Source organism: Pseudonocardia sp. N23, assembly GCF_002583555.1.
Lineage (GTDB): Bacteria > Actinomycetota > Actinomycetes > Mycobacteriales > Pseudonocardiaceae > Pseudonocardia.
In genome coordinates this window covers 1-42276 of record NZ_BEGX01000051.1, presented here as the reverse complement: position 1 = coordinate 42276, position 42276 = coordinate 1, and the positions used below count along the sequence as shown (strand labels likewise).

Genomic DNA, 42276 nt, shown 5'->3' with positions numbered 1-42276 from the left:
CTGGCTCGTCCAGATCCTCGAACGGATGGTGCACGGGCAGGGCACCAGTGAGGATGTCGAGACGATGCTCGACATCTGCGACAACATCCTGGGCCGTTCCTTCTGTCCGCTCGGTGACGGCGCGACGAGCCCGATCACCAGTGGCATCAAGTACTTCCGCCAGGAGTTCCTGGACCTGATCGCCGAACAGCCCGCGGTCCCGCGTCCAGAGCAACTCGTCGGCATGACTGCATGATGTAGTCGAGAAGTCGGCTATGCACCAGGTGGCAGCCGGTGGGGCGTTTGAGCACGTAGGCGCCCGTTGGTCGAGCCAGTGGCGGTGTCAGGGGGCACCGCAGCGTTCGCGCGCAGCGCCCCCATGGGCTTGCCCATCCAAGTGGGTCCACCCTCGATATCGAATCCATTGTGGAGCTGGTGGCAGTGTCAATGGCAATGACGGGCTCGCGTCGAGAGAAGGAGACCAAGACTCACCCGCGACGCCGCGTCACCATCGACCGAGCACCGTCGAGGCAATGACCGAGCATTGCCTTCCGCCTCATCGAACGGGCGGAAGTCCTCGAGCTGACGATTTCCGCGGAGGCGTTCGTGTTCTCGCCGGCGCCGGACTGCTGCATCTCATTACGGAGCGTGTGATGCTGGGACACCTGTTCCGGCGTAAGGGCTCGAACCAGCAGCACGGCGTTCGAGGAACACCGTGTCGCGCCAGCGTCCGTCGCGCTCGCCGATTCGTTCGCGCACGCCGACGGTGCGGTAGCCGGCGGAGTGGTGCAGGGCGAGGGACGCGCGGTTCTCGGGGAAGATTGCCGTCTGCAGGGTCCAGAGGCCGGCGTCGTCAGCGCCGCAGACCTGGCGGTGGATGAGCGCCTTCCCGATACCGCGGCCGCGTTGTCCGTCGCCGACGTAGATCGAGGACTCGGCGACGCCGGCGTAGACGGGGCGCGCGGACACCGGGCTCAGCGCCGTCCAGCCGACAACGTCGCCGTCGATCTCGGCGACCCAGCGGTGGTCGGGCAGCCAGGCGCGGTCGAGGTGGCGGCGGTCCGGGACCTCGGTCTCGAACGTGGCGTCGGCGGTGGCGATGCCCTCGCCGTAGATGCGGCGGACGTCGACCCAGTCCGTGTCGGTCATGGCGCGGACGGTGACGTCGGTCGGGAGGTCTTCGGGGCAGCACGGACGGGGCGCGAGCAGTCCCATGACGATGTCGGCGGCGTGGGGCAGGCCGGTGCAGCACGAAGGATCGACGGCGACGAGGGTGGCGTTGCCGTCGCGGCGCACGGTCACGAACCCGACGTCGGCCAGCTTGCGGACGTGGTGCGAGCAGGTCGACTGGCTGATGCCCAGCAGGCTGGCGAGGTCGCCGACGGTGATCTCGCGCCCGCCGGCGGCCACAGCATGCAGGAGCCGGACGCGGGTGGCATCGGCCAGGCAGGCGAACCACTCGGCGTAGACCCTGGCGTCGCCCGGTCCGAGCTGGCCCGGTGTGGTCGTCGAGACGTCGGTGATCGACAGTTCGGCTCGTCCGGTCTTGACGCTCATACCGCCATTATCGACGTCCATCGATGGTTGCGTCAATCGATCGACGTCGATACAGTCCGTGGCGGAATATCGATGAACGTCGATGAAGGTGGGACGTCGTGGGCGAGACAGAGTTGCCGGTCGTGGTGGTCGGCGCGGGGCCGGTCGGGCTGGCCGCTGCTGCGAGGCTTGTCGAGCGGGATCTGCCGGTGCTGGTGCTGGAGGCCGGTCCGGGTGCGGGGACGAGCGTGGGGCAGTGGCATCACGTCCGGCTGTTCTCCCGGTGGGCCGAGCTGGTCGACCCGGCGGCGGAGAAGTTGCTGGCACGCTCGGGGTGGACGGCGCCGGACCCGGAGCAGTACCCGACCGGCCACGAGTGGGCCGAGAGCTACCTCGAGCCGCTGGCGCGGGTGTTGGGGGAGCGGGTGCGGTTCGGCGCCCGAGTGGTCGGGGTCGCGCGCCGGGGTCGTGACCGGGTCGTGGACGCCGGTCGCGAGAGCGAGCCGCTGACTGTGCACGTGCTCGGAGTCGACGGCGCCGAGCAGCGGGTCGCGGCACGGGTCCTCATCGATGCCTCCGGTACGTGGACTGGCCCGAACCCGCTGGGTGCCGACGGTCTGGCGGCAGTCGGGGAGGCGCGGGCGACGGACCGGATCGTCTACCAGGTGCCCGACCTGGCCGACCCGGCCGTACGAGCCCGCTACGCGGGTCGTCGGATCGCCGTGGCGGGAAGCGGGCACTCTGCGCTGACCGCGCTGGTCGCGTTCGCGGAGCTGGCCGCGGAGGAGCCGGGCACGCACGTGGACTGGCTGCTGCGCCGCGGGCAGGTAGGCGACACGTTCGGGGGTGGGGAGGCCGATGAGCTCCCGGCGCGGGGTGCACTGGGCAGTCGGGCCGCGCAGGCGGTGGCGGCCGGCCACATCAGCACGGTGGCCGGGTTCCGCACCGCGAGCGTAGAGACGGTCGAAGGAGGCCTGGTCCTGGTCGGCGATGACGGCCGCCGGCTCGACCCGGTCGCCGAGGTCATCGTGGTGACCGGGTTCCGCCCGGACCTGTCATGGCTCTCGGAGCTGCGGCTGGATCTCGACCCGGTGCTGCAGGCGCCGCGGGCGCTGGCCCCGCTGATCGACCCGAACGTCCACTCGTGCGGAACTGTCTACCCCCACGGGGCACGGGAGCTGGCGCAGCCCGAGCCGGGGGTCTTCCTGGTCGGGATGAAGAGCTACGGGCGGGCGCCGACCTTCCTGGCCATGACCGGCTACGAACAAGTCCGGTCGGTCGTGGCGGCGATCGATGGCGACCAGGCCGCGGCCGAGCGCGTCGAGCTGGTCCTCCCGGACACCGGGGTCTGCGGCGGCGCCGGGGTGTTCGACGACCCGGACGCCGCGGCGGAAGGCCAATGCTGCGGAGCGCCGGCCCAGCCTGTCAGCCTGTCCATCGGACACCCACAGGACTGATCCGGGAGGAGCGAGCGTGCAGCAGACGAGCGCCGAGCCGCTGACCACCGGCGGACTGCGGCGGGTGCTCGCCGTGCTCTGCGTGACCGAGATCGTCAGCTGGGGCGTGCTCTACTACGCCTTCCCGGTCCTGGCCCCGTCGATCTCGACGGACACCGGCTGGCCGATCTCGACGATCACCGCGGCGTTCTCCGCCGGGCTGGTGGTGTCCGCGCTGGCCGGTATCTGGTCGGGGCGGCTGCTCGACCGGATCGGCCCCCGGCCGGTGATGACGGTCGGCTCGCTGCTGGCGCTACCCGCCGCCCTCGGGATCGCCTGGGCACCGACGCTCCCGCTCTTCTTCGCCGCGTGGGTGCTGGCCGGGTTCGCGATGGCAGGCACTCTCTACCCGCCGGCCTTCGCCGCCCTGACTCGCTGGTGGGGCCCGCGCCGAGTCCGCGCACTGACGATCCTGACGCTGTTGGCCGGGCTCGCCAGCACGATCTTCGCGCCGCTCACCGCCGCGTTGTCGGGACACCTGGGCTGGCGGCACACCTACGTCGTGCTCGCTGTGGTCCTGGCCGTGGTCACCATCCCCGGGCACGTGGTCGGACTTCGCGGCCGCTGGCCCGATCCCGATGCCGCCGACGCGGAGCTCGACAAGGACGGCGTCCCCGCTGCTGAGGCGCCGCGCGAGGTGGCGCGCAGCGGCGCCTTCCTGCTGCTGGTCGCTGCCATTGCGCTCGGCACGTTCAGCGCGTTCGCCGTTGTGGTCAACCAGGTGCCGCTACTGATCGAGCGCGGCCTGTCGACGTCCACCGCGGCATGGGCACTCGGCCTCGGCGGGCTCGGCCAAGTACTTGGACGGCTGTTCTACGGACGGCTCGACCGGACACTCAGCGTCAGGGCGCGAGGCGTGACAATCCTGGCGATGTCGGCGTTGGCGACAGCCCTGCTCGCCCTGGTGCCGGGTCCGGCTGGCCTCCTGATCGCTGTTGCGATGCTCGCCGGCGCGGCGCGGGGGATCTTCACGTTGTTGCAGGCGACCGCGATCAGCGACCGTTGGGGTGCCGCCCACTACGGCCGGCTGAACGGGTTGCTGTCCGCACCCTCGATGATCGCCACGGCGATCTCGCCCTGGGCGGGCGCGGCGCTCGCGGTGGCGTTCGGCGGCTACACGGCAGTGTTCTGGCTCCTCGCGGCCATCGCGGCCGCAGGAGCCGTGCTGGCAGTCGGATCGGTTCCCGCGTCGAGACTGCCGGCTGCGGCTGACGTCGGTCAGGACGTTCGACCTGATTGATGAGTTGTCCCCGTCACTCGATCATGGGTTGTGGCCATGCTTCGATATCCATGAAGATAGATGGGTGTCGAAGTCAATGCCATTGGAGGCGCCGCCGGTGAGCGGCCCGGTCCCGCTGAGCGCCGACGAAGCGACCACGCTCGCGGCCGCGTTCAAGGCGCTCGGTGACCCGGTCCGGCTCCGTCTCGTCTCCCTGATCGCGGCGCACGAGGGCGGCGAAGCCTGTGTGTGCGACCTGACCGGGGCATTCGAGGTGACAGGTCCGACGATCAGCCACCACCTCAAGGTGCTGCGCACGGCCGGGCTGATCGCCGGTGAGCGTCGCGGCACCTGGATCTACTACCGCGTCGTGCCCGACGTCATCCGGCACCTCGCCGACGTCCTCATCCCCACCTCGACGCCGCTGGCCAGCTGCTGCACGCCCGACGAAAGTGACAACCCCGAATGAGCGCCACCCCCGAGACCACCTCCGACCCCGCATCGGATCCTGCAGTCGCGAAGCGTCTGTCCACCCTCGACCGCTTCCTGCCCGTCTGGATCATCGCCGCGATGGTCGTCGGCCTCGGCGCCGGTCGTCTGATCCCGGGGCTCGGCTCGGCCCTCGACGCCATCGCTGTCGACGGTGTCTCGCTGCCGATCGCCCTCGGCCTGCTGATCATGATGTATCCCGTGCTGGCCAAGGTCCGCTACGACCGTCTCGGCACCGTCACCGGCGATCGCCGCCTGCTGATCACCTCGCTGGTCCTGAACTGGATCATCGGCCCTGCGGTGATGTTCGCGTTGGCCTGGCTCATGCTGCCCGACCTTCCGGAGTACCGGACCGGCCTGATCATCGTCGGACTCGCGCGGTGCATCGCCATGGTCATCATCTGGAACGACCTCGCCTGCGGCGACCGCGAAGCCGCCGCCGTCCTGGTCGCGATCAACTCCGTGTTCCAGGTCATCGCGTTCGCCGGGCTCGGCTGGTTCTACCTGTCGGTGCTCCCGGGATGGCTGGGCCTCCCACAGGCCGACCTCGACGTCTCCGCCTGGCAGATCGCCCGCTCGGTGCTGATCTTCCTCGGTATCCCGCTCGTGGCCGGCTACCTGACCCGCAGGTTCGGGGAGAAGGCCAAGGGCCGCGCCTGGTACGAGGAGAAGTTCATTCCGAGGATCGGCCCGTTCGCACTCTACGGGCTGCTCTTCACGATCATCATCCTCTTCGCGCTGCAGGGCGACGCGATCACCTCGCGGCCGCTCGACGTCGCCCGGATCGCGCTGCCGCTGCTCGTCTACTTCGCCGTGATGTGGTTCGGCTCCCTGGGCCTGGCCAAGCTCGTCGGCCTGCACTACGAGCGCTCCGCGACGCTCGCCTTCACCGCCGCGGGCAACAACTTCGAGCTCGCCATCGCCGTCGCGATCGCCACGTTCGGCGTCACGTCCGGCCAGGCCCTCGCCGGGGTCGTCGGACCGCTGATCGAGGTCCCGGTGCTCGTCGCCCTGGTGTACGTCTCGCTCGCGCTGCGGCGCCGCTGGTGGCCGACGCGGGCCGGCGCGGACCGCTGACCCACTTGGTCGAGGAGGCCCCGATGCCCGATGTTCCTGAGGTCCTGTTCGTCTGCGTCCACAACGCCGGACGGTCGCAGATGGCCGCAGCGCTGCTCCAGCACCATGCTCACGGCGCTGTCACCGTCCGCTCCGCGGGCTCGACACCTGCCGACGAGGTCAACCCCGCTGTCCGTGAGGTCATGGCCGAGATCGGCATCGACCTGTCGCACGCTGTCCCCAAGAAGCTCACCACAGACGCCGTCCAAGCCTCCGACGTCGTGATCACGATGGGCTGTGGCGACGCCTGCCCGGTCTTCCCGGGTAAGCGCTACCTCGACTGGGAACTCACCGACCCCGCCGGCAAGCCGGTCGACGAGGTGCGCCCGATCCGGGACGACATCGACCGCCGCGTCCGCGAGCTGCTGGCTGAGCTCACCGCACAGACGGGCACCTCGTGACCCAGCGAAAGCCGTCCGTCCTGTTCGTGTGTGTCCGCAACGGTGGCAAATCCCAGATGGCCGCCGGCCTGATGCGCCAGGCCGCAGGTGACGCGGTCGAGGTCCATTCTGCCGGAACCGATCCCGGCGAGAAGATCAACGCACTCTCAGCGGAAACGCTGGCCGAGGCCGGCGCGGACATGACGGGGGAGACTCCCAAGTCGATCGATCCCGGGCTCATCCGCCGCGTCGACCTGATCGTCACTCTCGGCCGCGATGCCCGAGTCGAGGTCCCCGAGGGCGTCGAGCTGCGCAACTGGGACACGGACGAGCCGTCCGAGCGCGGCATCGAAGGGATCGAGCGCATGCGCCTGGTCCGCGACGACATCGCCCGCCGCGTGGAGGCGCTGCATTCAGAACTCACCGCGCGGAACTGAGCGGCCCGGGGGTGCACGACCAGTCGCACGGGATCGCCTGCGTCTGCACTCCTGGCCGCGCGGCCGGGCAACGGATGATCGGCGCCAATCGGGTCTTGTCACGGCGGTCGGGGCCACGCTGCCGGAGCGGCTTGCCAGCGCTGAAGCAGCAGCCGGCCCTGGGTCCGGGCGCTGCTGCACTCGGTGTACGACCAACCCGACGCCGTCTCAGTGCACGCCCAGTTCGACCGGATCCTCGTCGCCGTCGCCGACCAGCTCCAGAACGTGTCGTCGCATCGAGCGGTCGTTCCACCGACCCGGTCGGGACCGATCCGGGGGCAGGCCGGGTCGAGGGCAACGTCTCCTCGGTCCGTCCCCGTCCGTCGGCCCACCGACGGCTCGTTCTTGACCGCTCATTCTTGGTGCAGGAGGTGATCGAGCTCGGCCTGCAACTCGTCGATTCGAGCGTGGAGCACCGCGAACTCGGCGTCGACCAACGCCGTCCCATCGGCTCCGGCGCAGCCGTGGTGATCGCGCCCGTCCCGACCGTGCGCACATCCGCGCCGATCGACACCGGCGGTGTTCTGGTCGCCTGTCCCGTCGTGCGGGTGCTCGAAGTGGCGCAACGGTGAGTCGTCGCCACTCACGGTCAGCCCACGCTCGCCGGACAGCGCGGCGAAAGACGCGCCGGTGAGCACAGGGTGGCCTTGGGCGCAGTCTCGGCACGACGGGGTCAGCTGGCACCACCCGGCCCGGCCCTCAGCCGTGTGGACGAACACCTCGGCGGCCCATCCGCATCGACACGGACCCATCCACACCCGACGAACCCGCTGTCGCGCATAACGCAAGCCCAGCTCGTGGCGACGGTAGCGCCCCGATGCCGCGACCTCGATCACGACGGCTCCGCTGTTCTCTGGTGCGGAGGTCAGGTCACGTGCAGCATCCCGCAAATGAAAGCAGTAGAAGCCGCACTTGCACATCCTGTTCGGTACCGGATGACTGGAATCGTTCAGGCACACCGCGTCGTCGACGGCCAGATAGACGATTCTCTTCCCGGCGCCGACTCCGCTGAACGCCGTTCGCGCACCGTTCGAGGAGACCACCGGATAGGCGATCTTGTAACCGGTCAGGGCCGTCTCGGAGCTCTCGTGTGCGCCGGACCTTCCGATCACGACCCGATCCGCGCGCCAGCGGTCGCCGGCGCCGGGACCGTCATCATCACACCCTGCGCCATGGCGTCAGGGTTTTCGCTCATTCGGGAGGCCGCGAGTGTGTCGTCAGAGATTGCACCCGGCTCGGAGCCGGTCGGTGTGAACTCCACCTGGTCCTCCGCGGTCCCGTCCGCGATGTGCTTTCCGAGTTTCATGATCTCCTCCTTGGATTGATATTGCGATGGCGCGGCTGCTGTCGCCGCAATGGAGCTGTGTGGTGGCCGTACGGGTACCCCCCCGCGCTGATCGCGGCGGTGCGCCGCACTCCTGACGAGCTCCGGGCCCGCGAGGGGGAACCACGTCCGGTCGCTGCGTGGTCGATCGTCGTCCGGTCGGCTGCGGCGCGCGGTGGCCGAGGTGTCTCACCCGACGGTGATCCTGACTGTGGAACTGCCACATCTGCTTCGTCGTGCGGTCGCGTCCGATCCGCATCTCGACCTCGATCACGGTCAGCGCGGTCACGAAACCGGGCAGGCGAGCGCCACCGTCATGTTCTCTTTCATGACTTCCTCTTTCAATCGTATCGTGACACGATACTAAAATATCGCGACCTGATGCAAGTGGGAGACGTGGCAGTGAGCCCAGGCCGGCGGACTGCTGGAACGGGTACGCGACAGCGAAGACGCGCGGACCGTGCGATTGCGCCTCACGGAGTCGGGAGAGCAACGGATCATGCAGCCAAGCGAGCTTCACTTGGTCGAACTGGGTCGCTCGGAGCCGATGCTGCGCCACCTCCTCGCCAGGCCCGTCCAAGGCTGGACACGACATTGCTGCTGAGCCGTCGCTGCCCGGCTGAGCGGGAGCGACTGGCGCGTACAACAGCTCACGACACAGACCGAGTTGTCCGGCTGACGGGGGTCACGTCAACACTCGCCGGCCAGCACTACCGGGCTTGACCTCTACGTGGGCGCCGACTGGCTCTTCTCACCACTCGATGGACCGGGCATACCCTCACGCGGCGGTCGCGGCGACCCGTGGGGTGCTTCCGTTCCCGTCCGAGCGACGTCGTCGGGTCGCTCCGGTAGGAGGTGGCCACCCTCGTTCTCCCACGCAAGCTCCGGTGAGGAGCTCCGGCCCGACGGGGCCGGCACGAGGTGGGTGAGGTCATGGTTCACCGGGCGGCCCTGTGCGCATGCGTTCATCGCCCTGTCCCCTTCAGCTCGTCAGCTGTGTTTTGCGACGGTGAGCAGGACGGTGGAGTCCTCGAGGGCGTCGAGGCTGTGTCGTGCAGCGGGCACGGTGAGCAGGTCCCCGGCCAATCCTTCCCACCCGTCCGTACCGGCGCGTAAGCGCACCCGGCCGTGCAGGACGTACACGGTGGCGTCGCCGGGACCGTCGTGCTCGTCGAGGCCGCGGCCGGCGGCGAGCGCGATCAAGGTCTGGTGCAGCACGTGTTCGTGGCCGCCGAACACGGTGCGTGCGCTGCGCCCGCTGGAGGCGGCCCGGGCCAGCTCCAGTTGTTCGCGGGTGAGGGCGGTCAACGAGGCCTTCTGTGACATGGACGTACACCTTCCGAACGTCGTGTCCGTGGTTCTCGGGTGGGTGGTTGTCGGAGGGCTCGGCGGTGGCCGAAGAACTCGTGGTCGGGGTTGTAGCCGCCGTAAGCGCCGCCGAGCTCGGCGAAGTCGGCGACGAACTCGATGCTGTCGATCCATTCGACGTGTTTGAACCCGGTGGATCTCGGTGGCCATGGACACCCCGCCCCACTCTGCGATGCCGGCCCAGCCCTGGACGCAGAAGTGCTGGGTGACCGACCGCGGCCAGGGGATCGGCGTGACCGTGCTCGGACGTGCCGGGTAGGTCAAGGCATTCGGTGCGGACGGACGGCTGACGGCAGCGCGGTGCCATCACAACTCGACGAGGATGTGGCCGAGACCGCTCGTCGACCGGCTCGACGCTGAATCGCCGACGGTCGGTGCGCCGCTGCGAGGTCGCACAGGCCAACCGTGCCGTGCCCGTGCCCGGCGCCGCGACCATCGGTCGCACGCGGGCGAGATGAACGCTGTTCTCCGGATCGGGGAACCGCTCGACCTGCGCCGACCACGCCGCGGCCAGCGCAACGACGAGATGGTGCGCTGCGCCGCAGCTGAGCAACAGGTCGCGCCCGTCAGCGACGATCGTGATGAGGTGCCGGTCCGGGTCGGCGAACAGATCCACACCGTCGGTGGTGCCGGCACGCCACCGCCACGGCAGGGAGCTGTACACCGACGGTGCCCGCGCCGCGGACCCGACTTCCCGACGCAGGCTTGCCGGATCGGGAAGGACAGCCCGCACAATGATCGACGCCACAGCTTCGCTCATCTCTGCCCGGTCACCGCCGACGGTGCGGCCGAACCGGGCGCCCTCCCGCCCAGAGGGCGGTGTCGGGCAGCACGAGCAGGCCCATCTCGTCGTCGGCGACCATCCCGGTCGCGTCGAGCAAGACCTGCCCTGCCGAGGGTGAGGCCAGCCGTCACCGCGCCATGCAGTGTCCCCATTTCGGTCAGTGGCAGGGGTCCGGTTTGTCGGATCAGGCCGACCGGGCCGGGAGGCCCGACAGCGGTGGCCAGGCCAGGCCCTGCGCGTGTGCGAAGCGGCCGTCAGCATGGCGCACACACTCGTCATCCCCGTCCTTCGGCCGCTGGCGACTTCTCGCTGCGGGCGCCCACCAGGGTCTGGGGTGTCGTCATTGATGATCGGCCGGCGCAGTGCCGGACGACCAATCTCGCTCGATCGGGCCCAGCCTAGCCCCCAGCCACGACACCTGCAGACTTCTCGACGGCCTGGGCGAGCACGATCGCGTCGCCCGCCAGGGCGCCAGTCGATCGCCGCCATCGCGAAGAGTTTCGGGATCTCCGAATCTGGACTGACTGTTGCGGACCGTTTCACAGCGGGCCTGCGCATGATGCCGTTGCTGAAGGCGACCGTGATCGGCTGTGTCGACCCGCGTCGGCCCGACCGACGTCCTGGGAACCGAGCCGGGCGAGGACGCTGCGATCCGCAACGTCGGCGGACACATCACCCCGGCGGCGGTGGCCGGTGAAGCTCCGTGCGGTGAGACAGGCCGCGGGTGGCGATCTCGTGCCCGGGTGAGAGCTCGTGGTCCTGCCCCGCAGCGACTGCGGGATCACCCGGCTGGAGGGTCGGCCGGAGATGCTGGCTGCCTGCTTCGACGTCGGGGAGTCCGGTCTCGTCGAGACCGTCGTGGCGCCGTGACCTCCGGCCGGGAGCTGGTCGAGCGCAACGCCCGCTTCGCCGCCGACGACTTCGTCGAGGTCAGCATCACACTCACGACCGGGGTGAGAGCCCGACGAGTCCCGGGTCGAAGCCGGCGCGCGCCACGATCGACGCCGCCGCGGCGGTGACGATCAGACCGGCGTCCCGCTCCTGGCCGTTCGCCAGCACGATCGCCGCGCTGTCGGGGCCCTCGCGGTGCGCCATCAGGAAGTCGTAGAGCAACCAGTCGAGTGCGCATGCCACGGCGAACGGGTCGGCGCCCTCCGACTCCGCTCCCGCCATCACCGACCGGAGCGCATCGCGGTGTTCCTGCCGGGCAGCATCCTTGTTCGTGCCCGAGCTGTCGAACAGCAGTGTCGACAGGGTCAACGGGTACCGCATGCCGGATTCCGTCCGCACGATCCATCGGCCGCCGGCCCATGGCCTGTCGGGATCGACCTGGACCATCTCCCCGAATCCACCGACCATACCCACCACGGGATCGTCGAGCTCGCCGTCGAAGGGGGCGGGACCGAGCAGGTCCAGGGGAAGCCTGGCCCGGATGGAGAACAGTGCCGCGGTGCCGATGATCTGGCCGGCTCGGACGTCCGTAGCGATGCCGGTGAGCTCGACCGCGAGCGCGAACTCGTGACAGAGCCGGTCCAGGGCGCGGTGCAGCTCCAGCAGCCCCTCCCGCTCCCCGTGATCGGCCGGGCGGCGCCCGCCGCCGAGAAGATCTCCGAACCGCTCCGCGGCGATGATCAGCGCGTCGTCGAGGGCGGCCAGGTGTGTGGCGACCAGCCGGTCCGCCTCGTCGTCGTCGATCACCAGTGCCTGCAGCGTGCTCGGCCGCCCGTCCGGGGTCGCCCACCGGAAGCCGATCTGGCCGTCGGACTGGAGGATCCGTGGCCTCACCGGGAGCGCTCTTCGCCGAGTCGCTGATTGGTGACGCGCAGCTGGCGCACGGTGCCGGCCTCCAGCGCGCGAACCTGGCGCGGTTCGAGCCGGTCGCAGACCTGACCCCAGTGCACAGCCACCTCGTCACCGACGGCGAGATCCGGCACCGCGCTGTACCCGTCGACCCGGACCGACACCCGGGTCACCGCGGGTGCGGACATCGTGAGCATGCCCGAGCGGATCTCGAGCTGCCGGGACCGCACCTGCGCATCGCCCTCGTCGCGGGAGAGCACGGTTCCCCAGGAGATCCGGCAGCTGTCCAGGACGTGCAACGGCTGATCGTCGTGTCCCGTGCCGAGCAGCCGGGACCACGGGTAGACCCCGAAGACGTGGAAGCAGTGGTTACCGGCTGCCTCCCGCAGCAGCTCGGGGGACAGGTGCGCCCAGTAGTGGCCGGCCTGCGGACCGATGACGGCGAGCAGCTCCGTGCCGAACTCCTGCGGATCGAGATCGGCCCCGACACCCCCGCCCAGCCAGTACGACTCGACCAGCCGGTGATCCATCGGGTCCTCGATCCCGGTCATCCGCGAGAGCACCTGCAGGTAGGGCCAGGCGCCGGAGAACCGTCTCGCGGCCGCCCGCACGTCGGCGTCGGAGCCGCGCCGCAACGCCGCGGCGTCCGGTGGACCGCAGTAGCCGAGCGCGTTGGGTGCGAAGGCGTAGCGCGCGAACAACTGCGTCCCGCGCGTGTCCGTCCCCGCTGTGGCCGTCACGACAACCCTGCCTGCCCCACCAGCGCAGCGGCGTCGCGGTGCAGCCGACCGAAGTTGTAGTAGGCCGCGCACGCCCCCTCCGGCGACACCATGCAGGTGCCGATCGGGGTCTCCGGGGTGCACGCGGTGCCGAACACCTTGCACTCCCACGGTTTGAGCACGCCCTTGAGCACCTCGCCGCACTGGCAGGACTTCGGGTCGGCCACCCGGATGCCGGGCATCGCATACCGCAGCTCGGCGTCGAACTCGGCGAAGTCGTCGTGCAGCTTCAGCGCGCTCTGGGAGATGAAGCCGAGCCCGCGCCACTCGAAGTGCGGGCGCAGCGCGAACACCTGTCCCATCAGGGCGAGTGCCGCGGGATTGCCCTCCGGGTGCACCACCCGCGAGTACTGGTTCTCCACCTCGCAGCGGCCCTCGTTGATCTGCCGCAGCAGCATCGCAACGGAGGCGAGGATGTCCAGCGGCTCGAACCCGGCGACGACGATGGGCTTGCCGTAGACCTCGGGCACGAACCGGTAGGGCCGGTTCCCGACGACGGTCGAGACGTGCCCCGGACCGAGGAACCCCGACAGCCGCAGGTCGGGTGAGTCCAGGATCGCCTTGATCGGCGGCACGATCGTGACGTGGTTGCAGAAGACGCTGAAGTTCGTGACGCCCAGCTCGCGGGCCCGGACCAGCGTCACCGCCGTGGACGGCGCGGTGGTCTCGAAGCCGATGGCGAAGAAGACGACCTGCTTGCCGGGGTTGTCGACGGCGAGCTTCAGCGCGTCCAGGGGCGAGTACACGAACCGCACGTCCGCGCCGCGGGCCTTGGCGTCGAGCAGGCTTCCGCCGGATCCCGGGACGCGCATCATGTCGCCGAAACAGGTGAAGATCACGTCCGGCTGCCCGGCCAGCCAGATTGCGTCGTCGATCCGGCCCATCGGTATCACGCACACCGGGCAACCGGGACCGTGCACCAGCTCGACGCTGTCCGGCAGCAGGTGCTCGATGCCGTGCCGGTAGATCGTGTGGGTGTGCCCTCCGCACACCTCCATGAACTTGAACTGCTCGCCGTCACCGGCGGCGGCTGCGAGCTTCGTGATGGCCCCCAGCAACGCCCGGGCGGCCGCCGGGTCGCGGAACTCGTCGACGAAACGCATGGTGGACTCCGTAGTCAGATGATCGAGACAGTCAGATGATCGACGACGTGTCGAAGGCGTCGATCTCGTCGTCGTAGGCCGTACCGAGCTTCTGCACCGCTGCCAACGTGAGCAGCGCCTCGGTCTCGTCGATCTTCGCCATGGCGAACCCGACGTGGACCAGCACCCACTCGTCGGGTTCGGGCATGTCCTTCTCCAGCAGCCGCACACTGATCGTGCGCTGCACGCCGCTGACGTCGACCTTCGCCAGGAAGTTCACCGCGTCGGTGATCTCCACGATCCGTCCCGGAATTCCCAGGCACATGGTGACAAGTCCTCTCTCAGCAGATTCGCGGCAGCGGGTCGCCGACGAGCATGTCGACGATCCGGGTGCCGCCGAAGCCGGTGCGGAGCACCACGGTCGCCTCCGGCTCCGCAACGACCGTGCCGATCTCTGCGGCACCGTCACCGAGCGGCTGCGATCGCAGCGCCGTCAGGCCGGCCTCGGCCTCGTCCGGTGCCACGACGGCCAAAAACTTGCCCTCGTTGGCGACGTAGAGCGGGTCGATGCCGAGCATCTCGCACGCCCCGTTCACCACCGGCCGCACAGGGAGCCGCTGCTCGTCGAGCACGACACCCAGACCGCTGGCCTGAGCCAGCTCGTTGCAGACGGTCCCGACACCGCCACGGGTCGGGTCGCGCATCCACCGGGTGGACGGAGCAGCCGCCATCAGTGCCTCGACCAGCGGGCTCACCGCCGCCGTGTCCGAGCGGATGTCGGCCTCGATCGCGAGATCGCCACGGGCGAGCATGACGGCCATCCCGTGGTCGCCCATCGTCCCGGAGAGCAGGACCTTGTCTCCGGGGCGCACCGCGGCCGCCGACAGCTCCCGTCCGGCCGGCACGACACCGATGCCGGCGGTGGTGATGAACAGCCCGTCGGCCGCGCCCTTCGGCACGACCTTGGTGTCGCCCGTGATGATCTGCACGCCCGCAGCGGCAGCCGCGGCGGCCATGTCGGCGACGATCTCCTTGAGCTCCGCGATCGGGAAGCCCTCCTCGAGCACGAACGCCGCCGAGACCCACGACGGCACCGCTCCGGCCATCGCCAGGTCGTTGACGGTGCCGTGCACGGCCAGATGCCCGATCGAACCACCGGGGAAGCGCAGGGGCTGCACCACGAACGAGTCGGTGGACATCGCCAGCCGCTCGCCGCTGGGCAGCGTGACCACGGCGCCGTCGCCGAGCGACTCGAGCAGCGGGTTGCGGAACGCCTCGACGAACACCGCGTCCACCAGCGCCGCCGACGACTTCCCGCCCGCGCCGTGGGCCAGCGTCACGATCTCGTCGCGCAGCCGCGGTCGGCGCCTGCGGAACGCCTCGATCCGGTCGATGACCTCACCCTCGGCGAAGGTCGGACCTGACGACAGGTACTCGCTGACCGTCCCGCTCATGACTCGTCCGTCCCGTGCTCGTGCACCGTGGCCCACAGCTGATAGCCCAACAGCGCTTGCGACTCCTGGATGCGGTGCACGCTCTGCGAGCGAACCACGAAACACACGTCGACATCGCGGCTCGCGGCGAACTGCCCCCCGTCGTAGCCCGCGAAGCCGACGGTGTACATGCCGCGCCGCTTCGCTTCCCGCAGCCCGGCGGTCAGATCGGCAGAGCTGCCGCTGGTCGACATCGCCACCGCGATGTCCCCGGCGTCGCCCCGGGCGATCAGCTGCCGGGCGAACACGAGCTCGAAACCGACGTCGTTGCCCAGAGCGGTGAGGATCGCCTGGTCGGCGGTCAGCGACCAGGCAGGCAGCGCGCGCCCCTCGGGAGGACGGGCGAACAGGGCGGCCAGCGTGCCGGCGTCGGTCGAGCTTCCGCCGTTCCCGAAGGTGAACAGCCGCCCGCCCGCAGCGAACCGCCGCGCCATCTCAGCGCCGGCTGCCGCCAGCCCGTCCGCGCCTGCCTCCAGCGTGGCCCGGCGCAACGTCGCGCTCTCGACGGCCTTGGCGCGCGCCGACGCCGCGAGGTCGGCGAGCAGGGGCTGGGGGTCACGTTCCTGCGCATCGATGAAGGGGTAGAGGAAATCGGTCGCCTCTCCGGCCCCGGTCGGCTGTGTCATTCGCCGTCCTCCTCGCGCACCGTGCTGATCGCCATGCCCGCGTGTACGAGCAGGAGCTGGCCGGGCTCGACCGGCTCGACGAGCACGGTCGCGACCGACTCGATGCCCTCTGCGGTACGGACCCTGGCCGATCCGGACCTGGACGGCGACACGACCTCGCCGAGCCTCCCCTCGTCGCTGCACGTGATGCACACCTCGTCGGTGCACTCCGCGGGATCGGCCACCAGCAGGCCGGGGTGCTCGAAACACACGTGCGTCAGCTCCCAGAGCAGGTGGTAGAGCAGCACGAACCCGCCCGTCGCCGGCACCCGTGGGTCGGGATCGTCGATCCACAGCACGTGGTCGGCCGCGCCCGCGGGCGGCCGCGCTCCGCTGCCGATCCAGATCGTGGTGGCACCCCAGGCCGGAGCCCGACGCATGATGGCGCGGACCTCCGCGTCGGCTGCACTCGCCACCGCGACCACGATGTCGCCGGAGCGGACCGACACGCGGGCGGTCCCCACGAGGTCCCGTCCGGTCAGCGCCACCGCGGGCAGGGCCTTCTTCCCCACGATCACCGGGTGCACGAACTCGACGGCGATGTGCTGCGCGTGCGGTTCCCATGCCGGCGCCAGGCACCACATCGTGGCACCGGCCGAGAACCCACGGGCCAGTGCGAACGACGCCGCGGCGAGATCGGCCGACAGCCCCTCGTCGAGAGCCTGGTCGACCACGGTCGTCATGACGGAACCACCCCTTCGTCGCCGAAGACGCCGTACTCGGCCATCGTCGCGAGCGTGAGCCGCGCCGAGTCCTCGTCGATGCGGCTCAGCGCGAACCCGGCATGCGCGATGGTGTACTCACCGACCTGCAGGTCCGGCAGGTAGGCCAGGCAGAGTCTCTTCACCTCGCCGGGGAACTCCACCCGCGCCATCCGGGCGCCGGACTCCTCGTCCCAGATCTCCATCACCCGTCCCGGGATTCCCAGACACATCGCTCAACCCTCCTGATCCGACGCCGGATCGGCTGTCGCCGCCAGCACCGACACCGCAGCTTGTCCGAGCGCCAGGCCGCCGTCGTTGGGGGGCACCAGACGGTGGGTCAGTACCTCGTACCCGGCCGCTGCCAGGCGCCGACGGCATTCCTGCAGCAGCAGTACGTTCTGGAAGACCCCGCCGCTGAGGCCCACCGTGCGCACGGTCCCGCCCACCTGGCCGACCACCGTCACGACCGCGGCCGCCACGGCGACGTGGAACGCTCTGGCGAGCTGCGCAGGCGCGAGTCCGGCGCGCAGCGCCCTGACCGTGTCCCGCACGAGCGGGGCCGCATCGATCGAGCCGTCGGCGTGGACGGCCAGGCTCGGCCACGCCACGTCCACGGCGAGGTCGTCCGCCTCGGCGGCCAGTACCTCCAGCTCGATGGCGGCCTGGCCCTCGTAGCCGGTCCGGTGGCGGACGTCGAGCAGCGACGCGACGGCGTCGAACAGTCGCCCCATGCTCGTGGTGGGGACGCATCCCACTCCCGTGTCGAGCTGCGATCGCAGCGCGGCGAGCTCCGCGGGCACGGCGGCACGGACCGGCGCCAGGTCGTCGGTCCACTCGACGCCGGCTGCTCTCGCGTGGGACAGCGCCATCAGCCAAGGATTGCGCACGGCGTGGTCCCCGCCGGGCAGCGGGACCGCTGCGAGGTGCCCGGCGCGGACGAACCGGTGGCTGTCGCTGCCCAGTACGAGTATCTCGCCGCCCCACACGGTCGCGTCGTTGCCGTAGCCGGTGCCGTCGAACGCGACGCCGATGATCGGGACGCCGAGCCGCCCGTGCTCGGCGAGCAGGGACACGATGTGCGCGTGGTGGTGCTGGACGAGGTCCAGCGGGCGGTCGCCGGCGTGGCGCTCGGCCCAGGCGCTGGTCAGGTACGAGGGGTGCAGGTCGGCGACGAGCCGCGCGGGCGCGCCCCGGAGATCGCAGAGCTGGGCGACGGACCGCTCGAACGCCTGCAGCGTCTCCAGCGTGCCCATGTCCCCGACGTGGGCCGAGCAGAACGCCCGCCGCCCGTCGGTGAGGCAGAAGGTGTTCTTCAGCTCGGCGCCGACCGCGAGCACGGGGGGCCCGTCGAGCCGCAGGTCGACCGGCAGCGGGGCATAGCCGCGCGAGCGGCGGATCGGCAGTTCGTGGCCGTCGACCACCCGCACGACCGAGTCGTCGCACGGGACGTGGATCGGCCGGTCGTGGTCGAGCACTCCGTCGCACAGCGCGGGCAAGCGGTTCGCCGCGTCCTCGGTGGTGAAGCAGATCGGCTCGTCCGAACGGTTCGCGCTGGTCAGCACGACCGCCTCCGGGGCGGGAGCGTCGGCGCCGGGCACCGGGGCAAGTAGGAGGTGGTGCAACGGCGAGTACGGCAGCACGATCCCGAGCAGCGGACTGCCAGGTGCGACGCCGTGGGCCACCGGCGCGCCGCGCCGGCGGCGCACGAGCACCACAGGGCGGGCGGGCGAGCACAGCACCGCCGCCTCCGCGGAGTCGATCTCGGCGTACCGGCGGGCGACGTCGAGGTCGCGGACCAGCACGGCGAACGGCTTGCCACCGCGGGCCTTGCGGGAGCGCAGGTCCGCCACCGCGGACTCGTCGTGCGCGGCACAGGCAAGGTGGTAGCCGCCGATACCCTTGACCGCCACCACGCGGCCGGAGCCGATCGCGCGCTGGGCCGAGGCGAGCGCAGCGTCGGCGCCGGTGACCCGGTCTCGTCCCTCGGCTGGCCCTTGTCCGTCGGTGAACCACAGGGAGGGCCCGCAGTCGGGGCACGCGACGGGCTGCGCGTGGAAGCGCCGGTCGGCGGGATCGTGGTACTCGGCGGCGCAGCGGTGGCACAGCTCGAAGTCGGCCATCGTGGTGTCGGGCCTGTCATAAGGGAGTGCCCGGATGATGGTGAACCGCGGGCCGCAGTTGGTGCACGTGATGAACGGGTGCCGATGGCGGCGATCGACGGGGTCGAACAGCTCGCGCAGACAGTCGTCGCACACCGCGACGTCCGCCGGGACGGCGGTCGCCGCGCCGTCGCCCGCCCGGCTCGCGACGATCCGGAAGGGCGCATCGCGATCCGGCTCCGGCGGTACGTCCGCCCAACCGACATCGGCGATCGCGGCGAGGGGCGGCGCCTCGTCGCGCAGCCGCCGGACGAACTCGTCGATCGTCGGGGCCGCACCCTGGACCTCGATGAACACGGCGGCGGAGTCGTTGCCGACCAGCCCCCCGAGGCGAAGCTCGCTGGCGAGCCGGTGGACGAACGGGCGGAAGCCCACGCCCTGGACCACCCCGGTGACGGTGAACCGGCGGCGCGTCGGTGCGAGTTCCACAGCGGTGGCGTCCATCAGTGCCGCCGCCAGATCACGACGCGGTTGTTCCCGGAGTCGGACACGGCGAGGCGGTCGCCGTTCAGCGACAACCCGTACGGCCAGCAGAGTGTGTCGTGCTCGACCGCGGTCCACCGGTTCTCCCCGTTGGTCGCGAACGTCGGCTGTGCCAGCACGTGGTCGGCGCCGCGACCATCGGAGGGCACGCCGTCCCAGAGCAGCACCCGGTTGTTGGCCGTGTCGGCGACTGCCAGCCGCTCGTCCACACCGGGCGTCCCGTCGAGGCCGACCGCGTAGGGGAACCGGAAGCGCTCGTTGGTGTGCGGCCCGTACGGCCACTCGTCGGCGCCGTCGAACCCGCTCTGGCCGAGCACGAACGTCGCAGGAGCGTCGGTGTCGGGCAGGGGCGACCAGCCGAGGAGCCGGTGGTTGCCGGCGTCCGCGACGAGCAGCAGATCATCGCGTCCGGCGATGTCGTGCGGCCAGCGGAAGCTCGCGGCTCCCGCCGCCGCGCCGCGGTTCTCGTCGCGCGCCGCGGGGTCGGGCTGGCCGAGCAGCACGTCGGCCGGGCGGCCCGGCTCCGGCAGCCCGCCGTCCCAGCCGAGCACGCGCCGGTTGCCGGTGTCGGCGATCCAGAACCGGTCGCCGACCATGGCGATCCCGAACGGCCAGTACAGGGACGACGCCGAGCAGGTGCTGCCCCCGTTCGGCTCGACGGAGCCTGCGTCCGGCTGCCCGAGCACCATGTCCGGTGCCACGTCGTCGGTCCGGGGCACCTCGTCCCAGACGAGGATGCGGTGATGCCAGGCATCGGCTACGACCAGCCGCCCGTCGTGCACCAGCACGCCGGTGGGGAGGTGCATCCCGCGCTCCGGGCCCCGCCCGCCTGCAGCGGGTCCCTCGGTCGTGCCGTCCGGCTGCCCGAGCACGACGTCGGCCGGCTGTTCGTCGGTGTCGGGGACACCGTGCCAGATCAGCAGGCGGTGGTTGCCGGAGTCGGCGACGATCAAATGGTCCGCATCGAGGAAGACCGCACGCGGCGAGTACATCCACGCCATCGACGGCGCCGCCTGCGGCAGCGCGAGCCCACCCGTCGCCGGTGCGCCGAGCCAAGTCTCCGGCTTCCAGCCGTCGGCAAGGCTGACCCCGGGCTCGGGGTCGAGCCGTGCGGGTCTGCCGCCGACGTTGTGCCGGACGGTCAACCGGCTCATGTCCCGACCCGGATCCACACCTGATCATCGTCCACCCGCATGGGCAGCTGCTCGAGCTGGGCGCCAGGAGAGGAGAGGCACTCACCCGATGTCGCGTCGTAGCAGAACCCGTGCCACGGGCAGGTCAAGGTCCCACCTGCGGTATCGATCAGCGCATCGTCGAGCGGCAGGCCCTCGTGCGCGCACTCGTTGCGGTACGCGGTGAGCCGCTGGTCGAGATTCACCACGATCACCTGCGCCTCCGCGCCGGACTCCGAGGTGAGGTCGAACCGGCTGATGGCGCCGTCCGGTATGGCGTCCGCGCTCGCGGCGCGCACCCAGCCCTCCTTCGCCGGGTCGGGCCCGACCCACAGTGCGTCGACCGGGATCAGCGTCGGGGAGGGCTCGTTGGGCAGCACCTCCACCGCCGTGACGGACGGCACGCCCTCGATCATGGCGCTCTCGACGAGGTTGCGCAGGGTCACCGAGGACATGGAGCACCCGTTGCAGGCGCCGGAGAGCCGGACGAACGCGGTGCCGTCCTCGATGCGGACGAGCGTGACGTCGCCGCCGTGGCTCTGCAGCTGCGGGCGCACCTCGACCAGCACCCGGTTCCCCAGCGTCATGGGGTCCGGCCGCACGATCTCGTGCAGGGACAACAGCAGGTGCACGACCGGGTCGTCGACCAGGTCGAACAGCACCGGCCGGGCCCCGTCGTCGGCCTTCATCCGGCGCACGATCGTCACCAGACCCGCCCGGTGAACGGCCTCCACCGCGGCCTTGAGCTCCTCGGCGACGGACCTGGCCGCAGGCTCCAGCTCCGCGAGCGCGCTCACCGCCCGGTCGACGCGGCCGGCCAGCTCCTCGAAGGTGGGGTCGGCCCCGGTCGCGGCGGTCGGCGTCGCGTTCGGTGCAGTGGTGGTGTCCGCCGATGTCTCGGCGACGGTCGTCGACATGGTCGTCTCCTCGTCAGTCCTGCGGGCGGTCGGCAGATCGATCGGCGGTGCGCGCGAGCGCGGCCTCACGGGCGATCTCGTCCAGGACACCGCGCACGGCGCGCACCGACTCCTCGTCGGTGTGCTCCTCGAAGAGGAAGCGCGCCTCGTACAGCCGCGCCTTGGCATCGTCGAACATGCCGAGGTGCGCCAGCACATTGCCCTGGTTCGCGAGGACGCGGGCCCGGCCGAGCGGGTCGGTGTCCCGGTCGCGGGTCTGCAGCACGCCCTCGTAGAGCTCGACGGCCTCGACGAGGTTCTCGGCCTGGTGCTTCGACGGGGTGTAGACGAGGGAGTTGGCGAGGTTCAGCTGCAGGCTCGCCCATTCCGCCGGATGGTCCTCGCGGGTGTAGACCGTGAGCGCCGACCGCAGCGACTGGGCGGCGATGCCCAGTCGCAGCTGGCCGGATGCCTCGGTCATGGGCATGGTCAGGTAGGCGGTCGCCAGTCCCGCGTGGGCCGCTGCCCAGGTGGTCGGGGCCTCCTCGCTCTGCACCAGCTGGAGGGTGGAGTGGTAGTGCGGGATCGTCGCGGCGAGCAGCTCGGGACGATCCCGGGCCTGGTCGTGCAGGGCACCGGCGAGGCCGAGGTGGATCTCCGCCCGACCGATGCGCAGGTCTGATGCGTCGGCGAGCAGCTTCAGCGCGCGTTCGAACCGTTCGACGCAGGCCTGGTTGTCCCGATCGCGCAGGATCGAGCCCGCCGCCCCGTGGAGCAGGCCGGCCAGTGGCGGCGACACCGGTTCTGCGGACGCGACGGCCCGGTCCAGTAGTGCGACGGCGGCCGCGTCGTCGCCCGTGCCGAGCGCTGCGGTGGCCTGGGCGGACAGCACCATGGCCGCCAGCTCGCCGTCGAGCGATCCGACGGCGGGGGGCACGTCGCTGCGGCCGAGTACGAACTGCACCAGATCGACGAGCGGGCCGAGTGCGCCGAGCTCGGCGCGCAGCGCGTCGGGGTCGGCGGCGTCCGGGTCGAGGACGAAGCGGTTATACCGCGTCAAAGCGTCTCCGGGGCCGTCGACGTCCAGCGCGGCGAGCGCGCCGTCCCGGTTGCCGGCCAGACTGAGCTCGTGGGCACGCAACGCCGCCGGCCAGCGGTCCGGCAGCCGCCCGGCAACCAGCTCGCGGCGGGCGGCATCGTTCTCGTCCCCACCCGGGACGAGCAGGTAGCCCAGCGGGAGCGGGAAGGCACCGAGCGGTTGCGGCCGGACGGTGGAGATCGATGTGTCGAGCGGTGTGGTGGTGGGGGACGGCGCGGTCAGTGCATCAGCCATTCAACGGTCCTCGAAGGTCTCGTTCGGCGGCGCGCTTGATCAGGCTGGCCGAGATCTGCGCGCGAGCCTCGGTCGGATAGGTGTCGATCCGTTCACGGACGATCCCGTCCTTGAAGACGACGACGATCTCCACGGCCCACCGTCCGTGCTCGGGCACGACCAGTACCTGTACTTCCTCCGCCTCGTCGGGGGGCACAGCGGATCACGACCCCCGCTCCAACGGAATGCGCAGCGCTGCCTGCTCGTCGTCCCAGTGGGCGGTCCGGCGGCCGATCGGCACCTGGTCGCCCAGGCCCTGGTCACCGAGCATCTCCCGAACCAGCACGGAGCGATCGCCCGCCGGGTTCCGCTGCTTGAGCAGGAGGCCGCCGCTGCGCGGACCGCGCAGCGGGATGAGCCAGAACTGGCCGTCGCGGACCGCGGCCACCGCGGCGTCGGACGGGAACCGTGCCGCGGCGAGCTCCGCGTCCAGCCGCAGATAGCCGTCTGCGGTGAACTCGACCGTGGCGTCGCCCGTGTCGGGTTCGGGCCGCAGCGGGGCCAGGTACTCGCGTTCGACGATCTCGATCACCTGCTCCAGCGCGGCTGTTGCGGTTTCGGACAGTTCGGTCCCGAGCGCGACGTCGGCGACCTCGACGAGGAAGACGGTGATGTCGGTGGGGCAGTCGCGGCCGAGGGCCCAGCGCGCGAACGCGATCGCATGGTCCCACCGGAACGAGTGGGTGTGCAGGCCCTGCAGCGGAGGCAGCTCCTCCAGCTCTGCGCCGGGCACCCGGAACAGGGTGCCCGGCGCAGAGCCGGTGGCCGCGGCGTCGACGATCACGACGCGCTCGGCGCCACGCATCTGGAATGCGACGTCCATCCCGGCCGTACCGCCGTCGACGAGCTTGGCGCCCGACGGAACGCCGCGCTCCCAGAGGTGCCGCACGAGCACCGGCCCCAGCCCGTCGTCACCCCGCAGGAGGTTCCCGCAACCGACGACGAGCACCGCACATCCGGGTGGCTCGATGTCGACGGCGGAAGCCGCCTCGGTGACGTGCTGTTCTGCGGACGTCGGGATCACACCATTCCGTTGATCACGAACTTGGAGAGTTCCCGGCCCGACTTGCCGTCGTAGGCGTGCACCGTGCACACCAGGCAGGAGTCGAAGCTGCGTGCGACGTGCCCCAGCTCGACAGGGTCCTCGGGGTCGATGATCGGTGAGCCGACCAGCGCCTGTTCGATCGGGCCGAGGACCTCGGCGCCGTCCCGGGGGCCGATGTTCCATGCCGTCGGGGTGACCACCTGGTAGTTCTTGATCTTGTTGTCCTCGATGACGATCCAGTCGGACAACGAGCCGCGGGCGGCCTCGGTGGAGCCGAAGCCCTTGCCGTCGGCGTGCTCGACGGGCTTGGTGTAGAAGCTCTCCTTGAGGTCGATCTGGTCGAGCCACTGCCGCGCCCACTTGTAGTACTTGGGCGCCTCGTGCATGCGGGCCAGCTGCCGCACGAACACGCTCGCACCGATCTTGCCCACCATGTCGACGAACAGACCGTCATTGTCCTGGTGCGCCGCGGCACCGGGACCGCCTGCCGCCATCCGGCGGGCGAGCGGGCCGGCCTCGAGCGGGATGTAGCCCCGGCCCGGAACGTCGTAGCGGGGCGACTTGGCCCAGCTGTACTTGCCCTGCTTCGCACCGTCCGCGGGGTCGATCGGGTTCGTCTCGCCCTCGAAGGGGTGCAGCGAGCCGGTGCCCTCGTAGAACGAGTGCGTGACGTCCTCGGTGACCCTGGCCTGGTCGAAATCGTGCCACTGGCCGTCGGCGTACACGCCCTGCCGTCCGATCAACGCGGCGTTGCGGCCGTCGATCGTCGGGTTCTCGTACATGGACGGCTCGAAGTAGGTCCCGGTCGCCAGGAAGTTGCCGACGCCGCGGCCGTACTTGTCCAGGCCGACGTCGAGGCAGTAGCGGATGAAGAACCCGCAGTCGCTGTTGTAGTGCGACTCGTTCTCGTCGACCCAGGCGAGTACGTCCTCCCAGGTCTTGTTGGCGAGCCACCGGTCGACCGAGCAGCCGAGCCAGTGCTTCTCGAGCCAGTTGTCCTTCCAGTGCTCGAGGATCGCGATCGAACGGGTGACGTCGGCCAGCGTCGGGGCGCACATCACACCACCGGGGACCATGAAGCTGGAGTGCGGCCACTGGCCGCCGAAGATGGCGTAGACCTCGACCGGCTTGGCCGACAGCACCACGCCGGGCTGGTAGCTGGTTCCGACGTACGGCGCGAACCGGCGGACGGCCTCGGCGTACATCGTCGACTTGGCGTAGTTCTTGTTGGTGAGGTCGATCGCGAAGAGCGCGTAGAAGTAGCGTGGGATCGACTGCAGGGTCTCCATCGCCTGGCAGATGTTGCGGATCAGCGTGGCGTTGTGCGGCATGTGTGTGCGCCACGCGGTGTCGAGCGCGTACGCCGACTTGTACAGGTGACTACCGCCGCAGATCCCGCAGATGCGGGGACAGACGATGAGCCCGGCCTGTGGGTCCTTGCCCCGCAGGATGATCTCGAATCCGCGGAACATCGCGGCTTCGGTCCAGGCCGACGTGACGACGCCGTCCTCGATGGTCACTCGTACGTCGAGGTCACCCTCGACGCGGCCCAGCGGGCTCACGTGCAGGTCGAGCGCGGTCATGGTGGAGTCCTTTCGGGACGACCGGGGTTGCAGGGAGGGGCGTCGTCAGACGACGAACATGTCCTCCTTGGACCACTGCGGTGCCGCGATGCGCGCTGCCGCGGCGTGGGCCATGTACGTCAGGTGGTCGCTGCCCTCCGGCACCTCCTTCGGGATCGTCCCGCTGACCTTCTGGGTCTTGAAGACGGTGCCGGGAGCGAGGTCGAAGTGGGGGAACTCGGGCTCGGTGCATCCCAGGCAGGGCATGCCGGCACGGGTCTTGGACGACTGCCGGTTCCACAGGATCCGGTTGCACGGCGAGTGCGTCATCGGGCCGCGGCAGCCCATCTCGTAGAACAGGCATCCGGTGCGGGTGCCCTCGCCGAAGGAGTAGGTCGACTGCTTGTACTCGAAGAACTGGACCCGCGTGCACCCGGTCTGTGTGAACGACTTGAAGAACGTCTCCGGTCGGTGCAGGTCGTCGAGCTTGATGTCGCCTGCCCGCCCCGTGGCCAGTGCGACCAGGATCTGCGTGATCCAGTCCGGGTGCGCGGGGCAGCCCGGAATGTTGATCACCGGCAGGCCCATCTTCGAGGTGAAGTCCGGGCCGAGGAATCCGCCCTTGGCGCGCTTGTGGAACTGCAGCCCCGTCGAGGCGGAGGGGTTGGGCTCCATCGCCGGGATACCGCCCCACGATGCGCAATCTCCGATCGCGACGACGATCTGGGCCTGCGCGGCGAGGTCGACCACCCAGTCCTTCATCGGGCGGTCTGCGAACATGTCCATCCGTCCGCTGCCATCCGGTGCCTCGATCACGGAACCCTCGAAGACGAAGATGTCCAGTGGTCGCTCACCGTTCGCGCAGTCCCAGAACACCTTCTGTGCGTTCTTGCCCAGCTCGAGGCCCAGTGACGGGTGCCAGACCAGGTCGAGCCCGAAGTCGACGATCAGGTCGACGACGTTCGGTTCCTCGGCATTCAGGAACGACATCGTGTTCCCGCTGCACGCTCCTCCTTGGAACCACAGCACGGAGGCCATGGGTACTCCTCTCCTTCGGATCCGCATCGACGCGGGCCGCAGTGGTCGGAGGCAGCGAGGAACGCTGCCGGCGTCAGGTCGAGCCGATTACGGGATGGTGGATCAGGGCAGCTTGCGGCCGAGGGCCTTCGCAATCTGGATCAGCAGGCCGAGGCCGCGCGCGACGTCCGGGTCCTTGAGTGCGCGAAGAAGGCCGAAAACGCCGGCCGGTGCGGACGGGGTCCTCGCGTCCGTCTCAGTCGCCTCCACGAGTGCCTCGCCCATGAGCTCGAGCGTCGTGGCGGTCCGGGGGTCGGTCATCAAGGTGGAGCTGAGCAGACTGTTGAGGGTGGGTGTCGCGCCGGCGAGGCTCCCGGAGAGGCTGGTCAGGCTGGACAGCAGGGCCTTGACGTCGACGCCGGCCAGCGGGGACGGCGTGGACCCCGCCGCGCCGCGTAGGTCCCTCACACCGTCGACGACGGCCTCGGTGATGGTGTCGCCGCGGCGGAGGAAGCCGTCGAGGCCGCTGACGAGCAGAGCGAGTAGATCCGCATGATCGAGGAGCTGGCCGAGCGCCGACGCGGTCCCGGGATCGTCCAGGCGCTCCAGCAGGTCGCTGCCCGGGGAACGAGCTACGAGTTGACCGTTCACGGCCACGTGAGCCTCCTCCGTCGGGTGGATCAGAGTCAGTGAGCTAGCACACAAGCTAGGCAGATTCGTCTGCTCGGCCTATCGTTTCCGCGCAGCGACTATCAGGATCGCGAGGAGATGGTGGCGCCGTTGCGAGCTTCCGGCGATCATCCTTGCCTTATGGTGCTCACGCAGGCTCACTTCGGTGGCGCGAGGTGCTGTCCGGCATGACCTCGAGGCTCACGCGATTCCGGTACATCGACGCCCGGCGGACCGCGGGCCCGGTCCGCCGAAAGGTCCGGTCTCGCGGTGTACCCCCTGCGCTGGCCGGCCACGAGATCTTCTACACCGAAGACGTCCGGTCAGCAGCCCAGATGGTGGGCAAGGTGCTCTCGCCGGGTTCGCTCACGCTGGCCGACCCCGTGGGAGACGGTTTCGCGGCGAGCCTGTTCGGCGTGCGGCTACGTGACGTCAGCATGCTCTACCTCGACCTGACCGTTGCCGCAACGCTCGACATCCCGGTCCTCGGCCCGTACTTCACGATCTGCATGCCGACGAACGGGCGGGTCATGTGCCGCGGACCTGACAGCACGATCGAGGCGAACACGGTCCAGGCACTGGTCACGAGCCCCGGACCCGGCGTGCGGCTGGAGTTCGGCCACGACTCGCCGGTTCTCGTGATCCGCATCGAGGAGCCCCCACTGGCGGCACACCTCACGAGGCTGATGGGCCGCACACTGCCACATCCGATCGCGTTCGAGCCCGCATTCGACCTCGCGGAAGAGGCGGCGATGCGATGGAACACCGCGGTGCAGCTGCTGCACGCCGAGGTGTACTACACAGGCTCGCTGGTGCAGCGCGGTCAGGGGATCGGTGCGATCGAGGAACTGCTGATGAGCAGCCTCCTGCACCTGCAACCATCCAACTACCAACGCGAGTTCATGACGCCGGCCGTGCGGGCCGAGCGCCGGGTGATCAGGGAGGCGACCGACTTCATCGAGGCGCACCTGAGCGAGCGCATCACCATGGAGATGATCGCACGCAGCGTCCACCTGAGCGTACGATCCGTTCAACAGGCCTTTCACGACGAATTGGGCCTCAGCCCCGTCGCGTACATCCGCGAAAGGCGACTGACGCGTTCCCGCGAGGAACTCACCGATGCGCTGCCCACCGACGGCGTGACCGTCACCAGCGTCGCTCAACGCTGGGGCATGAACCACCTGGGCAGTTTCTCGGTCGAATACCGCAAGCGATGGGGCGAGTCGCCGTCGGAGACGCTGCGCAGGTGACATTTCCGCCGGTACAGTCCGCCGAGTCCAGGAGGCCGTCGTGCACGAGCTGTCGATCTGTCGCGCCATCACCAAGCTCGTCGAGTGCCACGCTGACGGCAGCACGGTCCGCATCGTCCGGCTCCGTGTCGGTGAGCTTCGCCAGATCGTGCCGGACACGCTCGCCTACTGCTGGGGGCTCGTGACGGAGGGGTCTGATCTCGAGTCGGCGGCGCTCGAGATCGAGCGAGTGCCCGCGGCGATCCGCTGCGCCGGGTGCCGGCACGTCCACACCCTCACCGAACCGATCCTCGTCTGCCCCGAATGTCAGGGCCGAGACGTGGAGATCGTCTCCGGCGAGGAATTCCTCATCACTTCTCTCGACCTCATGGAGGTATGACGATCGTGGGCCGCTTCCACCGACACGACGAGAGCGAGCACGGGCACGGGCATGGGCCCGACGCGCCTGTCGGGGACCATTCCGGATATGCAACCGGGACCGATCGGATCGAGATACTCGAACGCATCTTCGACGAGAACGACCACACGGCGGACGCGAACCGGAGGGACTTCGACCAGGCTGACGTCCTGGCCGTGAACCTGATGTCGTCCCCGGGTGCGGGCAAGACCGCCCTCCTGCGCGAAACACTCCTCCGTCTGCGAGACCGCCTGCGGGTCGGCATCATCGAGGGCGACATCGAGACGAGCATCGATGCCGACCGCCTGACGGGCCTCGGAGCGGAGATCGCCCTCCTCAACACGGCGAACGGGTTCGGTGGTGAGTGCCATCTGGATGCCCCGATGGTCCGCTCGGCCCTCTCCCGGCTCCCGCTCAGCAATCTGGACCTGGTCATCGTCGAGAATGTGGGGAATCTCGTGTGCCCGGCCGAGTTCCATGTCGGCGAGCACAACCGGGCCATGGTCTACGCGATCACGGAGGGCGAGGAGAAGCCGCTGAAGTACCCTGTGATGTTCCGATCCGTCGATCTGGTGCTGGTCAACAAGGTCGACCTCCTTCCGCACCTCGAGTTCAGCATCGAGGACTTCTACCGCAATCTTCGGAATGTCAACCCCAGAGTCGAGGTCATCGAGACGAGCGCACGAAACGGCGCCGGGCTCGACCTCTGGTGCTCGTGGCTGACCGCGCGACACGCGGAGCTCGCCGCCGCGCGGGCTCGTCCCGCGAGCGCAGCGCGTATCTCCCCGAGCGTTTCCCCGCATGGGTGATCCGAGACACCGTTCGATCCTTCGCTCCTGCCAAGCGGCCTTTGATGCGTCCCGGAGCCACGGAGTCGGCTTCCTGGATGATCACGCTTCAGCTCGCCCGCCGGGTCCTCGGCGTCGCGGAGCCCGGCCTCCCCAGCCGCTGTAGTTGTCCTGACATGGCGTCGCTCACCTAGTTGCATACTTTTAGAACTCTGCAATTTATTATGCAGAGGAGAGTCGGCAGAGGTCGCCACACGCAGAAGAGGAGTACTCCGATGCTCGTGCGCTGGACCGATCTGTCGCGAAGGCACCCGCGTCGACGACGCGATCGCTTGTCCGATCGACCGCCCGGCCGTCGGGACGGCGGTGGGAAGCCGCGGGCTGCCGACCTTGGACCGGTGTTCGGATGTGCTGGCCTCGGCGCCGTGCTGGGATGCATCCGAGCACGGCTCGAAGCTTTGAACCAGCTCCGTCGGGCGCCTGCAGCGGGCCGCAACCGGTGAAGTCGGCAGCAGGGTCGAGGCCAGGCCTCATGCGATGAGGAATCAACGACGGCCAGGAGGCAGACAGACCCCGGCACGGCAGGGGCGAGCTGCCGCCTCGTCGGACGACTTCGCCTTCATTGAGGCAGCGGCCCCGCCGCCGTCACTCGGTATGCGGCGCCGGAGGCCGGCCATGGGCCGGCCCGACGGCTCGCAGCGACCTGGCAGTGCCAGAAGGCGGAGCCGGTCAAGGCTGACCGACCGAGCACGGCAGCTCGGTCGCAGGTTGAGCCGAGGCGTCGTACGCAGTCAGCGCGTAGTTGTGATGAAGGGACGAATAGACGTGACGGAGATGCAGCGACCGAACGTCCTGCGGTGGCTTTGGTACGCCCTTGGCGGCGGGTTGCCGGACAAGTATCGGGCTTGGGTGCTCTATGACGCGACGTGCCGCACCTGGCAGTACCGCCATTTCGCTCGCGCTGGAAGCCAACTGGCGGTGATCACGATCCCCGTCCTCCTGCTGGTTCCCGGACCGCTCTGGGTGAGATTGACAGCCGCCCTTCTCGGGTGGCTCGTGGCACTGCAGTACACGATGTCGATCATGGATGAGTCTGTCGAGCACCGGGTAACGAAGGCTGGGTATGCGCCGGGCACTGCAGCGAGCGTCCGTGACGAAGCGAACGCCGAGCAGCGCGCCGAGGCCACGGCTCGCTACAACGCCCGCTATCGCAGCTGACCGGAACTCTTCCGCAAGTGGTCCGTGGCCTCACTGGGCGGGCATCGCTTGGTCCGGGCGGTGACCCGCATCAAGGCAATCCGTACCACCTGCATATTTCACCAACTATGAAGAATGTGAACTCATGGAGACACGGGAGGAGCATCGTGATGTGGTCGACCTATAGTTCTTCCCTTGATGCAGGTGGCGGTATCAGGGCTGGTTCAGTGCGTCTGCGTCCAGCGTATCGATCGACACCGACAGGTCTCTTGCTCATGGCGCCACAGCCGCCGGAGCGCCCAACGGTCAATCGGGAGGCGGGTGACCGGTCCCAGCCTGAGGAACTCGGCCGGCGCTACCCGGAACCGGATCCTGAAGAGATGGACCCTGACCTGATCTACGACCCGGCACCCGAACGCGCGACCTGGGTCGATGTCTGTCGATGATCGTCCCGCGTCCCAGAGAATGGATCAGTTCGCTACGCCGTCGGCCCCCGCGAGTCGCTGCGGAGTGGAGTGTCGCAGTGGTGTCGGCGGTGTCGCTCACGGCAACGGACTCCGACGAGCAAACCTTCTCGACAATCATCCCGTCGATGGGACGCCTCCTGGCGGCGAGGCGAATGCGCGAGGCCGCAAAGTATCCTTTGTCCGATGAGGCCGCTGCGGTCACCCCGGAGGGAATTGCCGCCGCGGTCCAGCACCTGTCGGGTATACGTGCAACCCCACTTCTTGTGGGAACGGATGGGGTCGGACACTTCGCACAGATTCTGGGAAGGCTGCCGGTAGAGGTCGGAGCGATCGTGATCGCAGCGACCGACGCTACTTTGGCTCGTGAGGTGCGATCCATACTGGCCGAACAGAGCACCCGCCCGGTGATAACAGAGGCTGATGCCGAGGCAATTTCTACCCTTGCCGCAATTGTTACCTACCTGAATCGAACCCGAGGGACGCCACGTGGGGCACGGGTCGTCATCGCCGGCGCTTCACGTCTGCCACTGTTGTGTGCACTCCTGCTGACTGCAGGAGTATTCGACATAGTGATGTGGGAGCCGCGGGACGACGGTCCGCTGAGCAATCTGGTGCGAGACGCCGATGTGGTCGTAAATTTGATGGATGATGATGAGCAGATTGTTCAGATTTCCTGGGACCGCCCTTGCGGTTCGGTAATCTCTCCTCCACCGCAGGCAGGAGTCCTTCCTCTGCCCGGACTGGTCCGAGCCATTTCCCGTGCCGCGGCGCCAGTGATCAACGTCGCAGTCTGTCACGCCTGCGCTGTCGGGATGGTGAACACGACTCCGGCATCGCGACTCGCACCCGTCCTTACTGAGCCACGGCTGGCCTTCGAGGTCGCTGCACAGGCATCACGTCTACTCGGCCCTGGCAACACCGAGAACATGCCACCTCCATGAGAGGGCCAGGCCGGCTGACCCGCCAGAACGACCGAGCCCGAAAGTCGCACACGCATGGTCCGCAGTAGGGGGCTGTCCGTCGACACTCGCGGACGGCGCAGAGAATCACCTCTGATCGAGGAATGGTTCGACACGCTCGGAAGCAAGGTGCCGAGCGCATTGCGCGACGTATTGCACGGCCTGCACGAGCGCATCGGCTGACCGGTTCAGCCGCGGTGACGTCGTCGCCGCTGTGTCGGGGTGTTCCTCCGGACATCCATGCTCACCGGGCGTAGCGGCGACTGCCGGTCGATGCTCGATCCCGACTGGAGTCATAGCGGTCCGGTCCGCATGTCCCTGTCATTCCGGGGTTTGCGGGATGCGCTGAGCAGTGCGTGGTCACTGGTCGCCTGGAAGGTAACGTCGAGCTGGTCACGGAGCTTGCCGAACAGTGCCATCGCTTCCCGCATGCCGCGGCGTCGCATCTGTTGCTCGGTCATCCACTCCGTGGTCAGGAGTACGGCTCCCGCCGAGTGGTCGAACAATAGCTCGGCCTGACAGATCCCCAGGAATTCCGACAACCGGGGAAACACGGTGTCGATCATTCGGGCAGTCAGCAGCACCACGTCGGCGGCACGTGTTGCCAGATATGTCTGGAGTACCGGCCCGCCGGGCCGGGGATCGGGGTACATCCGTGCCGCGACCTCGAACGATTTCGGTGGTCAGTTGTCCGCCGGTGGCTTCCGCTGCCGCCCAGCGTGCATGGGTCGAGCCGGCGTCGGAGGCCGGCTCGGGTGTATCCCAGCACGACGCCGCGACCAGGATGGCGGAGCGGCGGTCGAGAAAGGTGCGCAGCCCCTGATCGCCGGGCACCGCCTCGGCGGCCGGCCGGTCGACTTCCTCGAGGCAGGTGATGGCGTCCTCGGCGCGGTCGTCGTCGCTATACATGTAGGTCATGCGTACGAACATCTCGCGCTCTCCCTTGCTTCGATCGACCGACGAGGGTGCCTTATGTTGAAGTTGCTAACTTGCGAAAGTCTGCAAGTGCGCGGTACGTTGCAGGTACACGGGGCTCCGTGGGCCTGCACAGCCCCCACGCGGCTGGGTGGGGGCTGAACTCGCAGAGGATCGGACCGAGACGACGGAGAAGGTCGGCAGCAGCTCGCCGACCAGTATGCCGAGCGGCCTCGGGCACGGAGCGACTGCGCGGCACCCGCTGCGCATGGATGTCGAGGACGAGCGCGGGGGATCGCGGTGGTAGCAGAGCTTCGCAACCAGGTTGACCGGGCGGCCCTCAATATCGACATCGCTGAGGCGGCCGGGCTGCCCTACGAGGCGTTCTTGCATCGCAGGCATGTGCGTGAGCTGTTGGACCGCGCCGCGGTGCGCGGCGCCTGCACCGATGAGTGGATACGCCCAGAAGTGCTGGCCGCCGGCGAGCTCCAGGACTCGGCATCGCTACAAGGTGCCGCGGAGGAGGGGCACCGGTGATGGTGCGACAGCTCGGAGCAGGTCGAGTCGTCAGCAGGCGTGGGGGCCCGCGGTGAGCCGGGGACGTGAATCGTGGGCCTGACCAACGGGCTCGTGAGGGTAGCTGTCATCGGACGTACCTCGGACCCCTACGGTGACGGACTCCTCGATGCGGCTGCAGATCGAGTCGTGCAGAGTGCTGGCGGTCGAGGCCGCGAACCGGCCGGAGATCGCGGATGTAGCGGTGGCTGCCGGCGCCGCTGAGGTCGTGCGGTGCAACTCCACGGACGGGCACAGCTTCCCGCTCTCGGGTCTGGCGCGCCACGTCGATGCGGATCATCCATCGCCTCGTGACGCCCGGCGCCGACTCCGCGCTCAACGGGAGATCTCAACGATGTCGAGGTCGTACATGCTTCGAGGAACGAGATGCCCAGCACCAGGCCGAGCCAGGTGAAGGCGGGGGCGACGGGCGTCATCGATGCAGCTCTGACTCCGGAATCGCCGTCGTTCGCGCGCGTTTGCGTACCGTTGTCCCGGTGAATATTGCGGCGGTTGCGGCGGTGGCGGCGAGAAGGAGCAGCCCGATCGTGAAGCTGCCGAAAGCCCCGTTCACCGCTCCCATCACCAGCGGTGGGAAGAATCCTCCGAGCCCGCCTGCGGCGCCGACGACGCCGGTGACAGCACCGACCTGGCCACCCGGGACGAGTTTGGCGACCAGTGCGAATACAGCGCCGGTGCCGGCTCCGAGTGCCGCGGCCGCGCCGAGGAACGCGATCGTGCCCACGGGGACGAGGGGGAGCCCGAACGCTGCGACGACGGCGAGCAACGCCACCACCGAATACGAGCCGACGAGGACGACCACTGGCTGGATCCGGTCCGACAACCAGCCACCGACCGGACGCATGACCACCGCGAGGACGACGAACCCTGCGGTGCGCAGGGCGGCGTCGCCGCGGTCGAGTTGATAGGCGCTGACGAGGTAGGTGGGGAGGTAGACGCTGAAGGCGACGAAGCCGCCGAATGCCACGGCGTAGAGGAACGACATCTGCAGCGTGACCGGCATGCGCAGGGTCGTGTTCAACCGTCCGAGCATGGTGCCCGGCGCGATCTGCCGGTCAGGCCGATCGCGTAGCAGGAGGAAGGCGGCGGCCGCATAGACGACCAGGACGCCTGCAACGATGTCGAAGGGGAAGTTGTGCCCGACGGCCTTGGTCAGCTGCACGGTGGTGAACGCAGAGATGGCGGTGCCGCCCATGCCGGCGCCGAAGATGCCCAGCGCCAGACCGCGCCGGGCCGGCGGGTACCAGGAGTTGACGAAGGGGATACCGATGGCGAACGTCGTGCCACCGAGCCCGAGGAAGAACCCGCCCACGAGGTAGCCGGTCAGCGAGTCCGCGAAGTGCCCCAGGTAGAGCACCGGCACGACGGTCAGGAGCGCGACGGCAGGAAACATGCGCCTGGCCCCGAGCCGGTCGGCGAGCGCACCGACCGGAACACGGCCCAGCGAGCCCACGAGGACCGGTACGGCCACCAGGAGTGACTGCTGGAACGCGGTGAGGTGCAGCTGCTCCCGCAGCGTTGCACCCAGCGGCGACAGCAGCGCCCAGGCCCAGAACGTCACCGCGAATCCGACAGTGGCGACCGCGAGCATCACCCCTGCCCGCGTTGGGGGCGCCGGGGGAGACGATGCGGCGGGTGTATGCCCTGGCGCAGCAGACTCCGTCACGGCATCCTCCAACTCGACAGACGACGGTGTCCCGGACTCGGCCGGGACCATCCGACGCCAACTCTGTGCGGCGAGCGACGTGATCGACACATGGCCAACGGCCCCCGAGTCGGGACCTTCGGCATTGCCGGGCAGTCATCCGGCCCTGTCAGCCTCGATTCGGCCGACTCGACGGAGGCAAGGATGACTCTCGACACGGGTAGCACCGCACGGCCGGATGGTGGCGGTACGGACGGCCCGGCGGCCGATGCGCTGCTGCGGACCGGCCGCTTCTTCACGCGACGGGAGACCTCCGACGACCTGCGCGCCGTCTTCCGCCACGGGGGACGCGAGGGTGACCTGTTCTACCGGGACCGGTGGAGCCATGACAAGGTGGTCCGCTCCACCCACGGGGTGAACTGCACCGGCTCGTGCTCGTGGAAGGTCTACGTCAAGGACGGGATCATCACCTGGGAGACCCAGCAGACCGACTACCCGTCGGTGGGGCCGGACTCCCCGGAGTACGAGCCCCGCGGATGCCCGCGGGGCGCGGCGTTCTCCTGGTACACCTACTCGCCCACGCGGGTGCGCTACCCGTACGCCCGTGGGGTGCTGGTCGAGATGTACCGCGAGGCGAAGGCCCGGCTCGGCGATCCGGTCGAGGCCTGGGCCGAGGTCACCACCGACCCGGAGAAGCGTCGTCGTTACCAGTCCGCGCGCGGCAAGGGCGGACACGTACGGGTCTCCTGGGACGAGGCGGTGGAGATCGTCGCTGCCGCGCACGTGCACACGATCAGGACGGTGGGCCCGGACCGGATCGCCGGGTTCTCCCCGATCCCGGCGATGTCGATGGTCAGCCACGCCGTGGGGTCGCGGTTCATCGAGCTGATCGGCGGGGCGATGACGTCGTTCTACGACTGGTACGCCGACCTGCCGGTGGCCTCGCCGCAGGTGTTCGGGGACCAGACCGACGTCCCGGAGTCGGGCGACTGGTGGAACGCCACCTACCTGCTCATGTGGGGTTCGAACGTGCCGGTCACGCGCACGCCGGACGCACACTGGATGGCCGAGGCCCGCTACAAGGGTCAGAAGGTCGTCGTCGTCTCCCCCGACTACGCCGACAACACGAAGTTCGCCGACACCTGGCTTCCGGCTCAGCCCGGCACCGACGGCGCGCTCGCGATGGCCATGGGCCACGTGATGCTCAAGGAGTTCTTCGTCGACCGCCGGGTGCCGTTCTTCGTCGACTACGTGCAGCGCTACACCGACCTGCCTTTCCTGGTGACCCTCGACGAGCGCGACGGTGCGCACGTACCCGGCAAGTTCGTCACCGCCGCTGACCTGGGCGACACCGAGGACGGCGCCGAATGGAAGACGGTGCTCCTCGATGGCCGCACCGGAGACGCGGTCGTACCGAACGGGTCGATGGGGTTCCGCTACACCGAGGACGGTGGCGGGCGCTGGAACCTCGACCTCGGCGAGGTGGCGCCGCAGCTCACCCTGCTCGGCGGCGGGACGGCAGAGGTACTGCTGCCGCGTTTCGACGCCCTCGACGGCTCCGGCGGGGTGCTGCGCCGCGGCGTACCCGTCAGGCGGGTGGCGGGCCGGCTGGTGACCACCGTGTTCGACCTGATGCTCGCCCAGTACGGCGTGTACCGCGAGGGGATGCCGGGCACTTGGCCGACCGGCTACGACGACGCCTCCGAGCCCTACACCCCGGCCTGGCAGGAGCCGATCACCTCGGTACCCGCGGAACACGTCGAGCGCATCGCCCGCGAGATGGCGGACAACGCGGAAGAATCCCAGGGCCGCACCATGATCATAATGGGTGCGGGGATCTGTCAGTGGTTCCACGGCGACGCCACTTATCGTGCGGTACTGGCGCTGCTCATGCTCACCGGGTCGATGGGTCGCAACGGCGGCGGATGGGCGCACTACGTCGGGCAGGAGAAATGCCGGCCGGTCACCGGCTGGGCGACGATGGCGGGCGCGACGGACTGGCAGCGCCCGCCGCGTCAGATGATCGGCACCGCGTTCTGGTACACCCACACCGACCAGTGGCGCTACGACGGCTACCGTGCCGATGCCCTCACCTCGCCCCTGGCGAAGGGCCGGCTGGCCGGCATGCACACCATGGACACCATCGCGCTGTCGACGCGGCTGGGCTGGATGCCCTCGTACCCGCAGTTCGACCGCAACCCCCTCGACCTCGCCGACGAGATCAGGGACGGCGACGTCGCCGCCGGCGTGGCCCGTCGGCTGCAGGACGGATCGCTGCGGTTCGCGATCGAGGATCCGGACGCGCCGGAGAACTGGCCGCGCTGCCTCACGCTGTGGCGAGCGAACCTGCTGGGGTCCTCGGCCAAGGGCGACGAGTACTTCCTGCGGCACCTGCTCGGCACGCACGACAACCTGCAGGCGGCGCAGACCCGGCCCGATCTTCGCCCGCGCGACGTCGTCTGGCGCGACGAGGAGCCCCCGCAGGGCAAGCTCGACCTGCTGCTGTCGCTGGACTTCCGGATGACCAGCTCCACGCTGCTGTCGGACGTCGTCCTCCCCGCGGCCACCTGGTACGAGAAGCACGACCTCAACACCACCGACATGCACCCCTTCGTGCACGCGTTCAACCCGGCGATCGACCCGCCGTTCGAGTCCCGGACCGACTTCGACGCCTTCCACGCGATCGCCCGGCGCTTCTCCGAGCTCGCTCGTACCCACCTCGGCGTGCGGCGCGACATCGTCGCCGTCCCGCTGCAGCACGACACCCCCGGCGAGACGGCCCAGCCCGGCGGGCGGGTCCTTGACTGGCGGGCCGGCGAGGTGGCGGCGGTCCCGGGCCGGACGATGCCGAACTTCGTGACGGTCGAGCGCGACTACGCATCTGTCGCGGACAAGATGGCCGCAATCGGTCCGCTGATCGACCGCCTGGGCATGACGACCAAGGCCGTCACCTACCACCCAGACGAGGAGGTCGGCTACCTCGCGGCGAAGAACGGGGTGATGCTCGGCGGCGCAGGAGACGGTCGCCCGGCGATCGACACCGACGCCAAGATGGCCGAGGCGATCCTCGCTCTCTCGGCCACCACCAACGGACGGCTGGCCGTGCAGGGCTTCCGGCAGCTGGAACGGCGCACGGGAACGCATCTGGCCGACCTCGCCGAGGGCAGCGAGGAGAAGCGGATCACCTTCGCCGACACCCAGGCCCGGCCGGTCCCGGTGATCACCAGCCCGGAGTGGTCGGGCAGCGAAACGGGCGGGCGGCGCTACGCGCCGTTCACCGTCAACGTGGAACGGCTGAAGCCGTGGCACACCCTGACCGGGCGGATGCACTTCCTGCTCGACCACGACTGGATGCACGAGTTCGGGGAGACACTGCCGATCTACCGGGTGCCGCTGGACATGCACCGGCTGTTCGGCGAGCCGGAGATCGGTACGCGTGGCGCCGACGGCGCGTCGGTGACCGTCCGGTACCTGACGCCACACTCGAAGTGGTCGATCCACTCCGAGTACCAGGACAACCTGTTCATGCTCTCGCTCTCCCGGGGCGGCCCGGTGGTGTGGATGAGCGAGGCCGACGCCACGTCGATCGGCGTGAAGGACAACGACTGGGTCGAGGCGGTCAACCGCAACGGCGTGATGGTGCTGCGCGCGATAGTCACCCACCGGATTCCAGCCGGCACCGTGTTCGTCTACCACGCTCAGGAGCGGGTGGTGAACGTGCCGAAGTCGGAGGCGACCGGGCGTCGTGGCGGCATCCACAACTCGTTGACCCGGATCCTGGTCAAACCCACGCACCTCATCGGCGGCTACGCGCAGCTGTCCTTCGCGTTCAACTACCTCGGCCCGACCGGCAACCAGCGTGACGAGGTCACGGTCGTCCGTCGCCGAACCAGCCAGCGAGTGGAGTACTGATGCACGTGATGGCCCAGATGGGCATGGTCATGAACCTCGACAAGTGCATCGGCTGCCACACCTGTTCGGTGACGTGCAAGCAGGCGTGGACCAACCGGGGCGGCGTCGAGTATGCCTGGTTCAACAACGTGGAGACCCGACCCGGCCAGGGCTACCCACGCCGCTACGAGGACCAGGAGCGGTGGAAGGGCGGCTGGGTGCGCAACCGCCGTGGTCGCCTCACGCTCAAGGCCGGCGGCCGGGTCCGGAAGCTGCTGTCGATCTTCGCGAATCCGGTGCTGCCGAACATTCGCGACTACTACGAGCCGTGGACCTACGACTACGAGATGCTCACCGACGCCCCGCTCGGTGACGACTTCCCCGTCGCGCAGCCGACGTCGCTGCTGACCGGAGAGCCGATGGCCGTGGAGTGGAGCGCCAACTGGGACGACGACCTGGGCGGCGCACCCGAGCACGGGCCGCAGGACCCGATCGTGGAACGACTCCGCGCGGAGTCGGAGACCGCAGTGAAGTTCAGCTACGAGCAGGCGTTCATGTTCTTCCTGCCGCGGATCTGCGAGCACTGCCTCAACCCGTCGTGCGTGGCGTCGTGCCCGTCGGGGGCGATGTACAAGCGCGCCGAGGACGGCATCGTCCTCGTCGACCAGGACCAGTGCCGGGGCTGGCGGATGTGCGTCACCGGCTGCCCGTACAAGAAGGTGTACTTCAACCACCGCACCGGCAAGGCCGAGAAATGCACGTTCTGCTACCCGCGTGTCGAGGTCGGGCTGCCCACGGTCTGTGCCGAGACCTGCGTGGGACGGCTGCGCTACATCGGGTTGTTCCTCTACGACGCCGACCGGGTCGCGGCGGCCGCATCGGTCGAGGACGAGCACGACCTCTACGAGGCGCAGCTCGACCTCCTACTGGACCCGGCCGACCCCGCGGTGATCGCCCAGGCCCGCCGCGACGGAATCACCGAGGACTGGCTCGACGCAGCCCGCCGCTCGCCGGTGTACAAGCTGGCCAAGGACTACCGCGTGGCTCTGCCGCTGCATCCGGAGTTCCGCACGATGCCGATGGTCTGGTACATCCCGCCGCTGTCACCGGTGGTGGACCGGCTCACCGAGACCGGGCACGACGGCGAGTCCGCGGGCAACCTGTTCGGTGCGATCGACGCGCTGCGCATCCCGATCGGCTACCTCGCCGAGCTGTTCACCGCGGGTGACGCCACCCCCGTGCGCCGGGTGCTGCAGAAGCTGGCCGCGATGCGTTCCTACATGCGTGACGTGTCGCTGGACCGGCCGCGCGACGAGTCCATCGCGACAGCGGTCGGCATGACCGGCGGCGAGCTCGTCGAGATGTACCGGCTGCTGGGCATCGCGAAGTACGAGGAGCGCTACGTCATTCCCACCGCCTACGAGGGCGACGCACACGAGCTGGAGGAGATCGGCTGCAGCCTCGATGTCGAGGGAGGTCCCGGGATGACGGGAAGTGGTCCGTTCGGTGAGGGCTCGGGCACACCCGTGCCGGTCTCGGTCGAGACGTTCCAGGCGCTGCGCGAACGGCAGACCAGCGACCACGTCACCGACACAGGGCAGCCCGGAGCCCGGGTCAATCTTCTCAACTGGGATGGCAAGGGGCGCCCGGCCGGGTTGTTCCCGCGCCGGGGGGCCCGATGAACGCGCGTGACCAGGCCGTCGTGCTGCAGGCCGCCTCGGTGTGTCTGCGCTACCCCGACGAGGCCCTGCTGGCGCTGATGCCGGTGGTGCGCAACGCCGTCGACGCGCTACGCCCCGGACCGCCCCGCGAACGGCTCGGGTACTTTCTCGACACCCTCGCGGCCACCGCACCCGAGCGGGCGGCGCAGCACTACGTCGAGGTGTTCGACACCCGGCGCCGTTGCTGTCTCTACCTCACCTGGTGGACCGATGGCGAAACCCGCCGCCGGGGAGCGGCCCTGGCGGGACTCAAGGCCCGCTACCGCGAGTCCGGTGTGGAGTTCGAGGACCCCGAACTGCCCGACTTCCTGCCCGCGGTGCTCGAGTTCGCCGCCACCGCCGACCTCGCCGCCGGCCTGCAGCTCCTGCAGGAGCACCGGCCCGGCATCGAGCTGCTGCGCCTGGCTCTTCTCGACGCCGGCACCCCGTACGCAGCCACCGTGGAGGCCGTCTGCGCCCTGCTGCCGGGAGCGTCGCCCGCCGACGTCGCCGCAGCCAAGGCGCTTGCCCGAAGCGGCCCGCCCCGTGAGCAGGTCGGCCTCGATCTGCCGACCTTCACCGGAGCGCCGTTCGGCACCATTCCCGCAGGAGGACCGTCATGAGCCCGCTCGACGTGCTGCTGTGGGGTGTGGTGCCCTACGTCGTGGTTGCCGTGCTGGTCGGCGGCACGATCTGGCGCTATCGCTACGACAAGTTCGGCTGGACCACCCGATCCTCGGAGCTCTACGAGTCACGGCTGCTGCGCGTCGGCAGCCCACTGTTCCACTTCGGGCTCCTCGTAGTGATCATCGGCCATGTAATCGGGCTGATCATCCCCAAGAGCTGGACCGACGCCGTCGGGCTCAGCCAGGAGGCTTACCACGTGCAGGCGCTGCTGCTGGGCAGCATCGCCGGGATCTCCACGCTGGTCGGGATCGGCATTCTGATCTACCGGCGGCGTACCACCGGGCCGGTGTTCCGGGCCACCACCGGCAACGACAAGCTGATGTACGTCGTGCTCGTCGCGGCCATCGTGGCCGGCCTGACCACCACACTGCTCGGCGCGGCCGGCGGTGAGGAGCACAACTACCGGCTGACCGTCTCGCCGTGGTTCCGGTCGTTGTTCGTTCTGCAACCCGACATCACGGCGATGAGCCGGGCCGGTCTGGCCTTCCAGTTGCACGCACTCATCGGTATGGCCCTGTTCGCCATCTGGCCCTTCACGCGTCTCGTGCACGCCTTCACAGCTCCCCTCGGGTACCTGTTCCGGCCCTACGTCGTCTACCGCTCGCGATCCGCCGGCGCGGCCACGCGACCTGCGCGCCGCGGCTGGGAGAAGATCGGATGACCACAAGACCCGCAGTTCTCAGTCCCGGGACTGTCAACTGAGCGGTGTAACTGATGTTGTGCGGGTTTACTTGCGGCC

40 protein-coding genes are annotated in these 42276 nt (G+C 69.4%); 17 read left to right on the top strand and 23 right to left on the bottom strand.

Annotated elements, in window-relative coordinates; translation table 11 throughout:
* On the top strand, window positions 1–235 hold a 235-nt coding region (locus TOK_RS13380; protein WP_305775562.1), incomplete at its 5' end, for an NADH-ubiquinone oxidoreductase-F iron-sulfur binding region domain-containing protein.
* Window positions 236–618: 383 nt separating this feature from the next.
* Here TOK_RS13380 and TOK_RS13375 read toward each other — a convergent pair.
* Window positions 619–1536: a metalloregulator ArsR/SmtB family transcription factor gene (locus tag TOK_RS13375; RefSeq protein ID WP_098958180.1), complete on the bottom strand. Its 918-nt coding sequence runs from the start codon at window positions 1534–1536 to the stop codon at window positions 619–621.
* A 98-nt stretch (window positions 1537–1634) separates the two neighbouring features.
* Between TOK_RS13375 and TOK_RS13370 the strand changes: the two genes are divergently transcribed.
* The 6 genes from TOK_RS13370 to TOK_RS13345 all read left to right on the top strand — a co-directional run bounded on the left by TOK_RS13370 (window position 1635) and on the right by TOK_RS13345 (window position 6652).
* Window positions 1635–2972 carry an FAD-dependent oxidoreductase gene (locus TOK_RS13370; protein ID WP_098958179.1) on the top strand — a complete coding sequence of 446 codons (1338 nt, stop codon included), beginning with the start codon at window positions 1635–1637 and terminating at the stop codon, window positions 2970–2972.
* Window positions 2973–2988: 16 nt separating this feature from the next.
* Window positions 2989–4251, top strand: a complete 1263-nt coding sequence (locus TOK_RS13365; RefSeq protein WP_098958178.1) for an MFS transporter — start codon at window positions 2989–2991, stop codon at window positions 4249–4251.
* A gap of 76 nt (window positions 4252–4327) precedes the next feature.
* A complete protein-coding gene (locus TOK_RS13360; protein ID WP_098958177.1) occupies window positions 4328–4699 on the top strand; it encodes a helix-turn-helix transcriptional regulator in 372 nt (123 codons plus the stop codon).
* Window positions 4696–5796: an ACR3 family arsenite efflux transporter gene (arsB, locus tag TOK_RS13355; RefSeq protein ID WP_098958176.1), complete on the top strand. Its 1101-nt coding sequence runs from the start codon at window positions 4696–4698 to the stop codon at window positions 5794–5796. Before TOK_RS13360 ends, arsB begins: the two co-directional genes overlap by 4 nt.
* Window positions 5797–5819: 23 nt before the next feature.
* Window positions 5820–6236 carry an arsenate reductase ArsC gene (locus tag TOK_RS13350; protein ID WP_098958187.1) on the top strand — a complete coding sequence of 139 codons (417 nt, stop codon included), beginning with the start codon at window positions 5820–5822 and terminating at the stop codon, window positions 6234–6236.
* Entirely contained in the window at window positions 6233–6652 is a 420-nt protein-coding gene (locus tag TOK_RS13345; RefSeq protein ID WP_098958175.1) for a low molecular weight phosphatase family protein, read from the top strand. Before TOK_RS13350 ends, TOK_RS13345 begins: the two co-directional genes overlap by 4 nt.
* Before the next feature lie 392 nt (window positions 6653–7044).
* Here TOK_RS13345 and TOK_RS31700 read toward each other — a convergent pair whose 3' ends face one another.
* The 20 genes from TOK_RS31700 to TOK_RS13245 all read right to left on the bottom strand — a co-directional run bounded on the left by TOK_RS31700 (window position 7045) and on the right by TOK_RS13245 (window position 27053).
* Entirely contained in the window at window positions 7045–7803 is a 759-nt protein-coding gene (locus TOK_RS31700; protein ID WP_141566383.1) for a hypothetical protein, read from the bottom strand.
* The gene (locus TOK_RS13335) at window positions 7800–7997 is read right to left on the bottom strand and encodes a hypothetical protein (RefSeq protein ID WP_098958173.1); all 198 of its coding nucleotides are present in this window, start codon (window positions 7995–7997) and stop codon (window positions 7800–7802) included. Before TOK_RS13335 ends, TOK_RS31700 begins: the two co-directional genes overlap by 4 nt.
* A gap of 1008 nt (window positions 7998–9005) precedes the next feature.
* Window positions 9006–9341 (bottom strand): cupin domain-containing protein, encoded by a 336-nt coding sequence (locus tag TOK_RS13330; RefSeq protein ID WP_098958172.1) that lies wholly within the window; start codon window positions 9339–9341, stop codon window positions 9006–9008.
* Window positions 9342–11109: 1768 nt separating this feature from the next.
* A complete protein-coding gene (locus TOK_RS13325; RefSeq protein ID WP_098958171.1) occupies window positions 11110–11952 on the bottom strand; it encodes a hypothetical protein in 843 nt (280 codons plus the stop codon).
* On the bottom strand, window positions 11949–12707 hold the full coding sequence (locus TOK_RS13320; protein ID WP_098958170.1) for a DUF6390 family protein: 759 nt from the start codon (window positions 12705–12707) through the stop codon (window positions 11949–11951). The genes TOK_RS13325 and TOK_RS13320 overlap by 4 nt, the downstream gene beginning before the upstream one ends.
* Window positions 12704–13849, bottom strand: coding sequence for a hydrogenase formation protein HypD (gene hypD / locus TOK_RS13315; RefSeq protein ID WP_098958169.1), 1146 nt, complete (start codon window positions 13847–13849; stop codon window positions 12704–12706). The genes TOK_RS13320 and hypD overlap by 4 nt, the downstream gene beginning before the upstream one ends.
* Before the next feature lie 31 nt (window positions 13850–13880).
* The gene (locus tag TOK_RS13310; RefSeq protein ID WP_098958168.1) at window positions 13881–14153 is read right to left on the bottom strand and encodes a HypC/HybG/HupF family hydrogenase formation chaperone; all 273 of its coding nucleotides are present in this window, start codon (window positions 14151–14153) and stop codon (window positions 13881–13883) included.
* A gap of 16 nt (window positions 14154–14169) precedes the next feature.
* Window positions 14170–15282 (bottom strand): hydrogenase expression/formation protein HypE, encoded by a 1113-nt coding sequence (gene hypE, locus TOK_RS13305; RefSeq protein ID WP_098958167.1) that lies wholly within the window; start codon window positions 15280–15282, stop codon window positions 14170–14172.
* Window positions 15279–15947 (bottom strand): SIS domain-containing protein, encoded by a 669-nt coding sequence (locus tag TOK_RS13300; protein WP_098958166.1) that lies wholly within the window; start codon window positions 15945–15947, stop codon window positions 15279–15281. Before TOK_RS13300 ends, hypE begins: the two co-directional genes overlap by 4 nt.
* On the bottom strand, window positions 15944–16669 hold the full coding sequence (locus TOK_RS13295; RefSeq protein ID WP_098958165.1) for a HypC/HybG/HupF family hydrogenase formation chaperone: 726 nt from the start codon (window positions 16667–16669) through the stop codon (window positions 15944–15946). Before TOK_RS13295 ends, TOK_RS13300 begins: the two co-directional genes overlap by 4 nt.
* The gene (locus TOK_RS13290; RefSeq protein WP_098958164.1) at window positions 16666–16920 is read right to left on the bottom strand and encodes a HypC/HybG/HupF family hydrogenase formation chaperone; all 255 of its coding nucleotides are present in this window, start codon (window positions 16918–16920) and stop codon (window positions 16666–16668) included. The genes TOK_RS13295 and TOK_RS13290 overlap by 4 nt, the downstream gene beginning before the upstream one ends.
* Window positions 16921–16923: 3 nt before the next feature.
* Complete coding sequence (gene hypF / locus TOK_RS13285) at window positions 16924–19293, bottom strand: carbamoyltransferase HypF (protein ID WP_098958163.1); 2370 nt, start codon at window positions 19291–19293, stop codon at window positions 16924–16926.
* Window positions 19293–20486: an NHL repeat-containing protein gene (locus TOK_RS13280; RefSeq protein ID WP_098958162.1), complete on the bottom strand. Its 1194-nt coding sequence runs from the start codon at window positions 20484–20486 to the stop codon at window positions 19293–19295. Before TOK_RS13280 ends, hypF begins: the two co-directional genes overlap by 1 nt.
* Entirely contained in the window at window positions 20483–21421 is a 939-nt protein-coding gene (locus TOK_RS13275; RefSeq protein ID WP_098958186.1) for a NifU family protein, read from the bottom strand. Before TOK_RS13275 ends, TOK_RS13280 begins: the two co-directional genes overlap by 4 nt.
* Before the next feature lie 13 nt (window positions 21422–21434).
* Window positions 21435–22733, bottom strand: a complete 1299-nt coding sequence (locus tag TOK_RS13270) for a hypothetical protein (RefSeq protein WP_216361969.1) — start codon at window positions 22731–22733, stop codon at window positions 21435–21437.
* Window positions 22726–22866 carry a hypothetical protein gene (locus TOK_RS13265; protein WP_216361968.1) on the bottom strand — a complete coding sequence of 47 codons (141 nt, stop codon included), beginning with the start codon at window positions 22864–22866 and terminating at the stop codon, window positions 22726–22728. The genes TOK_RS13270 and TOK_RS13265 overlap by 8 nt, the downstream gene beginning before the upstream one ends.
* A 69-nt stretch (window positions 22867–22935) precedes the next feature.
* Window positions 22936–23796: a hydrogenase maturation protease gene (locus TOK_RS13260; protein ID WP_098958160.1), complete on the bottom strand. Its 861-nt coding sequence runs from the start codon at window positions 23794–23796 to the stop codon at window positions 22936–22938.
* Window positions 23793–25400 (bottom strand): nickel-dependent hydrogenase large subunit, encoded by a 1608-nt coding sequence (locus TOK_RS13255; RefSeq protein WP_098958159.1) that lies wholly within the window; start codon window positions 25398–25400, stop codon window positions 23793–23795. The genes TOK_RS13260 and TOK_RS13255 overlap by 4 nt, the downstream gene beginning before the upstream one ends.
* A gap of 45 nt (window positions 25401–25445) precedes the next feature.
* A complete protein-coding gene (locus tag TOK_RS13250; protein ID WP_098958158.1) occupies window positions 25446–26417 on the bottom strand; it encodes a hydrogenase in 972 nt (323 codons plus the stop codon).
* Window positions 26418–26519: 102 nt separating this feature from the next.
* Window positions 26520–27053 (bottom strand): DUF1641 domain-containing protein, encoded by a 534-nt coding sequence (locus TOK_RS13245; RefSeq protein WP_098958157.1) that lies wholly within the window; start codon window positions 27051–27053, stop codon window positions 26520–26522.
* 200 nt (window positions 27054–27253) lie between these two features.
* On the opposite strand from TOK_RS13245, the gene TOK_RS13240 reads away from it, so the two are divergent.
* The 5 genes from TOK_RS13240 to TOK_RS31695 all read left to right on the top strand — a co-directional run bounded on the left by TOK_RS13240 (window position 27254) and on the right by TOK_RS31695 (window position 32105).
* Entirely contained in the window at window positions 27254–28315 is a 1062-nt protein-coding gene (locus TOK_RS13240; RefSeq protein ID WP_098958184.1) for an AraC family transcriptional regulator, read from the top strand.
* Window positions 28316–28355: 40 nt separating this feature from the next.
* The gene (locus TOK_RS13235; RefSeq protein WP_098958156.1) at window positions 28356–28694 is read left to right on the top strand and encodes a hydrogenase maturation nickel metallochaperone HypA; all 339 of its coding nucleotides are present in this window, start codon (window positions 28356–28358) and stop codon (window positions 28692–28694) included.
* Window positions 28691–29521: a hydrogenase nickel incorporation protein HypB gene (gene hypB, locus TOK_RS13230; protein WP_253258366.1), complete on the top strand. Its 831-nt coding sequence runs from the start codon at window positions 28691–28693 to the stop codon at window positions 29519–29521. The genes TOK_RS13235 and hypB overlap by 4 nt, the downstream gene beginning before the upstream one ends.
* An 813-nt stretch (window positions 29522–30334) precedes the next feature.
* Window positions 30335–30718, top strand: a complete 384-nt coding sequence (locus TOK_RS13225) for a DUF5313 domain-containing protein (RefSeq protein WP_306305140.1) — start codon at window positions 30335–30337, stop codon at window positions 30716–30718.
* Window positions 30719–31232: 514 nt separating this feature from the next.
* On the top strand, window positions 31233–32105 hold the full coding sequence (locus TOK_RS31695) for a hypothetical protein (protein ID WP_141566382.1): 873 nt from the start codon (window positions 31233–31235) through the stop codon (window positions 32103–32105).
* Window positions 32106–32416: 311 nt separating this feature from the next.
* Here the strand turns inward: TOK_RS31695 and TOK_RS13220 are convergent, their stop codons facing one another.
* The gene (locus TOK_RS13220; protein WP_141566381.1) at window positions 32417–32776 is read right to left on the bottom strand and encodes a hypothetical protein; all 360 of its coding nucleotides are present in this window, start codon (window positions 32774–32776) and stop codon (window positions 32417–32419) included.
* Window positions 32777–33338: 562 nt separating this feature from the next.
* Between TOK_RS13220 and TOK_RS13215 the strand changes: the two genes are divergently transcribed.
* Complete coding sequence (locus TOK_RS13215; protein WP_098958154.1) at window positions 33339–33575, top strand: hypothetical protein; 237 nt, start codon at window positions 33339–33341, stop codon at window positions 33573–33575.
* 451 nt (window positions 33576–34026) lie between these two features.
* On the opposite strand, the gene TOK_RS13210 is transcribed toward TOK_RS13215, so the two are convergent.
* The gene (locus TOK_RS13210; protein ID WP_306305139.1) at window positions 34027–35175 is read right to left on the bottom strand and encodes a nitrate/nitrite transporter; all 1149 of its coding nucleotides are present in this window, start codon (window positions 35173–35175) and stop codon (window positions 34027–34029) included.
* Between the two features lie 288 nt (window positions 35176–35463).
* On the opposite strand from TOK_RS13210, the gene TOK_RS13205 reads away from it, so the two are divergent.
* From TOK_RS13205 to narI, 4 genes are read left to right on the top strand one after another with little or no spacing between them, the layout of a single operon-like run.
* Window positions 35464–39171, top strand: a complete 3708-nt coding sequence (locus TOK_RS13205) for a nitrate reductase subunit alpha (RefSeq protein WP_098958153.1) — start codon at window positions 35464–35466, stop codon at window positions 39169–39171.
* Complete coding sequence (gene narH, locus TOK_RS13200) at window positions 39171–40832, top strand: nitrate reductase subunit beta (RefSeq protein ID WP_098958152.1); 1662 nt, start codon at window positions 39171–39173, stop codon at window positions 40830–40832. Before TOK_RS13205 ends, narH begins: the two co-directional genes overlap by 1 nt.
* Entirely contained in the window at window positions 40829–41473 is a 645-nt protein-coding gene (gene narJ, locus TOK_RS13195; RefSeq protein ID WP_098958151.1) for a nitrate reductase molybdenum cofactor assembly chaperone, read from the top strand. Before narH ends, narJ begins: the two co-directional genes overlap by 4 nt.
* Window positions 41470–42198 (top strand): respiratory nitrate reductase subunit gamma, encoded by a 729-nt coding sequence (gene narI, locus TOK_RS13190; protein ID WP_098958150.1) that lies wholly within the window; start codon window positions 41470–41472, stop codon window positions 42196–42198. The genes narJ and narI overlap by 4 nt, the downstream gene beginning before the upstream one ends.
* Window positions 42199–42276 lie beyond the last annotated feature (78 nt).

Bases quoted from the DNA above. Each gene is read 5' to 3' on its own strand.
- TOK_RS13330 (WP_098958172.1), bottom strand. From the start codon at position 9,341: ATGTCACAGAAGGCCTCGTTGACCGCCCTCACCCGCGAACAACTGGAG.
- hypE (WP_098958167.1), bottom strand. From the start codon at position 15,282: ATGAGCGGGACGGTCAGCGAGTACCTGTCGTCAGGTCCGACCTTCGCC.
- TOK_RS13290 (WP_098958164.1), bottom strand. From the start codon at position 16,920: ATGTGTCTGGGAATCCCGGGACGGGTGATGGAGATCTGGGACGAGGAG.
- TOK_RS13375 (WP_098958180.1), bottom strand. From the start codon at position 1,536: ATGAGCGTCAAGACCGGACGAGCCGAACTGTCGATCACCGACGTCTCG.
- narJ (WP_098958151.1), top strand. From the start codon at position 40,829: ATGAACGCGCGTGACCAGGCCGTCGTGCTGCAGGCCGCCTCGGTGTGT.
- TOK_RS13270 (WP_216361969.1), bottom strand. From the start codon at position 22,733: ATGGCTGATGCACTGACCGCGCCGTCCCCCACCACCACACCGCTCGAC.
- TOK_RS13300 (WP_098958166.1), bottom strand. From the start codon at position 15,947: ATGACACAGCCGACCGGGGCCGGAGAGGCGACCGATTTCCTCTACCCC.
- TOK_RS13240 (WP_098958184.1), top strand. From the start codon at position 27,254: ATGACCTCGAGGCTCACGCGATTCCGGTACATCGACGCCCGGCGGACC.
- arsB (WP_098958176.1), top strand. From the start codon at position 4,696: ATGAGCGCCACCCCCGAGACCACCTCCGACCCCGCATCGGATCCTGCA.
- narH (WP_098958152.1), top strand. From the start codon at position 39,171: ATGCACGTGATGGCCCAGATGGGCATGGTCATGAACCTCGACAAGTGC.
- hypD (WP_098958169.1), bottom strand. From the start codon at position 13,849: ATGCGTTTCGTCGACGAGTTCCGCGACCCGGCGGCCGCCCGGGCGTTG.
- hypB (WP_253258366.1), top strand. From the start codon at position 28,691: ATGACGATCGTGGGCCGCTTCCACCGACACGACGAGAGCGAGCACGGG.
- TOK_RS13295 (WP_098958165.1), bottom strand. From the start codon at position 16,669: ATGACGACCGTGGTCGACCAGGCTCTCGACGAGGGGCTGTCGGCCGAT.
- TOK_RS13205 (WP_098958153.1), top strand. From the start codon at position 35,464: ATGACTCTCGACACGGGTAGCACCGCACGGCCGGATGGTGGCGGTACG.
- TOK_RS13360 (WP_098958177.1), top strand. From the start codon at position 4,328: ATGCCATTGGAGGCGCCGCCGGTGAGCGGCCCGGTCCCGCTGAGCGCC.
- hypF (WP_098958163.1), bottom strand. From the start codon at position 19,293: ATGGACGCCACCGCTGTGGAACTCGCACCGACGCGCCGCCGGTTCACC.
- TOK_RS13335 (WP_098958173.1), bottom strand. From the start codon at position 7,997: ATGAAACTCGGAAAGCACATCGCGGACGGGACCGCGGAGGACCAGGTG.
- narI (WP_098958150.1), top strand. From the start codon at position 41,470: ATGAGCCCGCTCGACGTGCTGCTGTGGGGTGTGGTGCCCTACGTCGTG.
- TOK_RS13310 (WP_098958168.1), bottom strand. From the start codon at position 14,153: ATGTGCCTGGGAATTCCGGGACGGATCGTGGAGATCACCGACGCGGTG.
- TOK_RS13250 (WP_098958158.1), bottom strand. From the start codon at position 26,417: ATGGCCTCCGTGCTGTGGTTCCAAGGAGGAGCGTGCAGCGGGAACACG.
- TOK_RS13225 (WP_306305140.1), top strand. From the start codon at position 30,335: ATGCAGCGACCGAACGTCCTGCGGTGGCTTTGGTACGCCCTTGGCGGC.
- TOK_RS13280 (WP_098958162.1), bottom strand. From the start codon at position 20,486: ATGAGCCGGTTGACCGTCCGGCACAACGTCGGCGGCAGACCCGCACGG.
- TOK_RS13255 (WP_098958159.1), bottom strand. From the start codon at position 25,400: ATGACCGCGCTCGACCTGCACGTGAGCCCGCTGGGCCGCGTCGAGGGT.
- TOK_RS13275 (WP_098958186.1), bottom strand. From the start codon at position 21,421: ATGTCGACGACCGTCGCCGAGACATCGGCGGACACCACCACTGCACCG.
- TOK_RS13220 (WP_141566381.1), bottom strand. From the start codon at position 32,776: ATGTACCCCGATCCCCGGCCCGGCGGGCCGGTACTCCAGACATATCTG.
- TOK_RS13350 (WP_098958187.1), top strand. From the start codon at position 5,820: ATGCCCGATGTTCCTGAGGTCCTGTTCGTCTGCGTCCACAACGCCGGA.